Origin of the sequence: Pseudomonas sp. B111 (genome assembly GCF_026428275.1) — a bacterium.
In the GTDB taxonomy this organism is placed as follows: Bacteria; Pseudomonadota; Gammaproteobacteria; order Pseudomonadales; family Pseudomonadaceae; genus Pseudomonas; species Pseudomonas aeruginosa.
In genome coordinates, this window is sequence record NZ_CP097857.1 from 505,252 (window position 1) to 560,623 (window position 55,372).

The following is a 55,372-nucleotide window of genomic DNA, read 5'->3' on the forward strand; positions in this document are numbered from 1 at the left end:
GCCAGGCCGGGTTCTTCGTCAGCGGCGGATCAGCGCTTCAGCGACGGCGGCAGGTGCGGCTGGATGGTGGTCAGCAGTGCCTTGAAGCATTTGGTGTTGCCGGCGACGATGTGACCCTTCTCGAGGAATTCGTGGCTGCCGGTGAAGTCGCTCACCAGGCCGCCGGCTTCCTGTACCAGCAGGGCGCCTGCCGCCATGTCCCATTCGGAGAGGCCGAATTCCCAGAAGGCGTCGTAGCGTCCGGCGGCGACGTAGGCCAGGTCCAGACTGGCGGCGCCGGCGCGGCGGATGCCGGCGGTCTGGCCGACCAGGCTGCGGAACATGTTCAGGTAGTTGTCGAGATTGTCGATCTGGTTGTCGCGGAACGGGAACCCGGTGCCGAGCAGGGCGCCTTCCAGGCTCTTGCGGCCGCTGACGCGCAGGCGGCGACCGTTGAGGGCGGCGCCGCGACCGCGGCTGGCGGTGAATTCTTCCTGGCGCACCGGGTCGAGGACCACGGCGTGCTCCAGGCGGCCCTTGTACTTGCAGGCGATGCTCACGGCAAAGTGCGGTACGCCATGGATGAAGTTGGTGGTGCCGTCCAGCGGATCGATCACCCAGAGGTAATCGGCACCCTCGCCGCTGCCTTCGATGAAGCCGCCTTCCTCGCCCATGATCGCGTGAGTCGGATAGGCCTTGCGCAGCGCGGCGACGATGGTCTGCTCGGCGGCGCGATCGACTTCGGTCACGTAGTCCTTGGCATCCTTCTCGTTGACCGAGATGACATCCAGGCGTTCGATGGAGCGGAAAATCAGTTCACCGGCGCTGCGAGCGGCGCGCAGGGCGATATTCAGCATAGGCTGCATGGAGAGGTCACCTGGGTCGTTAAAGAAAGCCGGCCATTCTAGCAGAAACCGATGGCGTTTGAAGGGCGACCTGTCGGCCGCATGGTATAAAGCTGACCTCTGCTGTAGGATTTCACACCCTTCAGTAACTTGGCGTTGGAGAGCATCGGCGTTGCTCGACCGTATTCGTGTGGTGTTGGTCAACACCAGTCATCCCGGCAACATCGGCGGGGCGGCCCGTGCCATGAAGAACATGGGCCTGTCGCAACTGGTGCTGGTGCAGCCGGAAAGCTTTCCCCACGGCGACGCGGTGGCGCGGGCTTCCGGCGCCACCGACATCCTCGACGCCGCAAGGGTGGTGGACACCCTGGAAGAGGCCCTGAGCGGCTGCAGCGTGGTGCTCGGCACCAGCGCCCGCGACCGGCGGATTCCCTGGCCGCTGCTGGATCCGCGCGAGTGCGCGACGACCTGCCTGGAGCACCTGGAGGCGAATGGCGAGGTGGCCCTGGTATTCGGGCGCGAATATGCGGGTTTGACCAACGAAGAATTGCAGCGCTGCCAGTTCCATGTGCATATCCCCTCAGATCCCGAGTTCGGCTCGCTGAACCTGGCGGCCGCGGTCCAGGTGCTCACCTACGAGGTGCGCATGGCGTGGCTGGCGGCCCAGGGCAAGCCGACCAAGATGGAAAAGTTCGAGTCCACCTCGATGCTCAACACCGAGCTGGTGACGGCCGACGAGCTGGAACTCTATTACGCGCATCTGGAGAGGACGCTGATCGATATCGGCTTCCTCGATCCGGAGAAGCCGCGCCACCTGATGTCGCGGTTGCGGCGCCTGTATGGGCGCAGCGCGATCAGCAAGCTGGAAATGAATATCCTGCGCGGGATCCTGACCGAAACCCAGAAGGTGGCCCGAGGCCTGTCCTACAAGCGGAGTGACGACTGATGTTCGAACGTGTGCGTGAAGATATCCAAAGCGTATTCCACCGTGATCCGGCGGCTCGCAACGCACTCGAGGTCCTCACCTGTTATCCGGGCCTGCACGCCGTCTGGCTGCATCGGCTGGCCCACGGCTTGTGGACGTCCGGCTGGAAGTGGCTGGCGCGCCTGGTGTCCAATTTCGGCCGCTGGATGACCGGCATCGAGATCCACCCGGGGGCCAGGATCGGCCGGCGCTTCTTCATCGACCACGGCATGGGCATCGTCATCGGCGAAACCGCCGAGATCGGCGACGACGTCACCCTCTACCAGGGCGTCACCCTGGGCGGTACCACCTGGAACAAGGGCAAGCGCCACCCCACCCTCGGCAACAACGTGGTGGTCGGTGCCGGTGCCAAGGTGCTCGGCCCGTTCACCGTCGGCGAGGGCGCCAAGGTCGGCTCCAATGCCGTGGTGACCAAGGAAGTCCCGCCGGGTGCCACCGTGGTCGGCATTCCCGGGCGGATCATCATGCGCGAGGATACCGAGCAGCAGGCCAAGCGCCAGGCGATGGCGGAGAAACTCGGCTTCGATGCCTACGGAGTCAGCCAGGACATGCCGGACCCGGTGGCGCGTGCCATTGGTCAGTTGCTCGATCACCTGCAGGCCGTCGACGGCCGGCTCGAGGGCATGTGCCAGGCGCTCACCGCCCTGGGGAGCGACTACTGCGCGAAGGATCTGCCGGTATTGCGCGAGGAGGATTTCGCCGGGGTCAAGGATGAGGATGGCAATCCGGCCGCGTAATGCGCGGCCGGCGGCTTTCTGCTAGCATGTAGCGCCCTGAATTTGCCTAATCCTGAGTAATTTGATCGGTCTTATAGTTGACCTAATTACTCGGATAAGAGCATAATCCGCGTCAACCCCGAATGATCCCGATGGGAAAAGCCCATGCGTCTGACCACCAAAGGCCGCTACGCCGTAACCGCCATGCTCGACCTGGCGCTGCATGCTCAGCAAGGTCCGGTCTCGCTGGCCGATATCTCCGAACGCCAAGGCATTTCCCTGTCCTATCTCGAACAGCTGTTCGCCAAGTTGCGCCGTGGCAACCTGGTGACCAGCGTGCGCGGCCCGGGCGGCGGCTACCAGCTGTCCCGCCATATGTCGGGCATCCATGTGGCGCAGGTGATCGACGCGGTCAACGAATCCGTCGACGCGACCCGCTGCCAGGGGCAGGGCGATTGCCACTCCGGCGATACCTGTCTGACCCACCACCTGTGGTGCGACCTCAGTTTGCAGATCCATGAGTTCCTCAGCGGCATCAGCCTGGCCGATCTGGTCAGCCGCCAGGAGGTCCAGGAGGTCGCGCTGCGCCAGGACGAACGCCGTTGCTCAGGCAAGACGCCTCGTCTCGACAAGATTGAAGCGTCCGCCATCGACTGAGCAGGGCGCCAGCCTGTAGGAGTTACCTGATGAAATTGCCGATCTACCTCGATTACTCCGCGACCACTCCCGTCGATCCCCGCGTCGCCCAGAAAATGAGCGAATGCCTGCTGATGGACGGCAACTTCGGCAACCCGGCTTCGCGTTCCCACGTGTTCGGCTGGAAAGCCGAGGAGGCCGTGGAGAACGCCCGTCGCCAGGTGGCCGAACTGGTCAACGCCGATCCCCGCGAGATCGTCTGGACCTCCGGCGCCACCGAGTCCGACAACCTGGCGATCAAGGGCGTCGCGCACTTCTACTCGGGCAAGGGCAAGCACATCATCACCTCGAAGATCGAGCACAAGGCGGTCCTCGACACCTGCCGCCAACTGGAGCGCGAAGGTTTCGAAGTGACCTACCTGGAGCCGGGCGAAGATGGCCTGATCACTCCGGCACTGGTCGAGGCGGCGCTGCGTGACGACACCATCCTGGTCTCGGTCATGCACGTGAACAACGAGATCGGCACCGTCAACGACATCGCCGCCATCGGCGAGCTGACCCGCTCCCGCGGCGTGCTGTTCCACGTCGACGCCGCACAGTCGACCGGCAAGGTCGAGATCGACCTGGACAAGCTCAAGGTCGACCTGATGTCCTTCTCCGCGCACAAGACCTACGGCCCGAAAGGCATTGGCGCGCTTTATGTCCGGCGCAAGCCGCGCGTCCGCATCGAGGGCCAGATGCACGGCGGCGGCCACGAGCGCGGCATGCGCTCCGGCACCCTGGCCACCCACCAGATCGTCGGCATGGGCGAGGCGTTCCGCATCGCCAAGGAAGAAATGGCCCAGGAGAACGCCCGCGTGCTGGCGCTCCGCGACCGCTTCTTCGCGCAGATCGATGGCCTGGAAGAGCTCTACATCAACGGCAGCATGACCTCCCGCGTCCCGCACAACCTCAACGTCAGCTTCAACTACGTCGAGGGCGAGTCGCTGATCATGGCGCTCAAGGACCTCGCGGTCTCCTCCGGTTCGGCCTGTACCTCGGCGTCCCTGGAACCGTCCTACGTATTGCGCGCCCTGGGCCGCAACGACGAACTGGCGCATAGCTCCATCCGCTTCACCTTCGGTCGCTTCACCACCGAGGAAGAGATCGACTATGCCGCGAAGAAGGTGGTCGAGGCCGTTTCCAAGCTGCGCGAACTGTCGCCGCTGTGGGATATGTACAAAGAGGGCGTCGACCTGTCCCAGGTCGAATGGCAGGCGCACTGAGCGCCTCGTGCCCCGGAAAAACGTGAGGATTAGCCATGGCATATAGCGAAAAGGTCATCGACCACTACGAAAACCCGCGCAACGTCGGCAAGCTCGACGCTGCCGATCCCAACGTCGGCACCGGCATGGTCGGCGCGCCGGCCTGCGGCGACGTGATGCGCCTGCAGATCAAGGTCAACGAGCAGGGCGTGATCGAAGACGCCAAGTTCAAGACCTACGGTTGCGGTTCCGCGATCGCCTCCAGCTCCCTCGCCACCGAGTGGATGAAGGGCAAGACCCTGGACGAGGCGGAAACCATCAAGAACACCACCATCGCCGAAGAGCTGGCCCTGCCGCCGGTGAAGATCCACTGCTCCGTTCTCGCCGAAGACGCCATCAAGGCCGCCGTTCGCGACTACAAGCAGAAGAAGGGTTTGCTCTAAGCCGCTCGTGACGAGTAAGGAGTTGCAATGGCCATCAGCATGACCGAAGCCGCCGCCAAACACGTGCAGCGCTCCCTCGAGGGGCGCGGCAAGGGCGAGGGTATCCGTCTTGGCGTGCGCACCACTGGCTGTTCCGGGCTTGCCTATGTCCTCGAATTCGTCGATGAACTGGCGGCCGAGGACCTGGTCTTCGAGAGCCATGGCGTGAAGGTCATCATCGACCCGAAAAGCCTGGTCTATCTCGATGGCACCGAGCTGGACTTCACTCGCGAAGGGCTCAACGAAGGCTTCAAGTTCAACAATCCCAACGTTCGTGGCGAATGCGGCTGCGGCGAAAGCTTCAACGTCTGAGGCCGGCGTGGGTAAACCCTGTCATTTCGCCCAGTTCGACCTGCAACCGGCTTTCCTGGTCGATCTCGACGAGCTCGGCCAGCGCTATCGCGAGTTGGTGCGCAGCGTCCATCCTGACCGTTTCGCCGACGCTCCCGAGCGCGAGCAGCGTCTCGCCCTGGAGCGCGCGGCGCAACTGAACGAGGCCTACCAGACCCTGAAGAGCGCTCCGCGCCGGGCCCTGTACCTGTTGACCCTGAGTGGTCACGAGTTGCCCTTGGAGGCTACGGTGCAGGATCCGGAGTTTCTCCTGCAGCAGATGCAGCTGCGCGAGGAACTGGAGGAGTTGCAGGACAGCGCCGACCTGGCCGGCGTGGCGACCTTCAAGCGTCGGCTCAAGGCCGCCCAGGCCGAGCTGGAGCGCGAGTTCGCCGCGTGCTGGGACGATGCGCAGCGCCGCGAAGAGGCCGAACGCCTGGTCCGTCGCATGCAGTTCCTCGACAAGCTCGCGCAGGAAGTGCGCCAGCTGGAAGAGCGACTCGACGATTAATCCCTGCGGCCCCCGGGTCGCACCCCATAGTTAAGACAGAGCATGGCCCTACTGCAGATCGCCGAGCCCGGTCAGAGTCCCAAGCCCCATGAGCGTCGCCTGGCGGTTGGGATCGACCTGGGTACCACCAATTCGCTGGTCGCCGCGGTGCGTAGCGGCGTCGCCGAGCCCTTGCCGGATGCGCAGGGGCGCCTGATCCTGCCTTCCGCGGTGCGTTATCACGCCGAGCGGGCGGAAGTGGGTGAGAGCGCCCGCGCGGCCGCCGCGAAGGATCCCTTCAATACCATCATTTCGGTCAAGCGTCTGATGGGGCGCGGCCTGGAGGACGTCAAGCAACTGGGCGAGCAATTGCCCTACCGCTTCCGCCAGGGCGAGTCGCACATGCCCTTCATCGAGACCGTACAGGGGCTGAAGAGTCCTGTGGAAGTCTCGGCGGACATCCTGCGTGAGCTGCGCCAGCGCGCCGAAACCACCCTCGGTGGCGAGCTGGTGGGTGCGGTGATCACTGTGCCGGCTTATTTCGACGACGCCCAGCGCCAGGCTACCAAGGATGCCGCGCGCCTGGCAGGGCTGAACGTCCTGCGCCTGCTCAACGAGCCGACCGCCGCCGCCGTGGCCTACGGCCTGGACAAGGGCGCGGAAGGCTTGGTGGCCATCTATGACCTGGGTGGTGGAACCTTCGACATTTCCATCCTGCGCCTGACCCGCGGTGTCTTCGAAGTCCTGGCCACCGGCGGCGATACGGCCCTGGGCGGCGACGACTTCGACCATGCCATCGCTGGCTGGGTGATCGAGCAGGCTGGCCTTTCTGCCGATCTGGACCCGGGCAGCCAGCGGCAGTTGCTGCAAATCGCCTGTGCGGCCAAGGAGCGTCTTACCGATGAGGCGTCGGTCCGGGTCGCCTATGGCGACTGGAGCGGCGAGCTGAGCCGGGCGACGCTCGACGAGTTGATCGAGCCGTTCGTCGCTCGCAGCCTGAAGTCCTGCCGCCGAGCGGTGCGCGACTCCGGTGTCGATCTGGAAGAAATCCGCTCTGTGGTGATGGTCGGTGGCTCGACCCGCGTGCCCCGTGTGCGCACGGCGGTTGGCGAGTTGTTCGGCTGCGAGCCGCTGACCGATATCGATCCGGACCAGGTGGTCGCCATCGGCGCGGCCATCCAGGCCGATGCCCTGGCCGGCAACAAGCGCGGCGAGGAATTGCTGCTGCTGGACGTCATTCCGCTGTCGCTCGGCCTGGAAACCATGGGCGGGCTGATGGAGAAGGTGATTCCGCGCAATACCACCATCCCGGTGGCGCGCGCCCAGGAGTTCACCACCTACAAGGACGGCCAGACGGCCATGATGATCCACGTGCTGCAGGGCGAGCGCGAGCTGGTGAAGGATTGTCGTTCGCTGGCGCGCTTCGAGCTGCGCGGCATTCCGCCGATGGTGGCGGGCGCGGCGAAAATCCGGGTGACCTTCCAGGTCGACGCCGACGGCTTGCTCGGCGTGTCCGCACGCGAACTGAGTTCCGGCGTCGAGGCCAGCATCCAGGTCAAGCCGTCCTATGGGCTGACCGACGGCGAGATCGCGCGGATGCTCAAGGACTCCTTCGACTACGCCGGCGACGACAAGGCTGCCCGCGCCCTGCGCGAACAGCAGGTCGAGGCGCAGCGGCTGCTGGAGGCCGTGCAGTCGGCGCTGGACGTCGACGGCGAGCGGCTCCTGGACGAAGAGGAGCGCCTGGCCATCGCGGCGCAGATGGACACCTTGCGTGAACTGGCCGGTGGTAGCGACACCGCGGCCATCGAGAACCAGATCAAGCGCCTGTCCCAGGTGACCGACGCTTTCGCCGCACGGCGGATGGACGCGACCGTCAAGGCCGCGCTCTCCGGCCGCCGGCTCAACGAAATCGAGGAATAAGCGAAGATGCCGCAGATCGTGATTCTGCCCCATGCCGACCACTGCCCCGAGGGGGCGGTATTCGAGGCGAAGCCCGGCGAAACCATACTGGATGCCGCGTTGCGCAATGGCATCGAGATCGAGCATGCCTGTGAGAAATCCTGCGCCTGCACGACCTGCCACGTAATCGTCCGCGAAGGCCTCGACTCCATGGAGCCGTCCGACGAACTCGAAGACGACATGCTGGACAAGGCCTGGGGTCTGGAGCCCGATTCGCGGCTATCCTGCCAGGCAGTGGTGGCCGACGAAGACCTGGTGGTCGAGATTCCCAAGTACACCATCAACCAGGTGTCGGAAGGCCACTGAGCCCGGCGGTAGAGAGGAGCGTGCAATGAGCCTGAAATGGACCGATGTGCTGGAAATCGCCATCCAGCTCGACGAAAGCAAGCCGGAGGTCGATCCGCGATACGTCAACTTCGTCGATCTGCGGCGCTGGGTGGTGGAACTTCCAGAGTTCTCCGACGATCCTCAGCGTAGCGGGGAGAAAGTCCTGGAGGCCATCCAGGCCGCCTGGATCGAGGAACGGGACTAGCCATAGGCCCGCCCTACGCATTTGCCGGGAACCCGCGTATAATTCGCGGGTTTTATTTTAGGTAAGGCCTGAAATCGCCCGCGGGCGCATTCCAGGCTAGGCGCGCCGGGCCCGATGCCAGGCGCAGCCACGCTGATTCCGGCCCTTTCGGGCCGTTTTCGTCAGCGTCCTGAACGAATCACGGCGTCCCGCCCCGCTGGCGGGGCCGCCCATGCTAGACAACCTTGTTTCGGAGTTTTACCAATGGCACTGCAACGCACCCTGTCCATCATCAAGCCGGACGCCGTTTCCAAGAACGTGATCGGCGAAATCCTGACCCGCTTCGAGAAAGCCGGCCTGCGCGTCGTCGCCGCTAAAATGGTTCAGCTGTCCGAGCGTGAAGCCGGCGGCTTCTATGCCGAGCACAAAGAGCGTCCGTTCTTCAAGGACCTGGTTTCCTTCATGACTTCCGGTCCGGTTGTAGTCCAGGTCCTGGAAGGCGAGGACGCCATCGCCAAGAACCGCGAGCTGATGGGCGCCACCGATCCGAAGAAAGCCGACGCCGGTACCATCCGCGCCGACTTCGCCGTCTCCATCGACGAGAACGCCGTCCACGGTTCCGATTCCGAAGCTTCCGCCGCTCGCGAGATCGCCTACTTCTTCGCGGCTACCGAAGTCTGCGAGCGCATTCGCTGATCGAGCGTGGGTGAGGGTGAAGCCATGACAACGACCACCGCCGGCAAGGTGAACCTGCTGGGCCTGACCCAGCCGCAGCTGGAACAGTTCTTCGAGTCCATCGGCGAGAAGCGTTTCCGGGCCGGCCAGGTCATGAAGTGGATTCACCACTTTGGCGTCGACGATTTCGACGCCATGACCAACGTCGGCAAGGCCTTGCGCGAAAAGCTCAAGGCCTCAGCCGAGATACGCGGTCCCGAGATCGTCAGCCAGGACATCTCCGCCGACGGCACCCGCAAGTGGGTGGTCCGGGTGGCGTCCGGCAGTTGCGTCGAGACCGTGTACATCCCCCAGGGCGGACGCGGCACCCTGTGCGTGTCCTCCCAGGCGGGCTGCGCCCTGGATTGCAGTTTCTGCTCCACCGGCAAGCAGGGTTTCAACAGCGACCTCACCGCCGCCGAGGTGATCGGCCAGGTGTGGATCGCCAACAAGTCGTTCGGTACCGTTCCGGCCAAGATCGACCGCGCCATCACCAATGTCGTGATGATGGGCATGGGCGAGCCGCTGCTGAACTTCGACAACGTGGTCGCCGCCATGAACATCATGATGGACGACCTCGGCTACGGTATTTCCAAGCGCAAGGTGACCCTGTCCACCTCCGGCGTGGTGCCGATGATCGACAAGCTCGGCGAGGTGATCGACGTGTCCCTGGCCCTGTCGCTGCACGCACCGAACGACGAGTTGCGCAACAAGCTGGTGCCGATCAACAAGAAGTATCCGCTGGGCATGCTGCTGGATGCCTGCCGCCGGTATATTTCCCGGCTCGGCGAGAAGCGCGTGCTGACCGTCGAGTACACCCTGCTCAAGGATGTCAACGATCAGCCCGAGCATGCTGAGCAGATGATCGCATTGCTGAAAGACACGCCTTGCAAGATCAACCTGATTCCGTTTAATCCATTCCCGCACTCCGGCTACGAGCGCCCGAGCAACAATGCCATCCGGCGTTTCCAGGACATGTTGCACAAGGGCGGCTTCAACGTGACCGTGCGTACCACCCGCGGCGACGACATCGACGCAGCCTGTGGCCAGCTGGTCGGCCAGGTCATGGATCGTACCCGCCGGAGCGAACGTTATATTGCCGTGCGCCAACTGGCCGAGTCCGAGTCGGCGGCGAATCGAAATTGAGTGAGAGGAGGGTTCCGATGACTGTACGCGCCGCGCTGGTGTTCCTGTTGGCAGTTGGGCTGACAGGCTGCGTGACGAGCGGAGATCAGAATCCCCTGAAAACCGACAAGGGCCGTGACGAGGCGCGCGATGCCTATATCCAGCTCGGCCTCGGCTATCTCCAGCGGGGGAACACCGAGCAGGCCAAGGTGCCGCTGCGCAAGGCCCTCGAGATCGACCCTTCCAGCGCCGACGCGCATGCCGCGCTGGCGGTGGTGTTCCAGACCGAGATGGAGCCCAAGCTGGCCGACGAGGAGTACCGCAAGGCGCTCGCCAGCGATAGCCGCAATGCCCGGGTACTGAACAACTACGGCGGTTTCCTCTACGAGCAGAAGCGCTACGAGGAGGCCTACCAGCGTCTCCTGGAGGCCAGCCAGGACACCCTCTATCCCGAGCGCTCGCGGGTCTTCGAGAACCTCGGCCTGGTTTCGCTGCAAATGAAGAAACCGGCCCAGGCCAAGGAGTACTTCGAGAAATCCCTGCGTCTGAACCGTAACCAGCCCAGCGTCGCGCTGGAGATGGCCGACCTGCTCTACAAGGAGCGCGAGTACGTGCCGGCTCGCCAGTACTATGATCTCTTTGCCCAGGGCGGCGGGCAGAACGCCCGCAGCCTGTTGCTGGGCATTCGTCTCGCGAAGGTCTTCGAGGACCGCGACACGGCCGCCAGCTATGGCCTGCAGTTGAAACGCCTGTACCCAGGCTCTCCCGAATATCAGGAATTCCAGGCGGAAAAATGATGAAAGCGCCGCAGCCCGAAGTCGTAGCCACCGCTTCCCGTCAGAACCCCGGGGAAACCCTGCGCCAGGCGCGCGAGCAGAAGGGCTTGTCGTTGTCGCAGGTGGCCGGGCAACTGAACCTGACCGAGAATTCGCTGCGTCAGCTGGAAAACGGCGCTTTCGACAAGCTGCCGGGGCACACCTTCTCGCGCGGCTACATCCGCGCCTACGCCAAGCTCATGGGCCTCGACCAGGCCGAGCTGGTCAACAGCTTCGACCATTTCACCGGCACCAATGCCAGCGGCAGCACCGTACAGAGCCTGGGACGGGTCGCCGAGCCGGTGCGCCTGTCGCGCAACGTGCTGCGTATCGTCAGTCTGTTACTGCTCGCCCTGCTGATCGGCTTCGGCTACTTCTGGTGGCAGGAGCATTCCGCGCGCACGCCGGAAACCGCCGGTCTGAGCCTCGAGCATGTCGAAGTGGAAAGCGCCGACGGCACCACCGAGATCCATACCCTGGACGAGCCTGAAGACCAGGCGGTGATCGAAGCGCAGAAGGAAGGCGAGCAAGCGCCCGCCGAGGTTTCTCCGGAAGTCGCCGCCCAGGCCGAGGGTTCGCCGCCGGTGGCGAGCGAGGGCGCGCAGGTTCCCGCCGCTCCGGCCCAGGGCACCCCCGCCGCGCCCCAGCAGCCCGTTACCGCCGCGCCTGCCGGCACGGCTCCCGCTCCCGGTACTGCTCCAGCCGTTCCGGCGACGGCCAGTCCGGCCGCCCCGCCAGCGCCGAGCGAACCTGCCGCCGCGCCCGTGGTGGCCGGCGAGGGCCAGGGGGTGGTCAAGGTACAGTTCGTCGCCGATTGCTGGACCCAGGTCACCGACGCCAACGGCAAGGTCCTGGTCAGCGCGCTGAAGCGCAAGGGCGACAGCCTGGAACTGGCCGGCAAGGCCCCGCTGGAGCTGCGCCTCGGTTTCGCTCGCGGCGCCCAGGTCAGCTACAACGGCCAGCCGGTGGACGTGACCCCCTTCGTCCGCGGCGAAACGGCCCGTCTGAAGGTAGGACAATGAGCATTCATAGCGCTTCTCCGATCATTCGCCGCAAGTCTCGGAAAATCTGGGTCGGCAACGTTCCGGTGGGCGGCGATGCGCCGATCGCCGTGCAGAGCATGACCAACACCGAGACCTGCGACGTCGCTGCCACCGTCGCGCAGATCCGCCGCCTGGAAGATGCCGGCGCGGACATCGTGCGGGTTTCCGTCCCCGACATGGACGCCGCCGAGGCGTTCGGCAAGATCAAGCAGCAGGTCAACGTGCCGCTGGTCGCCGACATCCACTTCGACTATCGCATCGCCCTGCGCGTCGCCGAGCTGGGAGTGGACTGCCTGCGCATCAATCCGGGCAACATCGGTCGCGAGGACCGGGTCAAGGCCGTGGTCGACGCCGCGCGCGAGCGCAACATCCCGATCCGTATCGGCGTCAATGCCGGTTCGCTGGAAAAGGACCTGCAGAAGAAATACGGCGAACCGACCCCGGAAGCCCTGCTCGAATCGGCCATGCGCCACGTCGATCATCTCGACAAGCTGGACTTCCAGAACTTCAAGGTCAGCGTCAAGGCCTCCGACGTCTTCATGGCCGTCGCCGCCTATCGCCTGCTGGCCAGGCAGATCGAGCAGCCCCTGCACCTGGGCATCACCGAGGCCGGCGGCCTGCGCTCCGGCACGGTGAAGTCGGCGGTGGGGCTGGGCATGCTCCTGGCCGAGGGAATCGGCGACACCATCCGGATTTCCCTGGCTGCCGATCCGGTCGAGGAGATCAAGGTCGGTTTCGACATCCTCAAGTCCCTGCACCTGCGCTCCCGTGGCATCAACTTCATCGCCTGCCCGAGCTGTTCGCGGCAGAACTTCGACGTGGTGAAGACCATGAACGAGCTGGAAGGGCGCCTGGAGGACCTGCTGGTACCGATGGACGTGGCCGTGATCGGTTGCGTCGTCAACGGTCCGGGCGAAGCCAAGGAGGCCCATGTCGGCCTCACCGGCGGCACTCCGAACCTGGTGTATATCGACGGCAAGCCGTCGCAGAAACTGACCAACGACAACCTGGTGGACGAGCTGGAACGGCTGATCCGCCAGAAGGCGGCCGAGAAGGCCGAAGCCGATGCGAGCCTGATCGCCCGCGGCTGACCCGTTTAAGGACCCTACGTGAGCAAGTCCCTGCAAGCCATTCGTGGCATGAACGACATCCTGCCGGAGCAGACTCCGGCCTGGCGCTATCTGGAACGCACCTTCGCCGGCCTGCTGGACGGCTACGGCTACAGCGAGATCCGCCTGCCCATCCTCGAGTTCACCGAACTCTTCGCCCGCGGCATCGGCGAAGGCACCGACGTGGTCGACAAGGAGATGTACACCTTCCTCGACCGCAACGGCGAATCCCTGACCATGCGTCCGGAAGGTACCGCCGGTTGCGTGCGCGCCGTGCTGGAGCACGGCCTGAGCGGCGGTGGCCAGGTGCAGAAGCTCTGGTACACCGGGCCGATGTTCCGTTACGAGAAACCGCAGAAAGGTCGCTACCGGCAGTTCCACCAGATCGGCGTGGAAGTCTTCAACCTGCCCGGTCCGGACATCGACGCCGAGTTGATCATCCTCACCTGGCGCCTGTGGCAGAAGCTCGGCATGGCCGACGCGGTGACCCTGCAGCTCAACACCCTCGGCTCCAGCGAGGCCCGCGCACGCTATCGCGAGGCCCTGGTGGCCTATCTGCAGGAGCGCTTCGAGCAACTCGACGAAGACAGCCAGCGGCGCATGACCACCAATCCGCTGCGAATCCTCGACAGCAAGGTGGAGAGCACCCAGGCGTTGCTGGTCGGCGCGCCGACCCTGCACGACTATCTCGACGAAGAATCGATCGCCCACTTCGAGGGTCTCAAGGCCCGCCTGGATGCTGTCGGACTGCGCTACGAAATCAACCAGAAGCTGGTGCGCGGCCTGGACTATTACTGCCGCACGGCTTTCGAGTGGGTCACCGACAAGCTTGGCGCCCAGGGCACCGTTTGCGGCGGTGGCCGCTACGACGGGCTGGTCAGCCAGTTCGGCGGCAAGCCGACCCCGGGCGTCGGTTTCGCCATGGGCGTGGAACGCCTGGTGCTGCTGCTGGAAACCTTGGGGGTGATCCCCGCCGAACTGAACCGTCCGGCCGACCTCTACGTCTGCGCCTTCGGCGAACCGGCCGAGCTGGCCGCCCTGACCCTGGCCGAACAGTTGCGCAGCGCCATTCCCGGCATACGCCTGCTGGTCAACGCCGGCGCCGGCAGCTTCAAGAGCCAGTTCAAGAAGGCCGACAAGAGCGGCGCGCGCTTTGCCCTGATCCTCGGGGAGGACGAGGTGGCCAATCGCGTGGTAGGTTTCAAGCCCCTGCGTGACGAGGGCGAGCAACAAAGCATTGCCTGGGATGCTCTGCCCGAGCACCTGGCAGCCTGTCTGGCACAGGCTTGAGAACATAAAGAATAGGAGTGATTGGGGTGACATCGCGTACCGAAGACGAAGACCTGGCGCAGATCAAGGACTGGTGGCAGCGCAACGGCAAGCCCCTGGTCACCGGCGGCATCCTCGCGCTGGCAGTGGTATTCGGCTGGCAGGCCTGGCAGAAGTACCAGACCAACCAGGCGCAGGGCGCCTCGATCGTCTACCAGCAACTGATCGAAACCGCGCTGAATCCGGCCGGCCAGCCGGATCCAGCGAAGGTGGCGGAGCTGGCCGGCAAGCTGAAGAGCGAGTTCGGCGGCACCCATTATGCCCAGTACGGCAGCCTGTTCGTGGCCAAGGTCGCGGTCGACAGCGGCAAGCTGGATGACGCCGTTGCCGAGCTGAAGGCGGTCATGGACAAGCCGGCCGACGCCACCCTCGGCGAACTGGCGCGGCAGCGCCTGGCCCGGGTCCTGGCGGCCCAGGGCAAGGTCGAGGAAGGCCTGAAGCTGCTCGAAGGCGATGCCGACAAGGCCTACGTCTCGACCCGCGAGGAGCTCAAGGGCGACCTGCTGGTGCAGCTCAAGCGCACCGACGAGGCCCGCGCGGCCTACGAGAAAGCCAAGCAGTCGCTGCCCGAAGACGGTGCCGGCGATGCCCTGCAGATCAAGCTCGACGACCTGTCCAAGGGAGAGGCCTGAGATGGTGCAATGGAAACACGCGGCGCTGCTCGCCCTGGCCCTGGCGGTCGTGGGTTGCAGCAGCAACAGCAAGAAGGAACTCCCGCCCGCCGAACTGACCGACTTCAAAGAGGAAGTCGTGTTGAGCAAGCAGTGGAGCCGCTCGGTCGGTGATGGCCAGGGCGACCTGTACAACCTGCTCGAACCGGCCGTCGATGGTTCCACCATCTACGCCGCGTCCGCCGAAGGGCGGGTGATGGCGATCCAGCGCGAGACCGGCGACGTGCTCTGGAAGAAGGACCTGGAACGTCCGGTTTCCGGCGGTGTCGGCGTTGGCTACGGCCTGGTGCTGGTGGGTACCCTGCGCGGTGACGTGATCGCCCTCGACGAAGCCACCGGCAAGAAGAAGTGGACCAAGCGAGTCAACAGCGAAGTGCTGTCGGCGCCGGCCACCAACGGCGACGTGGTGGTGGTGCAGACCCAGGACGACAAGCTGATCGGCCTCGATGCGGCCAGCGGCGACCAGCGCTGGATCTACGAAAGCACCGTGCCGGTGCTGACCCTGCGCGGCACCGGCGCGCCGCTGATCGCCGGCAACATGGCCCTGGCTGGCCTGGCCAGCGGCAAGGTGGTGGCGGTCGACGTACAGCGCGGCCTGCCGATCTGGGAGCAGCGGGTAGCGATTCCCCAGGGGCGTTCCGAACTGGATCGCGTGGTGGACATCGACGGCGGCCTCCTGCTGTCCGGCGACACCCTCTACGTGGTCAGCTACCAGGGCCGTGCCGCGGCGCTGGACGTGAACAGCGGCCGCCTGCTCTGGCAGCGCGAAGCGTCGAGCTACGTCGGCGTCGCCGAAGGCTTCGGCAATATCTACGTCAGCCAGGCCAGCGGTTCGGTGGAAGGCCTGGATTCGCGCGGCGCCTCTTCGCTGTGGAACAACGACGCCCTGGCGCGTCGCCAACTGTCGGCTCCGGCGGTGTTCTCCAGCAACGTGGTGGTCGGCGACCTGGAAGGCTACGTGCACCTGCTGAGCCAGGTGGACGGTCGCTTCGTCGGTCGCGAGCGGGTCGACAGCGATGGCGTGCGGGTTCGTCCGCTGGTGGTCGGGAGCTGGATGTACGTGTTCGGCAACGGTGGCAAGCTCGTCGCCTACACCATCCGCTAGACTGGGTTTCAAGTGTCCGGCCGCTGCCGTCCGACGTCAGCGGCCTTTGTGTTTTCTGAATTCTCGTGGAGAGCCGCATGGTTCCCGTTATTGCCCTGGTGGGTCGCCCGAACGTCGGCAAGTCCACTCTGTTCAACCGCCTGACCAAGTCGCGCGACGCCATCGTGGCGGAGTACGCAGGCCTGACCCGCGATCGCCAGTACGGCGAGGCGCGCTGGCAGGGCCGCACCTATATCGTCATCGATACCGGAGGCATCTCCGGCGATGAGGAAGGCATCGATGCGAAAATGGCCGAGCAATCGTTGCAGGCCATCGAGGAGGCGGATGCCGTCCTGTTCCTGGTCGATTCGCGCGCCGGCATGACCGCCGCCGACCAGATGATCGCGGAGCACCTGCGCAAGCGGAACAAGCGCAGCTTCCTGATCGCCAACAAGGTCGACACCATCGATCCCGATCTCGCTCGTGCCGAGTTCAGCCCGCTGGGCCTGGGCGATGCGCTGCCGATCGCCGCCGCCCACGGTCGCGGCATCAACCATATGCTGCAGGAAGCCCTGGGGATCTTCCCCAAGGACAACGCGGAGGAAGAAGGTGAGGGCGAGCCGGCGAGCGAAGAGGTCGCCGAAGGCGAGGAACCGACCCGGATTCCCGGTCCCAGCGAGAAGGACGGGATCAAGATCGCCATCATCGGCCGGCCCAACGTGGGCAAGTCGACCCTGGTCAACCGCATGCTCGGCGAAGAGCGGGTGATCGTCTACGACCAGGCCGGCACCACCCGCGACAGCATCTACATCCCGTTCGAGCGCAACGAGGAGAAGTACACCCTGATCGACACCGCTGGCGTGCGGCGTCGCGGCAAGATCTTCGAGGCGGTGGAAAAGTTCTCGGTGGTGAAGACCCTCCAGGCGATCCAGGACGCCAACGTGGTGATCTTCGTCATGGACGCCCGCGAAGGGGTGGTCGAGCACGACCTCAACCTGCTCGGCTTCGTCCTCGAGACCGGCCGTGCCCTGGTCATCGCCCTGAACAAGTGGGATGGCATGGAGGCGGCCGAGCGTGACTACGTGAAGACCGAACTGGAGCGGCGCCTGCTGTTCGTCGACTTCGCCGACATCCATTTCATTTCGGCCCTGCATGGCACCGGCGTCGGCCATCTCTACAAGTCGGTACAGGAGTCCTTCCGTTCGGCGGTGACCCGCTGGCCGACCAGCCGCCTGACCAGCATCCTCGAGGACGCCGTGCAGGTGCACCAGCCGCCGATGGTCAACGGTCGCCGGATCAAGCTGCGCTACGCCCACCTGGGCGGCGCCAACCCGCCGCTGATCGTGATCCACGGCAACCAGGTGGACGCGGTGCCGAAGGCCTATACCCGCTACCTGGAGAAGACCTACCGGCGGGTATTGAAGTTGGTCGGTACGCCGATCCGCATCGAGTACAAGGGCGGCGAGAACCCCTACGAGGGCAAGAAGAACTCGCTGACCGCGCGCCAGGTCAACAAGAAGCGCCGGCTGATGTCGCACCACAAGAAAGCCGAGAAGAAGAAGAAGGACAAGCGCCGCTGAGGGTGGCGTTTCCTTCGTCGAAAGGCCCGGCGGGTATCCCTGTCGGGCCTTTTTCATTGGCCGCGGCTGTAGAGCCAGGCCGCCGGCGTTGACCGCCGATTCCCTGTCGTGGCGACGAATGATCGCGAGGCGGTTGTTCGTCCTGCGCCATCGCCTGGCGCATATTCCCCTCTGACCTGAAGCGGCCACGGTTTTTTCTAAGGCGTGCCCCTGCAGCGTCGCTCCCGGATCGGCTATCCTGCCCTGCCACCCGTCTGGCCGGGCTGTCGTCCGGCGAGTCTCTGCAGGAAGTCCCGATGATTCAGAGCAAGCTGCCGAATGTCGGCACCACCATCTTCACCCGCATGTCGCAACTGGCCGCCGAGTGTGGCGCGATCAACCTCTCCCAGGGCTTTCCCGATTTCGACGGTCCGCCGGAGCTGCGCGAGGCGGTAGGCCGGCATATCGCCGCCGGGCACAACCAGTACGCGCCGATGACCGGCTTGCCGGCCCTGCGCGAGCAGGTGGCGAAGAAGATCGAGCAGTTCTATGGACGCCGGGTGAGCGCCGACAGCGAGGTGACCATCACGCCGGGGGCGACCGAGGCGATCTTCAGCGCGATCCAGGCGCTGGTCCATCCGGGCGACGAAGTGGTGGTACTCGACCCGTCCTACGACAGCTACGAACCCTCCGTGCAACTCGCCGGCGGGCGTTGCGTGCACGTGCCGCTGGCGCTGCCGGACTTCTCCATCGACTGGCAGCGCATGGCCGAGGCCATCGGGCCGCGTACCCGGCTGGTCATCATCAATACCCCGCACAACCCCAGCGGCGCGCTGATCAACCGCGAGGAACTGGACCGCCTGGCCGCGCTGATTCGCGACCGGGATATCTACCTGATCAGCGACGAGGTTTACGAGCACCTGGTGTTCGACGGTGTCGCCCATACCAGCGTGCTGTCCCACGACGAGTTGTATCCGCGCTCCTTCGTGGTCAGCTCGTTCGGCAAGACCTACCACGTCACCGGCTGGAAGACCGGCTACGTGGTCGCGCCGCCGGCGCTCAGCGCGGAGCTGCGCAAGGTTCACCAGTACGTCAACTTCTGTGGCGTCACGCCGCTGCAATGGGCATTGGCGGACTACATGGCCGGCCATCCCGAACATTTGCGGCAATTGCCCGGTTTCTACCAGGCCAAGCGCGACCTGTTCTGCGACCTGCTGTTGGACTCTCGCTTCCGTTTCACCCGTGCGCCGGGCACCTACTTCCAGTGCGTGGACTATTCGGCCGTCCGTCCGGACCTGGACGACGTGGCCATGGCCGAGTGGCTGACCCGCGAACACGGAGTGGCGGCGATCCCGGTTTCGGTGTTTTATGAAAAGGCGCCGGACGCCATGCGGCTGGTCCGGTTCTGTTACGCCAAACGCGAGGAGACGCTGCGTCAGGCAGCGGAAAAGCTATGCGCGATCTGACGGTTCTGCCGGACCTGGACATCGCCCTGGTCCAATCCTCCCTGGCCTGGCACGACGCCCAGGCCAACCGCGAGCATTTCGCCGCCCTGCTGGAGAGCGCCGCCGGCGCCGACCTGGTGGTCCTCCCGGAGATGTTCACCACGGGTTTCAGCATGGCTTCGGCCGAGCAGGCCGAGCCCGAGCTGGGGCCGACCCATGCCTGGCTGCTGGAGCAGGCCCGGCGCCTTGGTGCGGTGGTCACCGGCAGCCTGATCGTCCAGCTCGCCGACGGCAGCCATCGCAACCGCCTGCTCTGGGCGCGTCCGGACGGCGAGATGCTGCACTACGACAAGCGCCATCTGTTCCGCATGGCCGGCGAGCACGAGCACTACAGTCCCGGCGAACGCCAGGAACTGTTCGAACTCAAGGGCTGGCGGGTGCGCCCGTTGATCTGCTACGACCTGCGTTTCCCGGTGTGGAGCCGCGACCCGCACGACACCGACCTGTTGCTCTACACCGCCAACTGGCCCGCGCCTCGTCGACAGCACTGGAACCGCCTGCTGCCGGCGCGGGCGATCGAGAACCTTTGCTACGTGGTGGCGGTGAACCGCATCGGCGAAGACGGCAACGCCTTGCGCTACGCTGGGGATAGCCAGGTCCTGGACTTCCAGGGCGACAGCCTGTTCAACGCGGCGGACGCCGACGGCGTGTTCCGCGTCCGGCTGGACGCGGCGGCACTGGCGGCCTATCGCCAGCGTTTCCCGGCCTACATGGACGCGGATCGCTTCGAAATCCATCCTTGAGTGCCGGAACGTCCGCTTCCGGTCGATGTCCGAGGCCATGACCCGGCGCTGCGCATGATGGCGCAGTGCCGGGAATGGAGTTACCCGTATCCCGCGGCGCCGCGCCGTGGGCATCAGATCAGGAGGAAGACCAATGGGACTGCTCGATTCGATTCTCGGTTCGGCGCTGGGTGGCTCTGAAGGACAGGGAGGTGCTCGCGATCCGAAAGTGGCCCTGTTGATCGGGCTGGTGACCATGCTGATGTCGCGCCAGGGCGGTGCGGCACAGGGCGGTGGCGATGGCGGTGGTCTGCTCGGTTCGCTGGGCAGCATCCTTGGTGGCGCTGGCGGCGGGGCTGCGAGCGGCGGGCTGGGTGGCGTTCTCGGCGATCTGCTCGGTGGCGCCGCGGGCGGTGCCGGGCAGGCGGCGCCGGGCGTGGAGGCCGGCTCCCTGGGCGGACTCGGCGGATTGTTCCAGATGCTCCAGAACGCAGGCCTGGGCGATGCCCTGAATTCCTGGATCGGCGCTGGGCCGAACCAGTCGGTGTCGGCGGCGGACATTTCCCGGGTCTTCGGCGACGGTCAATTGCAGCAACTGGCGGACTCCGCCGGAGTCAGCCAGGGCGAGGCGGCCGAACACCTGAGCAGCCTGCTGCCGGAACTGGTCAACAAGCTGACGCCGGACGGCCAGGCGCCGCAGGGCGACCTGGACATCGGTTCGCTGCTGGCGCGCTTCAGCTAAGGCTTTCCCGTCGATGCGGGGCGGATAGCCGCGATACGGTTATCCGCTCTACGCAACGGGGCGAGGCCGCCCGCCGACGGCAGGTCGGTCAATAGGCGCTGGCGCTGTCCAGGCGGTGGATCGCCTGTTCGTCGAGCTTCAGGTGGGTGGCGGCGATCAGGTCGTCGAGCTGTTCCAGGCTGGTGGCGCTGGCGATCGGCGCGGTCACCGTCGGGCGAGCGATGAGCCAGGCCAGGGCGACCTGGGTCGGGTTGGCGTTGTACTGCTCGGCCACTTCGTCGAGCGCCGCGAGGATGGCCACGCCGCGCTCGTTGAGATAACCCTTCACCTTCTCTCCTCGGGCTCGCCCGGCGGTGTCGGCCTGGTTGCGGTACTTGCCGCTGAGGAAGCCGCTGGCCAGCGAGTAGTAGCTGATCACCCCGATACCGAGTTCTTCCACCGTCGGCTCCAGGTTGGTCTCGTAGTCGGCGCGATCGTACAGGTTGTATTCGGGTTGCAGGCTCTGGTAGCTCGGCAGGTTAAGCCGGGCGCTGACCTGGCGCGCTTCGAGGAGGCGCCGGGCGTCGTAGTTGGAGGCGCCGATGACCCGTACCTTGCCTTTCTTGATCAGTTCGCCATAGGTGGAAAGGGTTTCCTCCAGGTCGGTGTGGGGATCGTCGGTGTGCGACTGGTAGAGGTCCAGGTAGTCGGTCTGCAGGCGTCGTAGCGAGCGCTCCAGGGCCTGCTCGATATAGGCGGCGGATAGGCCTTTGTGGCCATTGCCCATGTCCATCCCGACCTTGCTGGCGATCACCATGCGGTCGCGTTTGCCGGTGCGTTTCAGCCACTTGCCGATGAGGGTTTCCGACTCGCCGCCCTGGTGCCCGGGAACCCAGCGCGAATAGACGTCGGCGGTGTCGATGCAGTTCAGGCCGGCGTCGAGCAGGGCGTCCAGCAGCCTGAAGGAGGTGCTTTCGTCGGCAGTCCAGCCGAAGACGTTGCCGCCAAATACCAGTGCCGGTATCTCCAGGCCGGAGTTGCCGAGTTTGCGTGTGGTCATGCGTCATCCCTCCTGAGTGCGGTCCTGTGTGGGCGCTTTCGTTCGCACGTCTTGCTGTGACTCCCGGCGGGCGCGGAATGTTCAGCCGGCGCGCGGCGTCCTATAGACTCTGCCGGTTGCCGGGATTTTCCAATGCCGGCCCTGGTAAAGCTTCAGTAAAGATCCGCAGGGAGCACACGCATGAACAGCGACACCGAGAATCCGTTCCGCCCACCGGAGGCCCGCCTGGACGAGCCTGACGCCACCCATGGCGAGCCGCTGTACAGGCTTTCCGCGATCGGTCTGGGTACCTTCATCGGCACGCCCCTGGCCGGTGCCTTCCTCGCGGCGGTGAATCTCCGTCGCCTGGGACGGGCGCAGGAAGTCGGGAAAACCTGGCTGGTCGGCCTCTGCCTGTTTGTCCTGCTGCCGGTCCTGGGCGCGATACTGCCGGAGAACATCCCCTCGATCGGCTTCACGGTGGCGCAGATATTCGGCATGGTCTACTACGCCAAATCAGCCTTCGGTCCGGCCCTGGACAGCCACAAGGCAGCGGGCGGAGCGTTCATTTCCAACTGGCGGGCGGCGGGGATCGGCCTGCTGTTCATGTTGGTGGTTCTGTCGGTAGCGATCCCGGTGGTGATGCTGGTGGTGTGAGGGGCAGCCCGCGCTTTGCCTTATCATGAGTTCTTTATCCGCGATGACTGGCCATGACTACACAACGCTACCTGCTCGATGAACTGGAAACCGCCGACATGCTCGAGATCGACGGTCTGCACGCCTGGCGCTTCGAACTCAACGAGAACCTGCTGGACCAGGCGGACCTGGCGGCGGAAGCCGACCAGCCGTTCGCCAGCGAAGACTGGGTGCTGGCGGTGGAAAGCCTGGATGGACGCACCCGTCGCGAGTGGCGTTTTTCCTACAACGCGGTGATGGAAGCCGAGCCCCAGGCCGATGGCGAGTCCTGGCGCCTGACCACAGGGGAGGGGGCGTACCAGCTCCGTTGCCTGGGAGCGGTCAGCGCCAGCGGCGAGGATGAGTGAAGCGACTCAGCTGAAAGATGCCCATGAAAAAAGGGAGCCGCCTGGCTCCCTTTTTTCCCTTCCGTGCCGGTCAGGCCGCCTTGGCCTCGGCCTGGGTCACCGCGCGGTTCAGCGCGCTGAACAGGGCGCGGAAGCTGGCGGTGGTGATGTTCTCGTCGATGCCGATGCCGTGCAGCGGGCGCTGGCCCTCCAGGCGGATCTCGATATAGGCCGCGGCCTTGGCATTGGCGCCGGCGCCGATGGCGTGCTCATGGTAGTCCATGATTTCCGCCTTGACCGGCAGGGCGGCCACCAAGGCTTCCAGCGGTCCCTTGCCGATCCCGCGCCAGTGTTGCTTCTCGCCGTCGAAGGAGACTTCCAGGTCGACGGCGCTGGTGCCGTTCTCTTCCTGCAGGCGATGGCTGGCGAGGACGTAGGGCGAGGTCGCCTTGAGGTATTCGTTTTCCAGCAGCGAGTAGATCTGTTGTGCGGTCATTTCCAGGCCGAGACGGTCGGTCTCGCCTTGCACTACCTGGCTGAACTCGATCTGCATGCGCCGCGGCAGGCTGATGCCGTACTCCTGTTCGAGCAGGAAGGTGATGCCGCCCTTGCCGGACTGGCTGTTGACCCGGATCACCGCTTCGTAGTCGCGGCCGATGTCGGCCGGATCGATCGGCAGGTACGGCACTTCCCAGATCGCGTCTTCCTTCTGCTGGGCGAAGCCCTTGCGAATGGCATCCTGGTGCGAGCCGGAGAAAGCGGTATGGACCAGGTCCCCGACATATGGATGGCGCGGGTGGACCGGCAACTGGTTGCACTCTTCGACCACCTTGCGCACCGCGTCGATGTCGGAGAAGTCCAGTTGCGGATGCAGGCCCTGGGTGTACATGTTCAAGGCCAGGGTCACCAGGTCGACGTTGCCGGTGCGCTCGCCGTTGCCGAACAGGCAACCTTCGACGCGGTCGGCGCCGGCCATCAGGCCCAGCTCGGTGGCGGCCACGCCGGTGCCGCGATCGTTGTGGGTGTGCAGGCTGATGATCACGCTGTCACGCTTGTCGACGTGGCGGCCGAACCATTCGATCTGGTCGGCGTAGACGTTCGGCGTGGCGCACTCCACGGTGGCCGGCAGGTTGAGGATGATCTTGTTGTCCGGGGTCGGTTGCCAGACGTCGATCACCGCGTTGCAGACCTCCACCGAGAACTCCAGCTCGGTAGAGCTGAAGATTTCCGGCGAGTACTGGAACGACCACTGGGTATCCGGTTGCTCGGCGGCCAGCTTCTTGATCAGTTTCGCGGCGTTGGTGGCGATGTCCACGACGCCCTGCTTGTCCTGATTGAAGACGATGCGGCGGAACGACGGGGCGGTGGCGTTGTAGACGTGGACGATGGCCTTCTTCGCCCCGCGCAGGGATTCGAAGGTGCGGGTGATCAGGTCTTCGCGGGCCTGGGTCAGCACCTGGATGGTGACGTCGTCCGGGATGTGGTTGCCTTCGATCAACTCGCGGACGAAGTTGAAGTCGGTATCGGAAGCCGACGGGAAGGCCACTTCGATCTGCTTCAGGCCGACCTGCACCAGGGTCTTGAAGAACCGCATCTTCTTCGCCGCGTCCATCGGTTCGATCAGCGACTGGTTGCCGTCGCGCAGGTCGGAACTGCACCAGATCGGCACCTCGGTGATGGTCTTCGACGGCCAGGTGCGGTCGGGCAGATTGATGGCCGGGAATGGGCGGTATTTCTGCGAAGGGTCTTTCAACATGCTCATGGGGCTAATCCTTTGGAGTCGGTTCCTGGGCCGGCGGGGCCAGGCGAACGCAGTGACGAGATGAAGAGAAGCGTCGCTCAGCCACGCAGTCGCGGGCTGACCAGGCACAGGCAGGCGTGTTGGCGGAGCAGGATGAGGGTGTGTGGTGTTTTCATGCGTACCACACTAGTGAGACTGCATTTGAATGGCAAGCATTAAAGGAAAATTAGTAGAATTTCCCATTTGTGCGGCTTTTGTGGGTTTTTATTCTTTCCCGGCGGTGAAAGCTTGTCCTCGATTGCGCCGCCGGCACGCTCTCCGCAACGGAAAATTCTGCGGCCCCATGCCGCAGAAGAGCCAGCCGCCCTTGTGCGATCATTTCGTTCCCCGTGCCTGGGGCGTATAACGACAGGCGCATTCTTCTTTTCGGCATGACCCGGCGCGAGCGGCCATCCGGCCCGCTACGCGGTGGTCTTCATTCAAGACGGCGGGAGTCGCAGGTGGCGACCACTCTGAAACGACAAGGCATCGGTGCATGGCTGGCTCTGTTCGCCATGCTGATGATCTTCGTCGGGCCGTTGATCTCCCAGTCGATGCCGATGGACCACCCGATGCCGATGGGCGTGGGGATGGGCCACGAAGGCATGTCCCACGAGAACATGGACCATGGCGACATGGCCCATGCCGGCTGTTCCGATGCCCAGCGCTCCGTCGTCCATGCCGGCATGCCGGGGATGGGCGGCGAGGAAGGCAATCGCCTGGCCAGCGACGTGCTCTGGGAGAAGTGCGGTTATTGCAGCCTGTTGTTCCACAGCCCGCCGCTCACCGAAGACGCCTGCCTGGCGCTGTTCTCCGTTCCCTTCGCGACGGCGCCCGCCGTCGCTTTCCTGAACGAGGCGTTCGTCGCCTCGCCGGTGTTTCCCGGCGCCCGTACCCGTGCGCCGCCGTTCCTGATCGCCTGACCTCTTTCAATCCGATAGCCGCCGCTTCCTGGGGGCACCGGCGCGTCTTCGCCGCGCCGGTGACGCGAGCCTGGCCGGGTGCCTGCTCGCCTTGGGGCGGGGCGGAAGTCACATAGATCATGGAAAAACGTATGTCTACTCAACAACGAGCGGCCGGCAACGCCTGCCCGACCGCCGCTTTCAGCTTCGACCCTGCCCGTCTCGCACAACGCCGCCGCTGGGCGGGAGCCTTCGCCGCACTGTGCGGCCTGGCCCTGTCTCCGTCGGCGCTCCTGGCCGAGGAGCACTCCCAGCACCAGGATCACGCCGTGGAGCTGGCGCCGAGCGTGGTCACCGGAGTCGCCCAGAGTTCGCCGCTGACCATCGTCACCAATCCCAAGGAGCCGCGCCAACCGGTGCCGGCCAGCGATGGGGCCGACTACCTGAAGACCATTCCCGGCTTCGCGGTGATCCGCAACGGCGGCAGCAACGGCGACCCGGTGCTGCGCGGGATGTTCGGTTCGCGCCTGAACATCCTCACCAACGGCGGCATGATGCTCGGTGCCTGTCCGAACCGGATGGACGCGCCGACCTCCTACATCTCGCCGGAAACCTACGACAAGCTCACCGTGATCAAGGGCCCGCAGACGGTGCTCTGGGGGCCGGGCGCGTCGGCCGGGACGATCCTCTTCGAGCGTGAGCCGGAGCGCTTCGGCGAACTCGGCTCGCGGGTCAACGCCAGCCTGCTGGCCGGCTCCAATGGCCGCTTCGACAAGGTGCTGGACGCCGCCGCCGGCAACCGGCTCGGCTACCTGCGCTTCACCGGCAACCACGCGCAGTCCGACGATTACGAGGACGGCGCCGGGAATACCGTGCCGTCGCGCTGGAAGAAGTGGAACGGCGACGTCGCGGTCGGCTGGACCCCCGACGAGGACACCCTGATCGAACTCACCGCCGGCAAGGGCGACGGCGAGGCACGTTACGCCGGGCGCGGCATGGACGGCTCGCAGTTCAAGCGCGAGAGCCTGGGCCTGCGCTTCGTCAAATCGAACGTCAGCGATGTGCTGGAGAAGGTCGAGGCGCAGGTCTACTACAACTACGCCGACCACATCATGGACAACTTCCGCCTGCGCACTCCCGACCCCTCCAGCATGATGCCCATGCCGATGGCGTCCCAGGTGGACCGACGCACCCTCGGCGGTCGCCTGGCGGCCACCTGGCGCTGGGACGACTTCAAGCTGGTCACCGGGGTCGACGCCATGCGCAACGAGCACCGCGCGCGCGGCTCCAAGTACGACATGATGACCGACTACTACACCGACGCCGACCAGTTCCCCTGGAGCAAGGACGCGGTGTTCCACAACTACGGGGCCTTCGGCGAACTGACCTGGTTCGCCGCCGAGCGCGACCGGCTGATCGGCGGGTTGCGCCTGGACCGCGCCTCGGTCAAGGACTACCGGCAGACCCTGAAGTCCGGGCACATGGGCCACGCCATGGCCAACCCGACGGCCAACGACACCCGCGCCGATACCCTGCCCAGCGGCTTCGTGCGCTACGAGCACGACCTCGCCGACTCGCCGACCACCCTCTACGCCGGCCTCGGCCATGCCGAGCGCTTTCCCGACTACTGGGAGCTGTTCTCGCCCAAGCGCGGGCCGAACGGGTCGGTCAACGCCTTCGACAAGATCAAGCCGGAAAAGACCACCCAGCTCGACTTCGGCCTCCAGTACAACGGCGACAAGCTGCAGGCCTGGGCCTCCGGCTACGTCGGGGTGGTCCAGGACTTCATCCTGTTCAGCTATCGCGAGGGCATGATGGGCTCCTCGACCCAGGCGACCAACGTCGACGCGCGGATCATGGGCGGCGAGCTGGGCGCTTCCTACCAGCTCACCGGCAACTGGAAGACCGACGCCAGCCTGGCCTATGCCTGGGGCAAGAACAGCTCGGACGACCGCGCGCTGCCGCAGATCCCGCCGCTGGAAGCGCGCTTCGGCCTGACCTACGAGGAAGGCGACTGGAGTGCCGGCAGCCTGTGGCGGGTGGTCGCGCCGCAGAATCGCATCGCCAGGGACCAGGGCAACGTGGTCGGCAAGGACTTCGACAAGAGCGCCGGCTTCGGCGTCTTCTCGCTCAACGGCGCCTACCGGGTGACTCGCAACGTCAAGCTGAGCGCCGGTGTCGATAACCTGTTCGACAAGGATTACACCGAGCACCTGAACAAGGCCGGCGACGCCGGCTTCGGTTTCTCCGCCAACGAAACGGTTCCCGAGCCGGGCCGGACCTTCTGGACCAAGGTCGACTTCAGCTTCTGAACCTTGAACGAGGCCCCGTCCAGCGGGGCCCGCCTTGCCTACGTGCGCTCCGATGAGGTGATCCATGCAATCGAACGAAAAGAACGGCCGTGACTTCTACGCGCTGGCCTGGCGCTGGCATTTCTACGCCGGCCTGTTCGTCGCGCCCTTCATGATCCTGCTGGCACTGACCGGAATCGTCTACCTGTTCAAGCCGCAACTGGATGCGCTGCTCTATCCGCAACTGCTGCGGGTCGAGGCCGGTGCGCAGATGCGCAGCGCCGACCAGTTGCTCGCCGGGGTGCGCCAGGCGCACCCGCAGGCCGCCGTCAGCCAGTACCTGCCGCCGAGCGAGGCGGGGCGCAGCGCGCAATTCGTGATTGGCGAAGAGGGCAGGCAATGGAACCTCTTCGTCGATCCCTACAGCGGGCGCGAACTCGGCCGCCAGGATGCGCAGCTGAATCTCCAGGCGGTGGCCCGGGCACTGCATGGCGAGCTGATGGTCGGGACCGTCGGCGACCGGCTGATCGAGCTGGCCGCCGGCTGGGGCATCGTCCTGGTGGTCTCCGGTCTCTACCTATGGTGGCCGCGCGGGCGGGCGGCGAGCGCGCTGTTCTGGCCGCGCCTGCACCTGCGCGGACGACCGCTGTGGCGCGAGCTACATGTGCTCGCCGGTTTCTGGGGCAGCCTGCTGTTGCTGTTCATGCTGCTCAGCGGGATGACCTGGACCGGCTACTGGGGCAAGCAGTTCGCCGATGTCTGGAACCGTTTCCCGGCGGCGATGTGGAACGATGTGCCGACCTCCGACATGCAGGCCGGTAGCCTCAACAGCGCGTCGCGCCAGCAGGTGCCCTGGCCGCTGGAGAACACTCCGCTGCCGCGCTCGCAGCCGCCGGCGGCCGACGCCCATGCCGAGCATCGCGGGCATTCCGCCCAGGCCGGGCACGCGATGCCGATGGACATGCCGATGCCGGCGGGCATCCCTCTGCAAAGGGTGGTGGATATCGCCCGCGAGCGCGGCGTGGCGGCGGGCTACGGGATCGCCCTGCCGAGCGGGATGGAGGGGGTCTACACGATTTCCGTGTTCCCCGACGATCCGCGCCACGACGCCACCCTGCACATCGACCAGTACAGCGGCAAGGTTCTCGCCGACGTGCGTTGGCAGGACTACAACGCGGTGGCGAGGAGCGTGCAGATGGGCGTCGTGTTGCACGAAGGCAAGCTCTTCGGCCTGGGCAACCAGTTGCTGATGCTCGCGGTCTGCCTGGCGATCCTGCTCAGCTCGGCGAGCGGCCTGTGGATCTGGTGGAAGCGCAAGCCGGCCGGACGCCTTGGCGTGCCGCCGCTGCGCCACGAGATGCCGCGCTGGAAGACCGGCATCGCCATCATGCTGGCGCTGGGCGTGGCCTTCCCGTTGGTGGGGGCCTCGCTCCTGCTGGTCTGGGCGCTGGACTGGCTGGTGCTGTCGCGGCTGCCGGCGGTTCGCCGGGTCCTGGCTTGAGACCTGCTGCCCGGCGCTCAGTCGAGGTCGAGCTGGCGGGTCTTCCAGAGTGCCGCCAGCAACAGCACGCAGAGCAGCGCCTCGGCGCCGAGCCAGAGGAAGGTGGTTAGCGCCGGCGAGGCGTCGATCAGCACACCGTAGAGACGCGCCGCGCCGCCGCTGGCGATCACCGCCAGGGCGGCGAGCAGGCCGAGCACCAGGTAGCGGGGGCGCAGGGCGGCATAGCCGAGCAGCAGGCCGATGCCGAAGCTGGTGCCGCCGTAGCTGGCGCGCAGGTCGGTGAGGGCGGCGGGGGTGAGCGGTTCGCCGCTGGTGAGCAGGGAGGCGAGCGGGCCGGGGAAGAAGACGAAGCCCAGGCCGAGGACCACGAACAGTGCCGAGCACAGCCAGAGCAGGCGAAGCGGGTGAGTCATGCGGTGTCTCCCTTGGTCATGAAAGGGGCGCATCGACGCGCCCCCTGTTCCTTCTGACCTCAGCCGGCGCCGCGTTGCTCACTTCTCAGGGCTGGAAGGCACCGATGAAGATCGCCGGGTCGACCCGCGCGTCGTTCAGGCTGACGTTCCAGTGCATGTGCGGTCCGGTGGCCCTGCCGGTGGCGCCGACCTTGCCGAGTACGCCGCCGCGCGGCACCTGCTGGCCGAGCTTCACGTCGATCTTCGACAGGTGGCAGAACATGCTGATGAAGCCCTGGCCATGGTCGACGAACACCGTCTTGCCATTGAAGAAGTAGTCGCCGATGAGGATCACCTTGCCGGCCGCCGGCGCCTTGATCGGCGTACCGGCCGGTACCGCGAAGTCTAGACCGGAATGCGGGTTGCGCTCTTCGCCGTTGAAGAAGCGGCGCAGGCCGAAGGGGCTGGAGAGCGGACCGTCGACCGGCTTGTCGAGCATCAGGTTGCTGGGCAGGCCGGGACTGAAGCGGCGGTAGGCGGCGGTCTGCTCGGCGAGTTCGCGCTCGATGCGCTTGAGGTCTTCCGGTAGCGGATTGACCTGGCGCTTGTTCTTCAGGGTGATGCGCTGCTCGCGGTAGTGCTTGCTGCCGACGCTGAAGCGTTCCTCGTGGTTGCCGGTCGCCGCCCGCACTTCCAGCTTCTGCGGGCCTGGCTTGGTGCTCAGCGGGATGCCGACCACGGCGATCCAGCGGCGGCCTTCCTCGCGCACCACCAGCACCGGCTTGCCCTGGTAGAAGGCCCGCGGCGGCGGGCCTTCCTCGCCGAGGTCGACCACCGCCACCCCGCCGGGCACCGGCTTGTTCAGCAGGCGCATGATGAAGCTGTCGGCCTGGGCGGGCAGGGCGCAGAAAGCGGCGAGCAACAGCGTGGAAACGAAGGCTAGGGTGCGGGGCATCGGCTTCTCGACTCGTCGGGCGTCAAAGCCGTCTATGCTGGCGGAAGAGCGCGGCGGGGGAAAGCCCGCAAGGGTTGCAAACGTTTTCACCTGCGGCACTCTGTCGCGCCCGGCGTTTTTACTTTTGCCCCGCGCTCAGGCATAAAGGGCCCATTCTCCGGAGAACCGACGATGCCCCTGTCACGGCGCCCCGTGGCCTGGCTGGCCAGCCTGGCCGTGCTGATGAACCTGTTCGTGGTGCCGCTTTCGCAGGCGCTGACGACGCAGGAGCGCGCCTCGTTGCTGCTCGGGGGCTTCTGCAGCACCTCGTCCGATTCGCTGCTGCGCCTGAAGCTGAGCGCCGCGCTCAAGGACATCGATCTTCCCGACGACCACGAGAGCCTGGCCCCGCACCTCTGCTGCTGCGCCGGCGCCGCCGGCACGCCCGGACTGGTCGCCTCCTGGCCGGCATTGCCGCTGGCGCCGCTGGCCAGCCCGGCCCGTAACGCTTTCTCCGCCACCGACCTGCCTCCCCTGCGCTATTGGCGCCTCGCCAATCCGCGCGCCTCTCCTGTCGCCTGACTCCTCCCCCGCGCCTTCGACAACCTGGACCTTCGGGTCGGGGCAGGTCGCGGCGCAATACCCTAGCTTCCCCCATGGAATCGCCGGTCCGACGGAAAAAGACCGGTCATACGCTACTGGAGAGTCACCATGCGCACATCCTTCTTCGCTGCCGCGGCCCTGCTGGCCGTTTCCGCTTTCGCCCAGGCCCACGAGTACAGCGCCGGCCAACTGCACATCGAGCATCCCTGGGCGCTGGCCCTGCCGCCGACCTCGCCGAACGGCGCGGCCTACTTCGTGGTGCAGAACCACGGTAAGGAAAACGACACCCTGCTTGGCGCTGACACGCCGCGCGCGGCTTCCGCCGAGGTGCACGAGCATGTGCACAAGAACGGCATGATGAGCATGCAGAAAGTCGACAGCGTCGACGTCGCACCAGGCAAGGACCTGCGCTTCGCTCCCGGCGGCTACCACCTGATGCTGATGGGCCTGAAGCAGCCACTGGTGGCCGGCGAGCGCTTCCCGCTGACGCTGCATTTCCGCAAGGCCGGCGACGTGCCGGTGGAAATCGTCGTCGAGTCCAAGGCGCCGGCCGAACAGGGCGGGCACGAGCAGCACGGCCACTGAGCGCCGTGTCGAGCAGGGGCGCCCGGCGCCCCGCCTTTGCGTGCGAGGTTCAGAGCATGAACAGCAACAGATATCCCTTGCCGGCGCAGACCGGCCTGGTGGTGGCTCCCAGCCTGCCGCCGAAGAACTCCACCCTGCGTCCGGACCAGCTCAACAAGCGCCTGAGCAGCGCCTGGCACCATCTCTACGACCTTTGCCCGGAACTGCTGAAGATCGATCCGCCGGATGGCCTGACCATCCTCCGCGGTTTCCTGCAATGGGCGGCCGAGCAGAAGGCCGCCTGGAACTGGGCGATGCACCTGCGCCTGTACTGCTGGCTGTTGCAGTCGCCGTTCGGCGCCAAGGTGACCGACGAGCATCTGGAGGTGCTGATGGACGCCTCCGCCGCGCGTTGGACGGTGGACGACACCAGCGCCAACCGCGGCATCCTCCTGGCCAGCCAGGGCGGTGCGCACATCACCCAGGACTGGAAGGCGCCGCAGGCCGGCGCCGGCACGCGCGTGCCGCTGGAGCGCCTGGACCTGCCGGCGCCGAACTGGACATTCGCCTATTGCGCGGTGCCTGACCCGCGGCTGCGCGAGTTTCCGGGCTGGAAGCCGTTGCCGGCGCGTGGCTCGCTGGTCGGTTGAGCGCTCGCCGCCCCGCGTACGGGGCGGCGCCGTTTCAGCGGTTGGCCAGGGCCCGCTGGTTGGAGTCGTAGATGTTGTCGCGTTCCGGAACGTGCCGGCCGGCGAGGCTTTCCAGCCATTCCTCGGTGCTGAGCACGGCGGCGAAGGAGGACTGCAGGACGATGCCGAAGATCCGGTGGATCTCTTCCGCGCTGGCCTGGCCGGCGCGGTTGCGGTAGGGCACCGAGCCGCTGGCGTCGTGCAGGTATTCCACTTGCCAGCCTTCGTGGATCGCCTGGCGGATGGTCGAGTCGTCGCAGTGCTGGGTCATGTAGCCGACCACGGCGAGGGTGTCGATGTCGCGTTCGCGCAGCCAGTCGGCCAGCCCGGTGCCGACGAAGGAACTGGCCAGTTGCTTTTCCACCTTGTGCTGGTAGGGCCGCGAGGCGACCACCTCGTGCAGCTCGGCCTGCCGGCTGCCGCGCGCGAACAACGGCGAGTCCGCCGGCGCCAGGTGCTGCACCACGACGATCGGGATGCCCGCCGCGTGGGCGGCATCCATGGCGGCGCCGATACGTTCCAGCGACGATTGGATGGCGGGAAATTCGATACGCAGGTTGCCGCTGACGTATTCGTTCTGTACGTCGATGACCAGCAAGGCGCGTTTGGGTTGACGTGCGGACATGGCGTTTCCTCCTGAGTGGGTGAGGCGGATTCTGGTCCCGGCGCGGCGTAGCGAGTGAGTGGCCTGAGAGACAACTTTCGCTAGAATCGGGCCAACCCGCTCATACCCACCGAGGTGCGCATGTCCCGCCAGTCCGTGGCCGTGGTGGCCTTCGACCGCATCAGTCCGTTCCACCTGTCGGTGCCCTGCCTGGTGTTCGGCCAGGAGTGCTACGACCCCTGCGCGCAGGCCTTCGACCTGCGTGTCTGCGCCGCCGAGCCGGGCCGGCTGCGAACCACGGTGGGGTTCACCATCGAGGCCGAGGCCGGGCTGGAAGCGCTGGCCGAGGCGCAGACCGTGATCGTGCCGAGCTGGCGCGATCCACACGAGCGTCCGCCACAAGCGCTGCTGGATGCGTTGATCGCGGCCCGTGCACGCGGTGCGCAACTGGTGGGCTTGTGCCTGGGGGCCTTCGTGCTGGCCGAGGCTGGGTTGCTCGACGGTCGCCGCGCCACCACCCACTGGATGTGGGCGGAGGATTTCGCTGGGCGCTTCCCTGCGGTGCGGGTGGAGCCCGACGTGCTGTACATCGAGGACGACGGCCTGCTGACCTCGGCAGGCACCGTCGCCGGCATCGACTGCTGCCTGCACCTGGTGCGCCAGCGGCTCGGCGCGCAGACTACCAATCACCTGGCCCGGCGCCTGGTGGTGGCGCCGCATCGGCAGGGCGGCCAGGCCCAGTTCATCGAGCAGCCGCTGCCGGACAGCGCCCAGGACGGCCGTCTCGGCGAGCTGCTGGTGTGGCTGCGGCAGAACCTCGACCAGGCGCACAGCCTGGACAGCCTGGCACAGCGGGTGCTGATGAGCCGGCGGACCTTCACCCGGCATTTCCGCCAGCTCACCGGCACCACCGTCAGCCAGTGGCTGCAGGCCGAACGCCTGGCCCTGGCCCAGCGCCTGCTGGAAACCACCGAGCATTCGGTGCAGGCGATCGCCGGGCTGGCCGGCTTCGGTTCGGCGGTGTCGTTGCGCCAGCAGTTCTCCGCCGCGTTCGGCCTGCCGCCGCTGGGCTACCGGCGCGCCTTCGCCTCCTAGTCCGCTGGAGAGCGCTTCTGCAACTGCTGGCGCCAGAGCGCGTCCATCGCCTGCAACTGCACCGGGCCGAACAGCGCCTGCGTCGCGCCGGTGTGCCAGGCCCAGAGCTGGTCGCCGAAATCGTAGTGCCACCATTCGCTGGGCAGGTTGCTGAAACCGGCGTCGAGCATCGCGTGATAGAGCAGGCGACGATGATCGCGGACGCGTCGCTGGCGCGCGTCGGGCTCCGCCAGGCGTTCGAAGTAGGCGGTGTAGGAGGCCGGCACGGCTTCGTCGAAGGCGCTGCCCATGTCCAGCCAGCGGCCCTGGGCGTCGCACAGGGTGACGTCCACCGCGCCGCCGGTGAGATGCGGGCTGGGCGCCTCGCGGCTGCTGCTCGGCGGCGAGACGAACTGGCGGGTGAGCCGTTCCAGCTCGGCTTCGCCGGCCCGTGGGTAGTGCGCGGCCAGGGCGCTGGACAGGCTGTCGTAGAGATACTGCTGCACGGCGAACGGCCGCCAGGCGTCCAGCACCACCAGGCGCACGCCGCCGGGGAGGGCGGCGGCGACCCGCAGGAGACGCTCGAAGACCTCGCCGCGAGCGTGGCACTCCGGGATCGCGTGAGGAATGCCGAGCTTGTGGTAGGCCGGCCAGACGCTGAAGTCACGGCTCAGCCCGAGCGCCTCCAGCGGCGTGCCGGCATCGACGATGGGGATGCCGGCCACGGCGTGCCAGTCGGGCTCCGGGAGAACGGGGATGGCTTGGGTGAAGTCGGTCATGGTGTCAATTGAGCAGGCGTGGCAGCCACAGGGTCAGGGAGGGGAACAGGATCAGCAGCGAGAGTACCCCCAGGGCCAGCAGGATGAACGGCCAGATACCCTTGAACATTTCCAGGATATCGAGGCGGCTGATGGTCGCCACGATGAACAGGCAGGCGCCCATTGGCGGGGTGATCAGGGCGATGGTGATGTTCAGGGTGAAGATCAGCCCCAGGTGCACCGGATCCACGCCGGCGGCCAGCGCCACCGGAGCGACTATCGGCGTCAGCAGCATCAGTACCGAGACTTCTTCCATGAGCATGCCGCAGACGAAGATCACCGCGCTGATGATGAACAGCATCAGGGTCGGCGAGTGGCCGAACGGCTCCAGCAACTGGGCGAACTCGCTGGCGACCTGGGCGTAGTTGAGCAACCAGTTGACCACCGAAGCGGCGGCGATGATCACGTAGATGCTGGCGGTCAGGCGTACCGTCTCGCGTAGCGAGTTCCACAGCCCGACCAGGCTCAGTTGGCGCTGGAGCAGGCCGACCAGCGCCACGTAGAGGGCGATCAGGGCGCCCGACTCGGTGGGCGTGACCAGGCCCAGGACGATTCCGGCGACGATGATCACCGGCGCGATCAGCGCGGTCAGGGCGCCGGACAGCGCCGCCAGGATCTCGCCCCAGGCCGGTGCCGCATGGCGCGCCTGCAGCCCGTTGCGGTAGGCGTACACCGCGTTCAGCAGCATGAAGGCGGCGGCCAGCAGCAGGCCGGGAATCACCCCGGCGAGGAACAGCTCGCCCACCGAGGTGTTGGTCAGCGAGGAGTAGAGGATCATGAAGATGCTCGGCGGGATGATCGGACCGATCAGCGAGCTGCCCGCGGTCAGCCCGGCGGCGAAGCGCCGCGAGTAGCCTTCCTTTTCCATGGCCGGCACCAGCAGGGTGCTGAGTGCCGAAGCGTCGGCCGCGGCGGACCCGTTGACCCCGGCGAAGAACACCCCGGCGACCACGTTGACGTGGCCGAGGCCGCCGCGGAAGTGGCCGACCAGGGCGTTGGCCAGGCGCATCAGGCGCGGGGTCATGCCGGAATGGTTCATCAGGTTGCCGGCCAGCACGAACAGCGGGATCGCCATCAGCGAGAAGATGTCCATGCCGCCGAAGAAGCGCTGCGGCAGGGTGTTGGCGAACAGCGCCGGGTCGACGAAGAGGAACCCCACCAGCGCGGTGAGCAGCAGGCAGAGGAACAGCGGCAGGCCGAGCAGGAGGTTGACCACGAAGGCTGCGATCATGGCGATGGCCATCATGCCTGCGACCCTCCCTCGACGGTGGTGCTGGCCGGCTGCCGCGGCCAGGGGCCCTGGAGCAACAGCATGAGGGTCAGCAGGCCGAAGCCGAGCGGCAGGCTGAGCAACGGCCAGGTGCGGCTGACGCCTAGGCCGAGGCTGCGGAAGCGCCCGGCGTTCAGCGCGTAGCGGGTGCTGACCCAGGCGGCGAAGGCGAAGAAGGCCAGCGCCAGCAGCCACTGGTAGAGCCTGAGGACCTGCGCCAGGCGCGGCGGCAGGCGTTGTTCCAGCAGGTTGACGCGCATGTGCCCGCCTTCCATCCATACCGCGCCGAGCGCCAGCATTACTGCGCCGATGATGAGGTAGCGGGCCAGTTCGTCCATCCAGATCGGCGAGCTGCCGAGCAGGTAGCGGGCGAACACGCCGTAGATGAGCAGGACCAGGTCGAGCAGCAACAGCAGCGTGGCGAGGTTCAGCAACGCGGCGCGCATGCCCTTGAGCAATGACGGCATGGGAGGTACTCCGGAAGTCGGACAGGCGCGCCCGACCGACGGCAGCGGCCGTCGGGGGGCAACGCGCGAAGGTCAGGGGGCGGTGGCGAGACCGGCGTCGCGGAAGGCCATCTCGGTCCAGCGCGGCTCGATGTCCTGGGTCTTCAGCCAGGCCAGGTAGGACGGCTGGCCTTTCTCGCGGAAGGCGGCGAGGTCATCGGCGGACGGCTGGATGATCTGCATGCCCTTTTCCTTGAGGAACGCCAGGTCGTGCTCCTGCTGGGCGGCGACCGCCTCGCGGTTCAGCCGGGTGGCTTCGGCTGCGGCGTCGAGCAGGGCCTGGCGCGCCTTCGCCGGGAGGCTGGCGAGCAGATCGCCGTTGGCCACCAGGAACTGGTCGGAGTATTGGATGTTGGCCAGGGTCAGGTACTTCTGCACCTGGTAGAGGCTGCCGAGGATGATGTAGGAGGTCGGGTTCATCTGGCCGTCGGCGACGCCGGTGCGCAGGCCCATGTACAACTCGGTCCAGGGGATCGGCGTGCCGGAGGCGCCGAAGGCTTCGTAGAGCGCCACCTGGCTGGGATCCATGGCGCGGAAGCGCAGGCCCTGGAAGTCCGCCGGGCCGTGGATCGGCTTCTTGCCGTTGGTGAAGTTGAGGAAGCCGCCTTCCTCGACCACCGCCAGCAGCTCGGTGCCGGTGCGCTCGCGGAAGGCCTCGCGGGCGGCCTGCCAGTAGCTGCCGCTGTCGAAGAAGGCGTGGGCCGCGGCGGCGTCCTTGAACATGAAGGGCGTGGCGCTGACGTAGATCTCCGGGAACAGCGGGGCGATCCCGGCGAACGAGGCGATGTTCAGGCCGGGGCCGGTCATCACCTGTTCCATGCGCTGCTCCTCTTCGCCGAGCATGCTGTTGGGGTAGAGCTTGAACTGCAGTTCGCCGCCGCTCTTTTCCTCGGCCAGGCGCTTGAGGTTGCTGGCGAACAGGTGCACCAGGTTCTTCTCGCTGTCGGCGGCGCCGTTATAGCTCAGGTTGAGGGTGGTGGCGGCCTGGGCGAGGCTGCCGCCCAGGCCCAGGGCGGCGGCCAGCAGTCCGGCGGCGAAGCGGCGGGCGAGGCCGCGGCGCGGATTCGTGTGCATGTTGTTTTCCTTATGGCAGTCCGAACGGTCGAGGGATCGGCGGCACTTCTTGTCGGGGCGCGGGGCCGGGTGCTCGCACGAAAGCGAAGCAACGCTAGCCGTTGTCTCGTTGACTATTCAAGACCGGACGTGATGCGAAAAAGACAACGCCTCAGCGCTGCGAGAGCCCGGGCGCGTCGCCACTGAAGAAGCGCATGCCACGGCGCAGGTGTTCCAGGCAGGCGATCGCCGCCACGGTCAGCTCGCGGCCCTTGTGGCTGACGATCCGCGCGCGGGCGTCGCGCAGCGCCGGGTGGGCCAGCGGCAGGCAACGGATATGCCCGGCCTCGATCTCGTGGCTGACCGTCAACTCCGGCATGAAGGCCACGCCGATGCCGGACTTGACGAAATTGGTCAGCACCGCCACCGAGTTGGTGCGCAGCTTCGGCCTTAGCTCGATGCGCTCCAGTTGGGCGGCGATCACCGCCAGTTGGCCCATGCCGGTGCTGTTGTGGATCAACGCCAGCGACTCGTTGCGCAGCGCGCGCATCGGCACCGCGCCGCGGTGTCCGGCGAGGGCATGGTTGGCGGGGATGATCAGGTCGAGGGGCTGGCGGGTGTCGACGTGCACGTCCAGTTCGCCGTCCTCGACCGGGGCGTAGACCAGGGCCAGGTCGACGGCGTCTTCCTTGACCAGCGCCACGCCTTCGTTGGCCCCGGCCATGCGGACCTCCAGCTCGATGCCGGGGTAGCGCAGGATGAAACTCTGCAATGGCTGGGAGATCAGGTCGGCGATGAAGCCCTCGCCGACCGCCAGGCGCACCTTGCCCTGGCGCAGCCCCTGCAGGGCCGACAGACGCGACAGCACGCCCTCTTCGTTGGCCCGTTGCTGGCGGTAGTGCGCCACCAGCAGCTCGCCGGCCTCGGTAGGCGCCACGCCTTGCGGGGTGCGTTGCAGGAGGCGCACGCCGAGATGTTCCTCCAGGCTGGCGAGCTGCCGGCTGATGGCCGAGGGGTCGATGTTCAGGTGCTGGGCGGCGCGGCGAAGAGAACCGTGGTGGATCACCTCGTTGAGGTAGGCCAGGGCGCGCTGGCTGAGGCGGATCATCGCGGCTCAGTCCAGCAGCGACAGGGTCACCGGCGTCCGGTGGTTGTCCTCGACCCGCACCTCCAGTTCGCCTTCCGCCAGGCGCGCCTTCAGGCGCTGTCCCGGCTGGGTCTGGCCGGCATCGCGGATCGCCCGGCCACGCTCGTCGAGGAGGATGCTGTAGCCGCGGCCCAGGGTCGCCAGCGGGCTGACCACGTTGAGCGTCTGCGCCAGTCCTTCGAGGCGCTGACGACGATCCTTCAGTACCTCGCGGGCGGCGCGCGGCAGGCGCGCGGCGAGGCTGTCGAGCTTCTGCCGGAGCAGCGCCAGGGTGCGGCCCGGATGCTGTGCGGCGAGACGCGTCTCCAGGCGGACCAGGCGTTCGTGGCGGACCGCCAGCTGGCGCTCGAAGGCACGGCGCAGGCGCATGTCCAGGTCGTCCAGGCGCTGCGCCTGCTGGCGCAGGCGTTCTCCGGGATGGCGCAGGCGGCGGGCGACGCCTTCCAGGCGCAGGCGTTCGCGCAGCAACTGGTCGCGCATGCGCAGCACCAGGCGCCGGCGCAGGCCGTCGAGACGCTGCTGCAGGTCGCCGGCGTTGGGCGCCAGCAGTTCGGCGGCGGCCGAAGGCGTCGGGGCGCGCACGTCGGCGACGAAGTCGCTGATCGATACGTCGGTCTCGTGGCCGACCGCGCTGACGATCGGCGTGGCGCAGGCCGCCACGGCGCGCGCCACCGCTTCTTCGTTGAAGCACCAGAGGTCTTCCAGGGAACCGCCGCCCCGGGCCAGGATCAGCGCGTCGAAGCCTTGCCGGTCGGCCAGTTGCAGCGCGCGGACGATCTGCGCGACGGCCTCGCGGCCCTGCACTGCGGTGGGCACCAGGGTCAGCTCGACCTGCGGTGCGCGGCGGCGAAACACGCTGATGATGTCGCGGATCACCGCCCCGCTGGGCGAACTGACGATACCGATGCGGCGCGGATGGGCGGGCAGCGGACGCTTGCGTTCGCTGGCGAACAGGCCTTCGCCGGCGAGTTTTTCCTTCAATGCCTCGAAGGCCAGGCGCAGGGCGCCGTCGCCGGCCGGCTCGACGGTATCGGCGATCAGCTGGTAGTCGCCGCGTCCCTCGAACAGCGAGATCTTCCCGCGCACCTTTACCGCCAGCCCGTCGCGCAAGGCCTGGCGTACGCGCAGGGCGTTCTGCCGGAACAGCGCGCAGCGGATCTGCGCGTTGCTGTCCTTGAGGGTGAAGTAGACATGACCGGAGGCCGGCCGGGCGAGGTTGGACAGCTCGCCCTCGACCCAGATCTGCGGGAACACGTCTTCCAGCAGCAGGCGGGCGCGCTGGTTCAGTTGGCTGACGGTCAGCACCTCGCGATCGAGGCCGAGCCGTTGGAAGGGATCGTTACGCATGGGCGGCATGATAAGGCGGCGCACCGGGATGTGCGATCAATCCTTGGCTTCGTTCGGCAGATTCTCCAGGAAATATTCGACGAAGCCTTCCACCAGGGGGCTATCGTCGCGTCGCCAGGCCAGCGCCACCTCGCTGTATGCCTCGGCCTCGGCCAGAGACATGAAGCGCACGGCGGGCGGTGCGATGGCGCGCATCGAGGCGGGCACCAGGGCGACGCCGAAGCCGGCCTCGATCAGTTGCAACTGGCTGGTCTTGCGCGACAGCGCGCGCGCCGGGCGTGGGTAGAAACCGGCGCCGAGGCAGAGTTCGGCGGCGCGATAGCTGAGGCCGCCGCGTTGCAGGTGGGGAATGGAGACGAAGGTTTCTCCGGCCAGGGCGGCCAGGGCCACGGGGGCTTCACGGCGGGCCAGCGGATGGTCGGCGGCGAGAGCCAGGAGCAACGGCTCGCGGTACAGGGCGCGCAGGTGCAGCCGGGGATGCTGGCGCAGCACCGGCAGGCGCAGCAGGCCAAGGTCCAGGCGTCCTTCGGCGAGATCGGCGAGTTGCTGCTCGGAGGATTGCTGGGTCAGTTCCAGGCGGACGCCGCTCTGCGCCGCGAGGTAGCCGCGCAGCGCCGCTTGCAGGCCGCCCACCAGCGGCACCGAGCTGGAGTGCCCCAGGCGCAGCAGGCCATGGCCGCCTTCACCGACCTCGCGAGCCAGGCGCCGGGCGGCCTCCAGGTCGCCGAGCAGGCGCTGCGCGCGTGGCAGGAAGGCGCGACCGGCCGGCGTCAGCTCGACCTGGCGCGGACCGCGGCGGAGCAGTGGGGTGCCGATGCTGTCCTCCAGTTCGCGCACCTGCCGGCTGAGCGCCGACTGGGCGACGAACAGGCGTTCGGCGGCACGGCTGAAGCCGCCGGACTCGACGATTTCGACGAAGTAATGGAGTTGCCGCAAAGAGATCATCGGAAGATTCCCCATGCCTTTTCGAGATGGCTACAGGGCTCGGATTGTATTGGCTGGCGCGCCGTTGCGCTCGCTAGAGTGCGCAGGTCGTCGTTCCGGGAGTCGCCATGTCCTCGCTCGATCCGTCAGTCCTGTTCGCCGCCCTGCCGTTCAGCCTATGGCAATGGCTGCTGGTTGAACTGGCCATCGTCCTCGCCTATGTGGTGTTCGGCATCGCCGGCTTCGGCACCGCGCTGGTCGCCGGCCCGTTGCTGGCCGGGGTGCTGCCGCTGTCGCAGATCATTCCGCTGCTGGTCCTGCTGGATTTCAGCGCGTCGTTCGGCAACTGGCTGCCGGCGCGGCGGCAGATCGCCGTCACTGAGCTCAAGCGTCTGCTGCCCTGCATGTTGCTGGGCTGTGCGCTCGGGGCGTACGGACTTCTGGCGCTACGCGCGGAGCTGCTGATGCTGGCCCTCGGCGTGTTCGTCAGTTTCTATGCGCTCTACGCGCTGTTCCTCCAGCCACGCGGCCAGCCGCGCTGGCGGGCGACCTGGGCGTTGCCCTTCGGTGTCTTCGGCGGGCTGTTCGGCGCGTTGTTCGGCAGCGGCGGCTTCCTTTATTCGCTGTACCTGAACGGACGCCTGGCGAGCAAGGAGCAGATGCGCGCCACCCAGAGCGCGCTGATCGGTTGTAGCACCTTCGTCCGCCTGGGGCTGTTCCTGCTCGCCGGGCTGTATGCCGCGCGCGAGCCCTGGCTGCTCGCCGCCTGCCTGCTGCCGGGCATGGCGCTGGGCCTGTGGATCGGCCGTCGGGTGACCCTGCGTCTGTCGCGTGAAGCCTTCGTCCGCCTGGTCACCTGGCTGGTGCTGTGCAGCGGCCTGGCGCTGGTCGGGCGCTACCTGGCCGCTTGAAGCGGCTGCGCCGGGCACAGGCCGAACTGTGCGGCCAGCTCTTCGAGGCGCTGGCGCTGGAAGTCGCGGAACGCCGCGTTGGGCTGCTGCAACTCGATGAAGTCGCGCAGCGGGTCGCGCACCGCGCTGCGCACGCCGCTGAGTTCTTCGATCACAGCCAAGCCGCAGAACGGCACGTAGGCTTCCGAGTAGCCGCCTTCGTGGACCACCACCAGGCGTCCGCCGGCATGCCGCTCGGCCGCGTCGCGAACCATCGCGGTCATCGCCCGGAAGCTGTCGCTATGCAGTTGCATGCGTGCCAGCGGGTCCACCGCGTTGGCGTCGAAGCCACTGGCGACCACGATCAATTGCGGGCGGAAGCGCTCCAGCGCCGGCAACACGATGCGTTGCATGGCCTGCATGTAGGCGTCGTGACCGCCGCCGGGAAGCAGCGGCACGTTGAGGTTGAAGCCACGACCGCGATCCTCGCCGATGTCTTCGGCGCCGCTGTAGCCAGGCGGGAAGCAGCCGTCCTGATGCAGGGAAATGCTCAACACGTCGTCGCGCCGGTAGTAGATCGCCTGGGTGCCGTTACCGTGGTGCACGTCCCAGTCCAGCACCGCGACCCGCTCGACGCCGTGGCGCGCCTTGGCCGCCTCGATGGCCACGGCGATGTTGGCGAAGAAACAGAAGCCCATCGCCTGGTCCGGCAGGCAGTGATGACCTGGCGGCCGCGACAGCGAGTAGGCGTTGTCCGCCTCGCCGGCGAGCACCGCGTCCAGCGCGGCGATGGCCAGGCCGGCGGAGAGCCGGGCGATCTCGTAGCTGCCCGGGCCGATCGGCGCGTCCTGGCCGAGGCTGCCGCCGCCGGCGTCGCTCAACGCCTTGAAGCGTTCCAGATAGTGCGCCGGATGCACGCGCAGCAGGTCCTCGTCGCTCGCCGGCGGTGCGCTGCGCAGTTGCAGGTGGGCGGTCAGGCCGGACACGTCGAGCAGGCTTTTCAGCCGGCGCTTGGTTTCCGGTGATTCGGCGTGTCCGGCGGCGGCAGGCGGTTGCACCCAGCCGCCGACCGGCAGGGTCAGCGCGTGCGGGCCGGCGGCGTGCCAGAGGCAGAGTTCGTCGAAGAAGAAAGCGGTACGTCGGGTCATGGCGGGTATCCGTGGTTCGGGAAAGGGTTTCAGCGTGGCCGGCAGGCCAGGGCCAGTAGCAGCGAGAGGCCGGCCAGGCCGGCGGCGATCGGCAGCAGCGGGAGGAAACCGCCGCTGCTTTCGATGAGTCGTCCGGCCAGCGCCGGGCCGATGGCCAGCCCGCCGCCGATGACCAGGTTGGAGGCGTTCATCAGGCGGCCGGAGCGGTCCAGGTCGGCGAGGCAGGCGAGGATGAACGGCAGGGCGAAGGTCCAGGTGAACTTGAACAGCAGCGTGGCCAGGGCGAAGCGCGCCAGCGGCGGCTGGCCGATCAGCAGGAGGATCGCCGCGGCCATCGCCAGGTAGCCGCCGAGCAGCATCAGGTCGCGCGGCAGGCGGTTGCCGATGAAGGAGGCGCAGGCCGCCCCGGCGATGCCCATCAGGGTGGCGACGGCGAGTACCTCGCCGCTGGCGCCGGCACCGATCCCCGCGCCTTCGGCGATGGCGCCGATGAAGGTCCAGACGCCGCTGAGGCTGATATAGAAGGTGAGCACGGCGAGGATGCCCAGCCCGACCCGCAGTCGCGAGTGAACCGCGCCGGTACTGGCGCGGGCTTCCGCCGGCGGGCTGCCGCTGGGGAAGGCCCGCGACAACGGCAGGGCGAGGCCCATCAGGCCGGCCAGCAACAGGTAGCAGGCGGCCAGGCCGAAGCGTTCGAACAGCGCCGGCAGCAGTGCCAGGCCGACGGCGCCGACCACCAGTTGGCCCATCACCCAGAGCCCGTAGACCCGGCTCGGGGTGGCGGTGCTGGCGGCGCTGGACAGGCAGAGGATCATCAGCGAGCCGCCGGCGAGGGCGCTGCAGAAACGCAGGGCGAGCAGCAGCGGGTAGCTGCCGGCCAGCGCCGAGGCCAGGTTGGCGGCGATGAACAGCAGGCCGGCGAGCAGCGCCGCGTGGCGCCAATCGACGCGTTTCAGCCAATGGAAAGCCGGCAGCGTCGCCAGGCTCATGGCGCCTAGCTCCACCGAAAACAGGTCGCCGACCCGCGCCGGGCTCAGTTGCCACTGGGCCGCCAGTTGCGCGGCGACGGCGGGGGCGGTCATCAGGATGGTCGGGGTGATCGCGGCGAACACCACGATGGCCGCGAGCAGCGCGAGGTTGCCGGACGCCGGAGAGGCGCTGGCGAGAGTCTTGTCGGAAGCGTTCATGGCTGCGCCCCCTCAGAACACATGGACCAGGCGCAACAGGGCCTGGCTGCCATGGAACGCATTGTCGGTGGCGACGTTGCGCGAGAGACCGAACATCAGGCTGTTGCGCCGGTCCAGCCAGTGGCCTAGCTCGAAGCCGAGTTGGGTGTAGCGCTGGTGGGTGTCGTCGAGGGTATGGCCCTGCAGCTTCAGTTCGCCGCCATCGGCGTGCACCAGCTTGAGGGCGCCGTAGGTGCTCTGGCTGAAGTCGTAGGAGGCGAAGGCCTGCAGGCGATAGAGCGGTTTCTGTTCCAGGTCGCTGCCGAAGTAGTCGTCGTTCTTCGCGTAGAACTGCGCTTCCAGGTTGGCTTCCAGCACCCAGTCGCGGCCGATGCCCTGGGTGTAGTTGTAGACGAAGGTGGCGCCCCAGCGGTTGGCGCCGGGCGAGACATCGGGGTTCTTCGCGTGGTACTCGCCCAGCGGCAGGGTGATCAGGGTCAGCAGGCCGCTGTAGCGGCGCCGTTCCGGGTCGTTGATGAAGAACAGGGTGCCGCCGACCTGGGGATCGCCGAAACCGGTCTCGCCGGTATGCCCGACGCTGCCGGGCAGGCGCGCATCGATGTCGACGAAGGGAATGATGAACTGCGGCGTGCAGAGAGTGCCGCAGATGTCGCTGAAGAACACCTGGCGGTAGGCCACCGCGTTGGTCTTCAGTTCGGCCTTGCCGTTGCGATCGGCCGGCCCGTGGAACTCATGGGCGCGGGTCGCCGGCAGGTAGAGCACGCCGAGCGTGGTGCCCGCCGGGGCGCCGAAGAAGTCGCGGGCGTTGAGGTCGGCGGCGCCGGCCTCGGCGCCCAGCAGGAGCTGGATGCCGAGCAGCGCGAGGGCGCTGGCGGTCGGTACGGCCATCGAGGCGGTGCGGTGGGTCATGTGACGGTCTCCCCGGTCGTTGTGTGCCCGGCGTTCGTCGCGCCGGTGGTGGTTGCGCCTTTTCGCAGGCGAAAGGGCGCCCATGCCGCCCTTGGCGGGGCGGTCGAAGCGGTGATGGCAGGGGTGGAGGGCTGTCAGCCAGGCGGGAACTGGTGCAGCAGGTGGGCGATGCTCGCCTTGTCGTTGACGCCGAGCTTGGAATAGATGGTGCGTATGTGATGGCGCACGGTGTTCGGCGCCAGGCCGAGGTCGCGGGCGATCTGCTTGTAGGTCTTGCCTTCGCTGAACAGCAGGGCGACGTCGCCTTCGCGATTGCTCAACTGTTCGATCGCGCTCGGTTGCCGCGCGGTGAGCAGGTAGAGGTCGCCGACCTGCCGCGAGTCGATCACCAGGCGCGCATCGCGATAGCCCTGCGGGCTGGTTTCCTCCGGCAACTGCGGACCGGTCCAGCCCGGCCAGGCGCCGAGCAGCAGGTCGACGAAGCCGCGTTCGGCGCAATGCAGCACGCCGTAGCGGTCGCATACCGCCATGGCCAGAGCCTGGCGTTCGAGGGATTCGCGCAGGGCCACCAGGGTACGGATCTGGTTGGCCGAGACGGCCGCGGCCAGGTGCGCCGAGAGTTGCCCGAGGAGCAGCTTCTCCTGGTCCGCGAAGGGCGGGCTGCCAGGCGTGCGATAGAGGGCGACATGGTCGCTGAGTCGGGTGATCGGATCGACGTGGATCACGCAGAGCAGCTCACCGATGTCGTGACGCGCGCCAAGCCAGCGCAGCCCGGCGGTGGCCTGCATGTCGACGGCCACGGCGGTGCCCGGGCGGGCGTGTACCAGGCCGACGGTGATGTCGTCGTGGCTGATCGATTTCCAGTCCTCGACATAGTGCTCTTCGAGGTTGAACAGGTGTGCGCTGTGCTCCACCGGCACGCCGTCGATCAGCGCCGCGCGGCCCCACCAGGCACGCTGGAACGGCACCAGTTGCTGCAGACGTTCCAGCGCGGTGCGATGGAAACGCTCCAGGGTCTTGTCGCGCGCCAGCCGGTTGATGTCCAGCACGGCGGCGCCGAACGCCGCGAGCAAGGCTGCGGATGACGAATGCGGGTCAGTGCTCCCTTTCATTCTCTCCCCCGTCCCACTTTTATAGTTCTTGGAATCGGCGTCCCGCCGCCTGGGCGGTCGCTGGGTGACGTACGCAGTATCCGGCCATCCGCCGCCGCGCTGCCATCCTGCAAATGCGGGATAGGACAGGCGGAACGGGGCCTGGCGGGCGCCTTGCAAGATATTTGCCCATTCGCCGTTTTCGGCGATCAACTGCGTTGAGCGGAAGCGCGTGGCTGGGTATAATGTCGCGCTTCCATTTTTCCCGTCTGGGAGCGCCCGCCATGCTGCGAATCAGTCAAGAAGCCCTGACTTTCGACGACGTCCTTCTGATCCCCGGTTATTCCGAAGTCCTGCCCAAGGACGTGAGTTTGAAAACTCGCCTGACCCGCGGCATCGAACTGAACATCCCGCTGGTATCCGCCGCGATGGATACCGTGACCGAAGCCCGCCTGGCCATCGCCATGGCCCAGGAAGGCGGCATCGGCATCATCCACAAGAACATGGGCATCGAGCAGCAGGCCGCGGAAGTCCGCAAGGTCAAGAAGCACGAAACGGCCATCGTCCGCGACCCGGTCACCGTGACCCCCTCGACCAAGATCATCGAACTGCTGCAGATGGCCCGCGAGTACGGCTTCTCCGGCTTCCCGGTGGTGGAGCAGGGCGAGCTGGTCGGTATCGTCACCGGTCGCGACCTGCGGGTGAAGCCGAACGCCGGCGATACCGTCGCCGCGATCATGACCCCGAAGGACAAGCTGGTCACCGCCCGCGAAGGCACCCCGCTGGAAGAGATGAAGGCCAAGCTCTACGAGAACCGCATCGAGAAGATGCTGGTAGTCGACGAGAACTTCTACCTGCGTGGCCTGGTGACCTTCCGTGACATCGAGAAGGCCAAGACCTACCCGCTGGCGTCCAAGGACGAGCAGGGCCGCCTGCGCGTCGGTGCCGCCGTCGGCACCGGCGCCGATACCGGCGAGCGCGTCGCCGCGCTGGTCGCCGCCGGGGTCGACGTGGTGGTGGTGGACACCGCTCACGGCCACTCCAAGGGCGTGATCGAGCGCGTGCGCTGGGTCAAGCAGACCTTCCCGGACGTCCAGGTGATCGGCGGCAACATCGCCACCGCCGAGGCCGCCAAGGCCCTCGCCGAGGCTGGCGCCGACGCGGTCAAGGTCGGCATCGGCCCGGGCTCGATCTGCACCACCCGCATCGTCGCCGGTGTCGGCGTGCCGCAGATCTCCGCCATCGCCAACGTCGCCGCCGCCCTCGAGGGCACCGGCGTACCGCTGATCGCCGACGGCGGCATCCGCTTCTCCGGCGACCTGGCCAAGGCCATGGTCGCCGGCGCCTACTGCGTGATGATGGGCTCGATGTTCGCCGGTACCGAGGAAGCGCCGGGCGAGATCGAGCTGTTCCAGGGCCGTTCCTACAAGTCCTACCGCGGCATGGGTTCGCTGGGCGCCATGTCCGGCTCCCAGGGCTCGTCCGACCGCTACTTCCAGGACGCCTCCGCCGGCGCCGAGAAGCTGGTGCCGGAAGGCATCGAGGGTCGCGTGCCGTACAAGGGTGCCCTGTCCGCCATCGTCCACCAGCTGATGGGCGGCCTGCGCGCCGCCATGGGCTACACCGGCAGCGCCGACATCCAGCAGATGCGCACGCAGCCGCAGTTCGTCCGGATCACCGGCGCGGGCATGGCCGAGTCCCATGTCCACGACGTCCAGATCACCAAGGAAGCCCCCAACTACCGGGTTGGTTGAGGCCTATTGAAATGAGTGCTGCACGGGGCTGTTCGATTCAGCCCCGTGTCGTTTTCGAATTCCGTAGCGAGAGATGGCCATGTCCCAAGACATTCACGCCCACCGTATCCTGATCCTCGATTTCGGCTCCCAGTACACCCAGCTGATCGCCCGCCGCGTGCGCGAGATCGGCGTGTATTGCGAAATCCATCCCTTCGACATGAGCAACGAGGCGATCATCGCCTTCGCGCCGCGCGGCATCATCCTCGCCGGCGGTCCCGAGTCGGTACACGAAGCCGACAGCCCGCGCGCGCCGCAGGCGGTGTTCGACCTGAAGGTGCCGCTGTTCGGCATCTGCTACGGCATGCAGACCATGGCCGAGCAGATGGGCGGCAAGGTGCAGGGCTCCGACCTGCGCGAGTTCGGCTACGCCCGCGTCGACGTGGTCGGCAAGGCGCGCCTGCTGGACGGCATCGAGGACCACGTGGACGACGACGGCGTGCTCGGCCTCGACGTGTGGATGAGCCACGGCGACAAGGTCACCGAGATGCCGGCCGGCTTCCACATCCTGGCCAGCACCCCGAGCTGCCCGATCGCCGCCATGGCCGACGATGCCCGCGCCTACTACGGCGTGCAATTCCACCCGGAAGTCACCCACACCAAGCAGGGCCTGCGCATTCTCTCGCGCTTCGTCCTCGACATCTGTGGTTGCGCCGCGCTGTGGACCCCGTCGAACATCGTCGACGACGCCATCGCCACCGTGCGCGCCCAGGTCGGTTCCTCCAAGGTCCTGCTCGGCCTCTCCGGCGGCGTGGACTCCTCGGTGGTCGCCGCGCTGCTGCACAAGGCCATCGGCGACCAACTGACCTGCGTGTTCGTCGACAACGGCCTGCTGCGCCTGCACGAAGGCGACCAGGTGATGGCCATGTTCGCCGAGAACATGGGCGTGAAGGTGATCCGCGCCAACGCCGAGGACAAGTTCCTCGGCCGCCTGGCCGGCGTCGCCGATCCGGAAGAGAAGCGCAAGATCATCGGCCGCACCTTCATCGAAGTCTTCGACGAAGAAGCCACCAAGCTGCAGGACGTGAAGTTCCTCGCCCAGGGCACCATCTACCCCGACGTGATCGAGTCGGCCGGCGCCAAGACCGGCAAGGCCCACGTGATCAAGTCGCACCACAACGTCGGCGGCCTGCCGGAGGACATGCAGTTCGAACTGGTCGAGCCGCTGCGCGAACTGTTCAAGGACGAAGTGCGCAAGATCGGCCTGGAGCTGGGCCTGCCCTACGACATGGTCTACCGCCACCCGTTCCCCGGCCCGGGCCTGGGCGTGCGCATCCTCGGCGAGGTGAAGAAGGAGTACGCCGACCTGCTGCGCCAGGCCGACCACATCTTCATCGAGGAACTGCGCGCCTTCGACTGGTACCACAAGACCAGCCAGGCGTTCGTGGTGTTCCAGCCGGTGAAATCGGTCGGCGTGGTCGGCGACGGCCGTCGCTACGCCTGGGTCGTCGCCCTGCGCGCGGTGGAGACCATCGACTTCATGACCGCACGCTGGGCGCACCTGCCCTATGAACTGCTGGAGAAGGTCTCGAACCGCATCATCAACGAGATCGCCGGTATCTCCCGGGTCACCTACGACGTGTCGAGCAAGCCACCGGCGACTATCGAGTGGGAATGATCGGCTCGCGCCGATGAGAGGAAAGGGCAGCTTCGGCTGCCCTTTTCGTTTGCTCCGGATCAGCAAAGAGGCAGTTGCACGGAGCGATGGCTCGCCTTCGCGGCTGGGAAATGAGAAAATCTATCATTTCCCAGCCGCAGTACCCGCGAAGGTGAAGGCTCCATGACATTTACCCGTAGACAAGTGCTCGGCGGCCTCGCCGGGCTGGCGGTGGTCGGCCTCGGCGCCGGCGGCGCGCGCCTCTGGCTGGCGCGTCCGCAGGTGGCGCAGGAGTACGACTACGAACTGATCGCCGCGCCGCTGGATCTGGAGATCGTCCCGGGCTTCAGCAGTCCGGCGCTGGCCTATGGCGGCCAGTGCCCCGGCGTGGAGTTGCGGGCGAAGCAGGGCGAGTGGTTGCGGGTGCGCTTCACCAACAGGCTGGACGAACCGACCACCATCCACTGGCACGGCATCCGCCTGCCGATCGAGATGGACGGCGTACCGTACATTTCCCAGCCGCCGGTGCAGCCGGGCGAGAGCTTCATCTACCAGTTCAAGACCCAGGACGCCGGCAGCTACTGGTACCACCCGCACCTGATGAGCAGCGAGCAGCTCGGCCGCGGACTGGTCGGCCCGCTGATCATCGAGGAGCGCGAACCCACCGGGTTCCGCCACGAGAAGGTTCTCTGCCTGAAGACCTGGCACGTGGACGAGCAGGGCGCCTTCACCCCCTTCAGCGTGCCGCGCCAGGCCGCGCGAGAAGGCACCCGCGGGCGCTATTCGACGATCAACGGCAAGCATGTGCCGACCATCGACCTGCCGGCCGGGCAGATCGTCCGGGTGCGCCTGCTGAACGTCGACAACACCGTCACCTACCGTCTCAACCTGCCCAACGGCGAGGCGAGGATCTATGCCATCGATGGCCATCCGGTGGAACCGCGCGGATTCGAGGGGCAGTACTGGATCGGCCCCGGGATGCGCCTGGAGCTGGCGCTGAAGGTGCCGGAAGCGGGCACCGAGCTGTCCCTGCGCGACGGGCCGGTACGCCTGGCGACGATCCGCAGTGTGGCCAGCGCCGAGGCTCCTGCCGGCGACTGGCCGAAGCCGTTGCCGGCGAATCCGGTGAGCGAACCGGACCTGGCCAATGCCGAGAAGATCGGTTTCCGTTTCGAGTGGGTCGGGGCGATGTCCGATACCAGCGGCAAGAATCCCTATCCGTCGTTCTGGCAGATCAACGGCAAGGCCTGGGAAGGCGGCGAGGAGCACAAGCACAACGCGCCGCCGCTGGCCAAGCTCAAGGAAGGCCAGAGCTACATCTTCGAGCTGCGCAACATGGCGCAGTACCAGCACCCGATCCACCTGCATGGGATGGCCTTCAAGGTGCTGGATTCGGATCGCCGGGAGATCATCCCGTACTTCACCGACACCTACCTGCTGGGCAAGAACGAGACCGCCCGCGTCGCGCTGGTGGCGGACAATCCGGGCCTGTGGATGTTCCACTGCCACGTCATCGACCATATGGAGACCGGCCTGATGGGGACCATCGCGGTCGGCGAGGCCTGGTGCGGGTGACTAAGCTGATCAGCAACGGCAAGGGCTACCCGACGGTAAAAGGCGTGCGTCCGATCATCGATCGCAGCCGGGACCCGCATTTCATGCGCGAGGCCCTGGCAGAGGCGGAAAAGGCCGCGGCCCTCGGCGAAGTGCCGGTGGGCGCGGTCCTGGTGCGCGAGGGCGAGATCATCGGGCGGGGCTTCAACCGGCCGATCAGCAGCCACGATCCCAGTGCCCACGCCGAAATGCTGGCGATCCGCATGGCAGCGGCGGAGGCGGGCAACTACCGGCTGCCAGGCAGCACCCTGTATGTGACCCTGGAACCCTGCAGCATGTGTTCCGGACTGCTGGTGCACGCCCGCATCCAGCGCCTGGTGTACGGCACGGTCGAGCCCAAGTCGGGCGCAGTGGAAAGCCGTGGGCGATTCTTCGAGCAGGAACATCTCAACCATAGGGTCATGGTCGAGGGCGGCGTGCTGGCGGAAGAATGCAGCCAGGCGCTCTCGGCGTTCTTCCGCGCGCGGCGCGAAGCGGCGAAGAAGTCTCGCGAAGACTGACGGATGTTTCTCTTTTCGAACGCTCCGGCTGAAACGTTAAAGCACGCCATGGCGCCTTCCTCTCCTTCAAAAGCCATCTGCATCAATTATTTATCCGGATATTTCGGACGATCGGCATAGGCGTAAAGTCGTAGTCGCCGCGCGCTTCCTTCGTCGAATTGTGTGATATTTTGCACGGCCGCTTGAGCAAGCGGCCCGCAGGCAATGGCTTCAGGTGAGAGCGAGCCCGCCTGCGGATACCCCCGCCGGACCGCGCAGCCGAAAAGCGCGGCCGGTCCGGAGGCGTCCGCGATTCCCGGCCCTGCATTGTCCTCGAAGAAGGCCATCGGTACGGCGGTCCTGGCCGCCTCCCGCACAATGCCAATTCGAAATGCAGGGAGTTGTTGTCATGAGTGATACCCGGGTCCAGCAGTATCAGGATCACGCCGGGGCGGAAGCCGTCGATTCCTCGGGACTGGAGGTCAAGCGCCTGACGTTCCTCGAGGCGGTGGCGATGATCGTCGGAACCAACATCGGCGCAGGCGTGCTGTCCATGGCCTACGCCAGCCGCAAGGCCGGCTTCATGCCATTGCTGCTCTGGCTGGCGGTGGCCGGCCTGTTCACCACCATTTCCATGCTCTACGTCTCGGAAACCGCCCTGCGCACGCGCACCCACAACCAGTTGAGCGGCCTTGCCCAGCGCTATGTCGGCTCCTTCGGCGCCTGGGCGATTTTCCTGTCCGTGGCGGTCAACAGCATCGGCGCACTGATCGCCTATATGAGCGGCAGCGGCAAGATCCTCAGCGCCTTCTTCGGCATCAGCCCGGCCCTGGGCAGCGTGCTGTTCTTCATTCCGGCCGCCGGCGTGCTGTACCTGGGACTGAGCGCCATCGGCAAGGGCGAGAAGTTCATCAGCATCGGCATGGTCAGCATGATCCTGATCCTGGTGGCGGCCACCCTGCTCAACGACAATACCGAGTTCGCTCGCCTGCTCGAAGGCGACTGGATCTACATGGTCCCGGTATTCAACATCGCGGTGTTCTGCTTCTCCGCCCAGTACATCGTCCCGGAGATGGCCCGTGGTTTCAGCCACGCCCCGGAGCGCCTGCCGAAGGCGGTGATCACCGGGATGCTGACCACCTTCGTCCTGCTCAGCATCGTGCCGCTCTCGGTGATCGCCCTGACCGGCCTGGAGAACCAGTCCGAAGTCGCCACCCTGGCCTGGGGCAAGGCGCTCGGCGAATGGGCCTTCTTCACCGCCAACACCTTCGCCCTGTGCGCCATGCTGACGTCCTACTGGGGCCTGGGCGGTAGCTTCCTGACCAACATCTTCGACAAGTTCCACAAGCTCGGTCCGGAGAACCGGCCGAAGACCCGCCTGCTGGTGCTGGCGATCGTCGCACTGCCGCCGTTCGTCCTGGCCTACAGCGGGCTGGTCGGCTTCGTCAACGCGCTGTACTTCGCCGGGGCCTTCAGCGGGGTGATTCTCTCGATCATGCCGATCCTGATGCTGCGCTCGGCGCGCAGGAACGGCGACTTCGAGCCGGCCTGGAAATGCGGCTGGATCGCCCATCCGGCGATCCAGGCGGTGATCGTGACGATCTACCTGGCCAGCGCCGCCTACGCCATTTGCAGCGCCATGAACCTGCTGCCGGCCGGCTGGTAGGTCATCGCTGCCGGAAGAGGCCGCCATTAGGCGGCCTTTTTCATGGGATTTATTTTATCCGGATAATATTGTCGCTCTATTTATATCCGGGTATTATTCGGGCGTTCCATCCATGGGAGCCTGTCATGGCCAATGATCCATACATCCAGTCCTTCACCTGCTTCGACGGCACGCGCCGGCTGCTGACGGCGGCGCTGCCGGAGGTTGCGCTGGCCTTGAAGCAAGCGGTCGCCGGCGGTGCTGCCGGGCCGCTGCTGGTGTTCGACAATGCCACTGGGCGCTCCGTCGATCTCGATATCCGCGGTTCCAGCGAGGACCTGCTGGCGCGCCTGGTCGGCGCAGGCGAGCGGCAACCGGCGGAGGAGGCCGCGCCGCGCGGGCGCGGGCGGCCGAAGCTGGGCGTGGTGGCGCGCGAGGTGACCTTGTTGCCGCGCCACTGGGAATGGCTCGCCGCGCAGCCCGGGGGCGCCTCGGTGGCGCTGCGCAAGCTGGTCGAGGAGGCGCGCCGCAGCCAGTCCGGGCGTGCGCGGCAGGCGCAGGAGCGCGCCTACCATTTCATGAGTGCGATGGCCGGCGACCTGCCGGGCTTCGAGGAGGCGACGCGGGCGCTGTTCGCCGGGGATCGCGAGGGCTTCGCCGAGCGGATCGCCGGCTGGCCGACCGATGTGCGCGAGCACGCCGCCTGGCTGGCAAGCGACGGAGGATCCTGAGGGGAGGGGGCGGCTAGAGTTTCTCGTCGCCGCTGTCTTCTTCCGGGCGCGTCTTGTTCACGCCGGGCAGGTGCAACCCGCTCTCGGCGATCTGGCTGCCTTCCATCTGCGGCTGGGTCACCCAGGTGAGGATGTCGTAGTAGCGCCGCACGTTCTGTACGAAGTGCACGGTCTCGCCGCCGCGCGCATAGCCGTAGCGGGTCTTGGCGTACCACTGCTTCTGCGCCAGGCGCGGCAGCATCTTCTTCACGTCCAGCCACTTGTTCGGGTTGAGGCCTTCCTTCTCGGCCATCTTGCGCGCGTCTTCCAGGTGCGCGCCGCCGATGTTGTAGGCGGCCAGGGCGAACCAGCTGCGGTCCGGTTCCTTGATGCTCTCGGGCAGTTCGCTGCGGATCTGCACGAAATACTTGCTGCCGCCCTGGATGCTCTGCTTCGGGTCGAGCCGGTTGGACACCCCCATCGCCTGGGCGGTCCGGTTGGTCAGCATCATCAGGCCGCGCACGCCGGTCTTGGAGGTGGCGCCGGGCTGCCACAGCGATTCCTGGTAGCCGATGGCGGCGAGCAGGCGCCAGTCGGTATCCAACTGCTTGCCGCTCTGCTTGAAGTGGCTTTCGTAGCGCGGCAGGCGTTGCTGCAGGTGCTGGGCGAAGGTGTAGGCGCCGACGTAGCCGAGTACGTCGACATGCCCGTAGTAACGGTCCTTCAGGCGTTGCAGCAGGCCTTCCTTCTTGGCCTGGTCGAGGAACGCGTTGACCTCGTTCATCAGGCTGTCGTCGTCGCCGCCCGGCAAGGCCCAGGCCAGCCCGCGGGCTTCGCCGAAATCGAAGGCGACGCGGACGTTGGGGAAGTACACCTGGTTCATCGCCAGTTCGTTGGAGTCGACCAGGGTCAGGTCGATGTCGCCGACGTCGACCATGCGCAACAGGTCGACCACTTCGACAGCATCGGATTCTTCGTACTTCAGTTCGGGATACTGCTTCTTCAGCTCGGCGAGCTGCTCCGCGTGGCTGCTGCCCTTGAGCACCATGATGCGCTTGCCGACCAGGTCTTCCGGGCGGGTCGGGCGCTGCTGGCCGTTGCGGTAGATGATCTGCGGGGTGACGTCGAGGTAGGTGTGCGAGTAGCGCACGCTGGCGTCGTCTTCGCGTCCCGGGGTCAGGCCGGCCGCGGCGAGCGCCGGGCCGCCCTCGCGGGAAAGCTGGGCATAGAGGTCGTCGAGGTTGTCGGCGGTCTCGATCTTCAGCTCGACGC

Annotated in this window: 57 protein-coding genes (1 of these 57 cut by a window edge); 38 read left to right on the top strand and 19 right to left on the bottom strand. The window is 66.6% G+C overall.

Translation table 11 applies throughout. The features are described from left to right. Positions 1–29: 29 nt before the first annotated feature. Positions 30–845, bottom strand: coding sequence for an inositol-phosphate phosphatase (gene suhB, locus M6E97_RS02345; protein ID WP_003092845.1), 816 nt, complete (start codon positions 843–845; stop codon positions 30–32). Between the two features lie 151 nt (positions 846–996). On the opposite strand from suhB, the gene trmJ reads away from it, so the two are divergent. The 22 genes from trmJ to M6E97_RS02455 all read left to right on the top strand — a co-directional run bounded on the left by trmJ (position 997) and on the right by M6E97_RS02455 (position 20,598). Further along, positions 997–1,770, top strand: a complete 774-nt coding sequence (trmJ, locus tag M6E97_RS02350) for a tRNA (cytosine(32)/uridine(32)-2'-O)-methyltransferase TrmJ (RefSeq protein ID WP_003092842.1) — start codon at positions 997–999, stop codon at positions 1,768–1,770. After that, a complete protein-coding gene (cysE, locus tag M6E97_RS02355) occupies positions 1,770–2,546 on the top strand; it encodes a serine O-acetyltransferase (RefSeq protein ID WP_003092839.1) in 777 nt (258 codons plus the stop codon). The genes trmJ and cysE overlap by 1 nt, the downstream gene beginning before the upstream one ends. Positions 2,547–2,690: 144 nt before the next feature. Continuing rightward, the gene (gene iscR, locus M6E97_RS02360) at positions 2,691–3,182 is read left to right on the top strand and encodes a Fe-S cluster assembly transcriptional regulator IscR (protein ID WP_003092836.1); all 492 of its coding nucleotides are present in this window, start codon (positions 2,691–2,693) and stop codon (positions 3,180–3,182) included. 29 nt (positions 3,183–3,211) lie between these two features. Continuing rightward, complete coding sequence (locus M6E97_RS02365; protein ID WP_003092832.1) at positions 3,212–4,426, top strand: IscS subfamily cysteine desulfurase; 1,215 nt, start codon at positions 3,212–3,214, stop codon at positions 4,424–4,426. Positions 4,427–4,461: 35 nt separating this feature from the next. Continuing rightward, complete coding sequence (gene iscU, locus M6E97_RS02370; protein ID WP_003092829.1) at positions 4,462–4,848, top strand: Fe-S cluster assembly scaffold IscU; 387 nt, start codon at positions 4,462–4,464, stop codon at positions 4,846–4,848. A gap of 27 nt (positions 4,849–4,875) precedes the next feature. Continuing rightward, on the top strand, positions 4,876–5,199 hold the full coding sequence (gene iscA / locus M6E97_RS02375; RefSeq protein ID WP_003100617.1) for an iron-sulfur cluster assembly protein IscA: 324 nt from the start codon (positions 4,876–4,878) through the stop codon (positions 5,197–5,199). A 7-nt stretch (positions 5,200–5,206) separates the two neighbouring features. Beyond that, complete coding sequence (gene hscB / locus M6E97_RS02380; RefSeq protein WP_003092824.1) at positions 5,207–5,728, top strand: co-chaperone HscB; 522 nt, start codon at positions 5,207–5,209, stop codon at positions 5,726–5,728. Positions 5,729–5,770: 42 nt separating this feature from the next. After that, entirely contained in the window at positions 5,771–7,630 is a 1,860-nt protein-coding gene (hscA, locus tag M6E97_RS02385; RefSeq protein ID WP_003092822.1) for a Fe-S protein assembly chaperone HscA, read from the top strand. Positions 7,631–7,636: 6 nt separating this feature from the next. Beyond that, positions 7,637–7,975 (top strand): ISC system 2Fe-2S type ferredoxin, encoded by a 339-nt coding sequence (gene fdx, locus M6E97_RS02390; protein ID WP_003092818.1) that lies wholly within the window; start codon positions 7,637–7,639, stop codon positions 7,973–7,975. A 25-nt stretch (positions 7,976–8,000) separates the two neighbouring features. Continuing rightward, on the top strand, positions 8,001–8,201 hold the full coding sequence (iscX, locus tag M6E97_RS02395; protein ID WP_003092814.1) for a Fe-S cluster assembly protein IscX: 201 nt from the start codon (positions 8,001–8,003) through the stop codon (positions 8,199–8,201). 243 nt (positions 8,202–8,444) lie between these two features. Then, positions 8,445–8,876, top strand: a complete 432-nt coding sequence (gene ndk, locus M6E97_RS02400; protein WP_003092811.1) for a nucleoside-diphosphate kinase — start codon at positions 8,445–8,447, stop codon at positions 8,874–8,876. Positions 8,877–8,900: 24 nt separating this feature from the next. Beyond that, a complete protein-coding gene (rlmN, locus tag M6E97_RS02405) occupies positions 8,901–10,040 on the top strand; it encodes a 23S rRNA (adenine(2503)-C(2))-methyltransferase RlmN (RefSeq protein WP_003092809.1) in 1,140 nt (379 codons plus the stop codon). Between the two features lie 17 nt (positions 10,041–10,057). Next, positions 10,058–10,816 (top strand): type 4a pilus biogenesis protein PilF, encoded by a 759-nt coding sequence (gene pilF, locus M6E97_RS02410; protein ID WP_003092804.1) that lies wholly within the window; start codon positions 10,058–10,060, stop codon positions 10,814–10,816. Further along, positions 10,813–11,856 carry a RodZ domain-containing protein gene (locus M6E97_RS02415; RefSeq protein ID WP_015502427.1) on the top strand — a complete coding sequence of 348 codons (1,044 nt, stop codon included), beginning with the start codon at positions 10,813–10,815 and terminating at the stop codon, positions 11,854–11,856. Before pilF ends, M6E97_RS02415 begins: the two co-directional genes overlap by 4 nt. Further along, positions 11,853–12,968 (top strand): flavodoxin-dependent (E)-4-hydroxy-3-methylbut-2-enyl-diphosphate synthase, encoded by a 1,116-nt coding sequence (gene ispG / locus M6E97_RS02420; RefSeq protein ID WP_003092800.1) that lies wholly within the window; start codon positions 11,853–11,855, stop codon positions 12,966–12,968. Before M6E97_RS02415 ends, ispG begins: the two co-directional genes overlap by 4 nt. An 18-nt stretch (positions 12,969–12,986) precedes the next feature. After that, on the top strand, positions 12,987–14,276 hold the full coding sequence (gene hisS, locus M6E97_RS02425; RefSeq protein WP_003092797.1) for a histidine--tRNA ligase: 1,290 nt from the start codon (positions 12,987–12,989) through the stop codon (positions 14,274–14,276). Between the two features lie 26 nt (positions 14,277–14,302). Further along, positions 14,303–14,947 carry a YfgM family protein gene (locus M6E97_RS02430; RefSeq protein WP_003109782.1) on the top strand — a complete coding sequence of 215 codons (645 nt, stop codon included), beginning with the start codon at positions 14,303–14,305 and terminating at the stop codon, positions 14,945–14,947. A 1-nt stretch (position 14,948) separates the two neighbouring features. After that, complete coding sequence (gene bamB, locus M6E97_RS02435) at positions 14,949–16,091, top strand: outer membrane protein assembly factor BamB (protein WP_003092789.1); 1,143 nt, start codon at positions 14,949–14,951, stop codon at positions 16,089–16,091. 77 nt (positions 16,092–16,168) lie between these two features. Continuing rightward, positions 16,169–17,650 (top strand): ribosome biogenesis GTPase Der, encoded by a 1,482-nt coding sequence (der, locus tag M6E97_RS02440; RefSeq protein WP_003092786.1) that lies wholly within the window; start codon positions 16,169–16,171, stop codon positions 17,648–17,650. 296 nt (positions 17,651–17,946) lie between these two features. Further along, complete coding sequence (locus tag M6E97_RS02445) at positions 17,947–19,095, top strand: pyridoxal phosphate-dependent aminotransferase (RefSeq protein WP_003092784.1); 1,149 nt, start codon at positions 17,947–17,949, stop codon at positions 19,093–19,095. After that, positions 19,083–19,877, top strand: a complete 795-nt coding sequence (locus M6E97_RS02450; RefSeq protein ID WP_003092781.1) for an amidohydrolase — start codon at positions 19,083–19,085, stop codon at positions 19,875–19,877. The genes M6E97_RS02445 and M6E97_RS02450 overlap by 13 nt, the downstream gene beginning before the upstream one ends. Positions 19,878–20,010: 133 nt before the next feature. Then, positions 20,011–20,598, top strand: a complete 588-nt coding sequence (locus M6E97_RS02455; protein ID WP_003109785.1) for a YidB family protein — start codon at positions 20,011–20,013, stop codon at positions 20,596–20,598. A gap of 88 nt (positions 20,599–20,686) precedes the next feature. Here M6E97_RS02455 and M6E97_RS02460 read toward each other — a convergent pair whose 3' ends face one another. Then, entirely contained in the window at positions 20,687–21,637 is a 951-nt protein-coding gene (locus tag M6E97_RS02460; protein WP_003107361.1) for an aldo/keto reductase, read from the bottom strand. 180 nt (positions 21,638–21,817) lie between these two features. On the opposite strand from M6E97_RS02460, the gene M6E97_RS02465 reads away from it, so the two are divergent. After that, positions 21,818–22,273 (top strand): hypothetical protein, encoded by a 456-nt coding sequence (locus M6E97_RS02465; protein ID WP_003107363.1) that lies wholly within the window; start codon positions 21,818–21,820, stop codon positions 22,271–22,273. A gap of 53 nt (positions 22,274–22,326) precedes the next feature. Continuing rightward, complete coding sequence (locus M6E97_RS02470; RefSeq protein WP_003092770.1) at positions 22,327–22,659, top strand: DUF5629 family protein; 333 nt, start codon at positions 22,327–22,329, stop codon at positions 22,657–22,659. Positions 22,660–22,729: 70 nt separating this feature from the next. Here M6E97_RS02470 and leuA read toward each other — a convergent pair whose 3' ends face one another. Further along, positions 22,730–24,400, bottom strand: a complete 1,671-nt coding sequence (leuA, locus tag M6E97_RS02475; protein ID WP_003092766.1) for a 2-isopropylmalate synthase — start codon at positions 24,398–24,400, stop codon at positions 22,730–22,732. 479 nt (positions 24,401–24,879) lie between these two features. On the opposite strand from leuA, the gene M6E97_RS02480 reads away from it, so the two are divergent. The 3 genes from M6E97_RS02480 (at position 24,880) to M6E97_RS02490 (ending at position 29,112) form a co-directional block, all read left to right on the top strand. Further along, positions 24,880–25,341, top strand: a complete 462-nt coding sequence (locus M6E97_RS02480) for a DUF2946 domain-containing protein (RefSeq protein ID WP_003092760.1) — start codon at positions 24,880–24,882, stop codon at positions 25,339–25,341. Positions 25,342–25,460: 119 nt separating this feature from the next. Beyond that, positions 25,461–27,632: a TonB-dependent copper receptor gene (locus M6E97_RS02485; RefSeq protein WP_003119294.1), complete on the top strand. Its 2,172-nt coding sequence runs from the start codon at positions 25,461–25,463 to the stop codon at positions 27,630–27,632. A 64-nt stretch (positions 27,633–27,696) separates the two neighbouring features. Further along, the gene (locus tag M6E97_RS02490) at positions 27,697–29,112 is read left to right on the top strand and encodes a PepSY-associated TM helix domain-containing protein (RefSeq protein WP_033939616.1); all 1,416 of its coding nucleotides are present in this window, start codon (positions 27,697–27,699) and stop codon (positions 29,110–29,112) included. Between the two features lie 17 nt (positions 29,113–29,129). On the opposite strand, the gene M6E97_RS02495 is transcribed toward M6E97_RS02490, so the two are convergent. Both M6E97_RS02495 and M6E97_RS02500 read right to left on the bottom strand, forming a co-directional pair. Next, a complete protein-coding gene (locus tag M6E97_RS02495) occupies positions 29,130–29,525 on the bottom strand; it encodes a DUF4345 domain-containing protein (RefSeq protein ID WP_003092748.1) in 396 nt (131 codons plus the stop codon). Between the two features lie 85 nt (positions 29,526–29,610). After that, complete coding sequence (locus tag M6E97_RS02500; protein ID WP_003092745.1) at positions 29,611–30,459, bottom strand: M23 family metallopeptidase; 849 nt, start codon at positions 30,457–30,459, stop codon at positions 29,611–29,613. 171 nt (positions 30,460–30,630) lie between these two features. Here M6E97_RS02500 and M6E97_RS02505 point away from each other — a divergent pair, with 171 nt between their 5' ends. The 3 genes from M6E97_RS02505 (at position 30,631) to M6E97_RS02515 (ending at position 32,255) form a co-directional block, all read left to right on the top strand. Then, positions 30,631–31,020: a DUF2946 family protein gene (locus M6E97_RS02505; RefSeq protein ID WP_015502430.1), complete on the top strand. Its 390-nt coding sequence runs from the start codon at positions 30,631–30,633 to the stop codon at positions 31,018–31,020. Between the two features lie 129 nt (positions 31,021–31,149). Beyond that, positions 31,150–31,626 (top strand): copper chaperone PCu(A)C, encoded by a 477-nt coding sequence (locus tag M6E97_RS02510; protein WP_003109794.1) that lies wholly within the window; start codon positions 31,150–31,152, stop codon positions 31,624–31,626. A 56-nt stretch (positions 31,627–31,682) separates the two neighbouring features. Further along, on the top strand, positions 31,683–32,255 hold the full coding sequence (locus M6E97_RS02515) for a putative natural product biosynthesis protein (RefSeq protein WP_003122107.1): 573 nt from the start codon (positions 31,683–31,685) through the stop codon (positions 32,253–32,255). Between the two features lie 34 nt (positions 32,256–32,289). Here M6E97_RS02515 and M6E97_RS02520 read toward each other — a convergent pair whose 3' ends face one another. Further along, positions 32,290–32,919: a cysteine hydrolase family protein gene (locus tag M6E97_RS02520; RefSeq protein WP_003105389.1), complete on the bottom strand. Its 630-nt coding sequence runs from the start codon at positions 32,917–32,919 to the stop codon at positions 32,290–32,292. 120 nt (positions 32,920–33,039) lie between these two features. Between M6E97_RS02520 and M6E97_RS02525 the strand changes: the two genes are divergently transcribed. Next, positions 33,040–33,993: a GlxA family transcriptional regulator gene (locus tag M6E97_RS02525; protein WP_003137870.1), complete on the top strand. Its 954-nt coding sequence runs from the start codon at positions 33,040–33,042 to the stop codon at positions 33,991–33,993. Here M6E97_RS02525 and M6E97_RS02530 read toward each other — a convergent pair. The 7 genes from M6E97_RS02530 to M6E97_RS02560 all read right to left on the bottom strand — a co-directional run bounded on the left by M6E97_RS02530 (position 33,990) and on the right by M6E97_RS02560 (position 41,058). Beyond that, positions 33,990–34,751 (bottom strand): M15 family metallopeptidase, encoded by a 762-nt coding sequence (locus tag M6E97_RS02530; RefSeq protein WP_031635814.1) that lies wholly within the window; start codon positions 34,749–34,751, stop codon positions 33,990–33,992. The genes M6E97_RS02525 and M6E97_RS02530 overlap by 4 nt on opposite strands. Before the next feature lie 4 nt (positions 34,752–34,755). Continuing rightward, positions 34,756–36,036 (bottom strand): TRAP transporter large permease, encoded by a 1,281-nt coding sequence (locus M6E97_RS02535; RefSeq protein WP_003092733.1) that lies wholly within the window; start codon positions 36,034–36,036, stop codon positions 34,756–34,758. Continuing rightward, positions 36,033–36,527, bottom strand: a complete 495-nt coding sequence (locus M6E97_RS02540; protein WP_003143145.1) for a TRAP transporter small permease — start codon at positions 36,525–36,527, stop codon at positions 36,033–36,035. The genes M6E97_RS02535 and M6E97_RS02540 overlap by 4 nt, the downstream gene beginning before the upstream one ends. A gap of 72 nt (positions 36,528–36,599) precedes the next feature. After that, positions 36,600–37,640: a TRAP transporter substrate-binding protein DctP gene (gene dctP, locus M6E97_RS02545; RefSeq protein WP_033939615.1), complete on the bottom strand. Its 1,041-nt coding sequence runs from the start codon at positions 37,638–37,640 to the stop codon at positions 36,600–36,602. 151 nt (positions 37,641–37,791) lie between these two features. Further along, the gene (locus M6E97_RS02550) at positions 37,792–38,727 is read right to left on the bottom strand and encodes a LysR family transcriptional regulator (protein WP_003092728.1); all 936 of its coding nucleotides are present in this window, start codon (positions 38,725–38,727) and stop codon (positions 37,792–37,794) included. Positions 38,728–38,733: 6 nt separating this feature from the next. Beyond that, positions 38,734–40,113, bottom strand: a complete 1,380-nt coding sequence (gene xseA / locus M6E97_RS02555) for an exodeoxyribonuclease VII large subunit (RefSeq protein ID WP_031685441.1) — start codon at positions 40,111–40,113, stop codon at positions 38,734–38,736. Positions 40,114–40,149: 36 nt separating this feature from the next. Further along, on the bottom strand, positions 40,150–41,058 hold the full coding sequence (locus M6E97_RS02560; RefSeq protein WP_003137872.1) for a LysR family transcriptional regulator: 909 nt from the start codon (positions 41,056–41,058) through the stop codon (positions 40,150–40,152). Positions 41,059–41,165: 107 nt separating this feature from the next. Between M6E97_RS02560 and M6E97_RS02565 the strand changes: the two genes are divergently transcribed. Beyond that, entirely contained in the window at positions 41,166–41,948 is a 783-nt protein-coding gene (locus tag M6E97_RS02565) for a sulfite exporter TauE/SafE family protein (protein WP_003118316.1), read from the top strand. Here M6E97_RS02565 and M6E97_RS02570 read toward each other — a convergent pair. From M6E97_RS02570 to M6E97_RS02585, 4 genes are all read right to left on the bottom strand, one after another. After that, on the bottom strand, positions 41,933–43,075 hold the full coding sequence (locus tag M6E97_RS02570) for a class II histone deacetylase (RefSeq protein ID WP_009313474.1): 1,143 nt from the start codon (positions 43,073–43,075) through the stop codon (positions 41,933–41,935). The genes M6E97_RS02565 and M6E97_RS02570 overlap by 16 nt on opposite strands. A gap of 29 nt (positions 43,076–43,104) precedes the next feature. Then, entirely contained in the window at positions 43,105–44,262 is a 1,158-nt protein-coding gene (locus M6E97_RS02575; protein WP_009313476.1) for an MFS transporter, read from the bottom strand. A gap of 12 nt (positions 44,263–44,274) precedes the next feature. After that, the gene (locus M6E97_RS02580) at positions 44,275–45,171 is read right to left on the bottom strand and encodes a transporter (protein ID WP_023874986.1); all 897 of its coding nucleotides are present in this window, start codon (positions 45,169–45,171) and stop codon (positions 44,275–44,277) included. Positions 45,172–45,305: 134 nt separating this feature from the next. After that, positions 45,306–46,283 carry a helix-turn-helix transcriptional regulator gene (locus M6E97_RS02585; protein WP_033939612.1) on the bottom strand — a complete coding sequence of 326 codons (978 nt, stop codon included), beginning with the start codon at positions 46,281–46,283 and terminating at the stop codon, positions 45,306–45,308. A 263-nt stretch (positions 46,284–46,546) separates the two neighbouring features. On the opposite strand from M6E97_RS02585, the gene guaB reads away from it, so the two are divergent. The 4 genes from guaB to tadA all read left to right on the top strand — a co-directional run bounded on the left by guaB (position 46,547) and on the right by tadA (position 51,766). Next, a complete protein-coding gene (gene guaB, locus M6E97_RS02590) occupies positions 46,547–48,016 on the top strand; it encodes an IMP dehydrogenase (RefSeq protein WP_003092702.1) in 1,470 nt (489 codons plus the stop codon). Between the two features lie 79 nt (positions 48,017–48,095). Then, positions 48,096–49,673 (top strand): glutamine-hydrolyzing GMP synthase, encoded by a 1,578-nt coding sequence (gene guaA / locus M6E97_RS02595; RefSeq protein ID WP_003105901.1) that lies wholly within the window; start codon positions 48,096–48,098, stop codon positions 49,671–49,673. A 162-nt stretch (positions 49,674–49,835) separates the two neighbouring features. Beyond that, positions 49,836–51,227, top strand: a complete 1,392-nt coding sequence (locus M6E97_RS02600) for a multicopper oxidase family protein (RefSeq protein ID WP_003137910.1) — start codon at positions 49,836–49,838, stop codon at positions 51,225–51,227. Continuing rightward, positions 51,218–51,766: a tRNA adenosine(34) deaminase TadA gene (gene tadA, locus M6E97_RS02605; protein WP_003129811.1), complete on the top strand. Its 549-nt coding sequence runs from the start codon at positions 51,218–51,220 to the stop codon at positions 51,764–51,766. The genes M6E97_RS02600 and tadA overlap by 10 nt, the downstream gene beginning before the upstream one ends. Positions 51,767–51,852: 86 nt before the next feature. Here tadA and M6E97_RS02610 read toward each other — a convergent pair whose 3' ends face one another. After that, positions 51,853–52,092, bottom strand: a complete 240-nt coding sequence (locus M6E97_RS02610; RefSeq protein WP_152959661.1) for a hypothetical protein — start codon at positions 52,090–52,092, stop codon at positions 51,853–51,855. A 62-nt stretch (positions 52,093–52,154) separates the two neighbouring features. Between M6E97_RS02610 and M6E97_RS02615 the strand changes: the two genes are divergently transcribed. Both M6E97_RS02615 and M6E97_RS02620 read left to right on the top strand, forming a co-directional pair. Next, entirely contained in the window at positions 52,155–53,411 is a 1,257-nt protein-coding gene (locus tag M6E97_RS02615; RefSeq protein WP_003092694.1) for an amino acid permease, read from the top strand. A 125-nt stretch (positions 53,412–53,536) separates the two neighbouring features. Further along, the gene (locus tag M6E97_RS02620) at positions 53,537–54,121 is read left to right on the top strand and encodes a DUF2239 family protein (RefSeq protein WP_033939609.1); all 585 of its coding nucleotides are present in this window, start codon (positions 53,537–53,539) and stop codon (positions 54,119–54,121) included. Positions 54,122–54,134: 13 nt separating this feature from the next. Here the strand turns inward: M6E97_RS02620 and mltF are convergent, their stop codons facing one another. Then, positions 54,135–55,372 carry the 3' portion of a membrane-bound lytic murein transglycosylase MltF gene (gene mltF / locus M6E97_RS02625; RefSeq protein WP_003104806.1) on the bottom strand. The gene runs 235 nt beyond the window's last position, so only the last 1,238 of its 1,473 coding nucleotides appear in the window; the start codon falls outside the window, past its right edge — the gene reads right to left on this strand; its stop codon occupies positions 54,135–54,137.

Coding starts and splice junctions, on each gene's coding strand:
- M6E97_RS02580 (WP_023874986.1), bottom strand. CDS start 45,171: ATGACCCACCGCACCGCCTCGATGGCCGTACCGACCGCCAGCGCCCTC.
- M6E97_RS02600 (WP_003137910.1), top strand. CDS start 49,836: ATGACATTTACCCGTAGACAAGTGCTCGGCGGCCTCGCCGGGCTGGCG.
- M6E97_RS02445 (WP_003092784.1), top strand. CDS start 17,947: ATGATTCAGAGCAAGCTGCCGAATGTCGGCACCACCATCTTCACCCGC.
- M6E97_RS02495 (WP_003092748.1), bottom strand. CDS start 29,525: ATGACTCACCCGCTTCGCCTGCTCTGGCTGTGCTCGGCACTGTTCGTG.
- guaA (WP_003105901.1), top strand. CDS start 48,096: ATGTCCCAAGACATTCACGCCCACCGTATCCTGATCCTCGATTTCGGC.
- cysE (WP_003092839.1), top strand. CDS start 1,770: ATGTTCGAACGTGTGCGTGAAGATATCCAAAGCGTATTCCACCGTGAT.
- guaB (WP_003092702.1), top strand. CDS start 46,547: ATGCTGCGAATCAGTCAAGAAGCCCTGACTTTCGACGACGTCCTTCTG.
- M6E97_RS02530 (WP_031635814.1), bottom strand. CDS start 34,751: ATGACCGACTTCACCCAAGCCATCCCCGTTCTCCCGGAGCCCGACTGG.
- M6E97_RS02565 (WP_003118316.1), top strand. CDS start 41,166: ATGTCCTCGCTCGATCCGTCAGTCCTGTTCGCCGCCCTGCCGTTCAGC.
- M6E97_RS02510 (WP_003109794.1), top strand. CDS start 31,150: ATGCGCACATCCTTCTTCGCTGCCGCGGCCCTGCTGGCCGTTTCCGCT.
- M6E97_RS02585 (WP_033939612.1), bottom strand. CDS start 46,283: ATGAAAGGGAGCACTGACCCGCATTCGTCATCCGCAGCCTTGCTCGCG.
- M6E97_RS02620 (WP_033939609.1), top strand. CDS start 53,537: ATGGCCAATGATCCATACATCCAGTCCTTCACCTGCTTCGACGGCACG.
- M6E97_RS02415 (WP_015502427.1), top strand. CDS start 10,813: ATGATGAAAGCGCCGCAGCCCGAAGTCGTAGCCACCGCTTCCCGTCAG.
- iscR (WP_003092836.1), top strand. CDS start 2,691: ATGCGTCTGACCACCAAAGGCCGCTACGCCGTAACCGCCATGCTCGAC.
- iscX (WP_003092814.1), top strand. CDS start 8,001: ATGAGCCTGAAATGGACCGATGTGCTGGAAATCGCCATCCAGCTCGAC.
- M6E97_RS02520 (WP_003105389.1), bottom strand. CDS start 32,919: ATGTCCGCACGTCAACCCAAACGCGCCTTGCTGGTCATCGACGTACAG.
- rlmN (WP_003092809.1), top strand. CDS start 8,901: ATGACAACGACCACCGCCGGCAAGGTGAACCTGCTGGGCCTGACCCAG.
- M6E97_RS02455 (WP_003109785.1), top strand. CDS start 20,011: ATGGGACTGCTCGATTCGATTCTCGGTTCGGCGCTGGGTGGCTCTGAA.
- bamB (WP_003092789.1), top strand. CDS start 14,949: ATGGTGCAATGGAAACACGCGGCGCTGCTCGCCCTGGCCCTGGCGGTC.
- fdx (WP_003092818.1), top strand. CDS start 7,637: ATGCCGCAGATCGTGATTCTGCCCCATGCCGACCACTGCCCCGAGGGG.
- ispG (WP_003092800.1), top strand. CDS start 11,853: ATGAGCATTCATAGCGCTTCTCCGATCATTCGCCGCAAGTCTCGGAAA.
- M6E97_RS02515 (WP_003122107.1), top strand. CDS start 31,683: ATGAACAGCAACAGATATCCCTTGCCGGCGCAGACCGGCCTGGTGGTG.
- pilF (WP_003092804.1), top strand. CDS start 10,058: ATGACTGTACGCGCCGCGCTGGTGTTCCTGTTGGCAGTTGGGCTGACA.
- M6E97_RS02365 (WP_003092832.1), top strand. CDS start 3,212: ATGAAATTGCCGATCTACCTCGATTACTCCGCGACCACTCCCGTCGAT.
- M6E97_RS02570 (WP_009313474.1), bottom strand. CDS start 43,075: ATGACCCGACGTACCGCTTTCTTCTTCGACGAACTCTGCCTCTGGCAC.
- leuA (WP_003092766.1), bottom strand. CDS start 24,400: ATGAGCATGTTGAAAGACCCTTCGCAGAAATACCGCCCATTCCCGGCC.
- M6E97_RS02535 (WP_003092733.1), bottom strand. CDS start 36,036: ATGATGGCCATCGCCATGATCGCAGCCTTCGTGGTCAACCTCCTGCTC.
- M6E97_RS02490 (WP_033939616.1), top strand. CDS start 27,697: ATGCAATCGAACGAAAAGAACGGCCGTGACTTCTACGCGCTGGCCTGG.
- M6E97_RS02485 (WP_003119294.1), top strand. CDS start 25,461: ATGGAAAAACGTATGTCTACTCAACAACGAGCGGCCGGCAACGCCTGC.
- M6E97_RS02610 (WP_152959661.1), bottom strand. CDS start 52,092: ATGGCCTTCTTCGAGGACAATGCAGGGCCGGGAATCGCGGACGCCTCC.
- dctP (WP_033939615.1), bottom strand. CDS start 37,640: ATGCACACGAATCCGCGCCGCGGCCTCGCCCGCCGCTTCGCCGCCGGA.
- M6E97_RS02460 (WP_003107361.1), bottom strand. CDS start 21,637: ATGACCACACGCAAACTCGGCAACTCCGGCCTGGAGATACCGGCACTG.
- iscU (WP_003092829.1), top strand. CDS start 4,462: ATGGCATATAGCGAAAAGGTCATCGACCACTACGAAAACCCGCGCAAC.
- M6E97_RS02500 (WP_003092745.1), bottom strand. CDS start 30,459: ATGCCCCGCACCCTAGCCTTCGTTTCCACGCTGTTGCTCGCCGCTTTC.
- M6E97_RS02550 (WP_003092728.1), bottom strand. CDS start 38,727: ATGATCCGCCTCAGCCAGCGCGCCCTGGCCTACCTCAACGAGGTGATC.
- M6E97_RS02540 (WP_003143145.1), bottom strand. CDS start 36,527: ATGCCGTCATTGCTCAAGGGCATGCGCGCCGCGTTGCTGAACCTCGCC.
- M6E97_RS02450 (WP_003092781.1), top strand. CDS start 19,083: ATGCGCGATCTGACGGTTCTGCCGGACCTGGACATCGCCCTGGTCCAA.
- M6E97_RS02470 (WP_003092770.1), top strand. CDS start 22,327: ATGACTACACAACGCTACCTGCTCGATGAACTGGAAACCGCCGACATG.
- M6E97_RS02525 (WP_003137870.1), top strand. CDS start 33,040: ATGTCCCGCCAGTCCGTGGCCGTGGTGGCCTTCGACCGCATCAGTCCG.
- iscA (WP_003100617.1), top strand. CDS start 4,876: ATGGCCATCAGCATGACCGAAGCCGCCGCCAAACACGTGCAGCGCTCC.
- M6E97_RS02575 (WP_009313476.1), bottom strand. CDS start 44,262: ATGAACGCTTCCGACAAGACTCTCGCCAGCGCCTCTCCGGCGTCCGGC.
- xseA (WP_031685441.1), bottom strand. CDS start 40,113: ATGCGTAACGATCCCTTCCAACGGCTCGGCCTCGATCGCGAGGTGCTG.
- M6E97_RS02615 (WP_003092694.1), top strand. CDS start 52,155: ATGAGTGATACCCGGGTCCAGCAGTATCAGGATCACGCCGGGGCGGAA.
- M6E97_RS02465 (WP_003107363.1), top strand. CDS start 21,818: ATGAACAGCGACACCGAGAATCCGTTCCGCCCACCGGAGGCCCGCCTG.
- suhB (WP_003092845.1), bottom strand. CDS start 845: ATGCAGCCTATGCTGAATATCGCCCTGCGCGCCGCTCGCAGCGCCGGT.
- der (WP_003092786.1), top strand. CDS start 16,169: ATGGTTCCCGTTATTGCCCTGGTGGGTCGCCCGAACGTCGGCAAGTCC.
- M6E97_RS02505 (WP_015502430.1), top strand. CDS start 30,631: ATGCCCCTGTCACGGCGCCCCGTGGCCTGGCTGGCCAGCCTGGCCGTG.
- hscA (WP_003092822.1), top strand. CDS start 5,771: ATGGCCCTACTGCAGATCGCCGAGCCCGGTCAGAGTCCCAAGCCCCAT.
- ndk (WP_003092811.1), top strand. CDS start 8,445: ATGGCACTGCAACGCACCCTGTCCATCATCAAGCCGGACGCCGTTTCC.
- M6E97_RS02560 (WP_003137872.1), bottom strand. CDS start 41,058: ATGATCTCTTTGCGGCAACTCCATTACTTCGTCGAAATCGTCGAGTCC.